Here is a 57,671-nt window from a genome sequence, read left to right on the forward strand (position 1 = left end):
TCACAGAATATTTTACAGATTTCTTTCCGCTTTTATTATCGAGCCCCTCTTTAAGTTTGCCAGACATCTCACTCACCATGGTGCTGTCTACCCGAATCAAATTGTACTTTAACTGCTCACTATAAGCATAATAATCTGAAAAAGTAGTGTAGATGAACTCATAGACTTCCTTAAAGTAATGATAGTCAATCTTTGAAAGCCTTTCCGAAATGGAGCTTCTGACTACGGTTTCCCTTTCATCTAAGTCAAACAGTACTTTAAATCCAGAATCGTTAAAAGTATCTTCTAAAGAGCGTTGGCTTAGTTTCTCATTGTCTAGAATTCCATAAAGTAATGATAGTCAATCTTTGAAAGCCTTTCCGAAATGGAGCTTCTGACTACGGTTTCCCTTTCATCTAAGTCAAACAGTACTTTAAATCCAGAATCGTTAAAAGTATCTTCTAAAGAGCGTTGGCTTAGTTTCTCATTGTCTAGAATTCCATAAAGTAGTAGATAGAATACCTTTTTGGCATGCAATACTTTAGTATAATAGTCAACATTCGTATTAGAAGATAGGTGGGTTAATAAAGCCTCTGGTATTAACCCTATCAGTTGGCTTACTGATACCTTGTGGTTCTTGAAATTTGTCATTAGATTTTAAGAAAGCGTAGCCAAAGATACAAATTCATAAGTCTAAGACAACGACAAATCATTAATAACAAAAAATGGCCGGAAGATATTTAATCTTCCGACCATGACTAAGCGGATGCTCCTTTTTTTGTGTGTTTTTATCAATAATCAATTTCTTCTAAGCCAAAAACCTAACCAAAGCCCTATGGCACCCCAGCTTACTACCGCATCGAGCAAATCCACAAGGGTTTTGGTTTGAAACCAAATAGAATTAACATAAGTAACTGACAAATAACCAATCATCCCAACCGACAAAGACGATAAAACAATAGTTTGAAAACTTGGATTACCCATCTTTTGCAGGACAAAAATCAAAAGAAAAACAGCTAAAATATCAACTAGCAAGCCACGCATCAAATTCATGCTCATTCCCGTGTCTAAAGCTTTATGATAATAGATTTGAGCCCAAGGTTTACCATTGCTTTCTTCATATTGTTTTTGCATTTCTTCTTGGGATGTACCTGGGGCTGAGCCTGGCAAATAATAAAAGCCTTCTTCGAGGTTGTCACCCAAATATTTCAAAATTTCGGTCTGTTTAGGAGTATACTGCTGTGTGTTAGAATGTAAATTCACAGCAGCCCAAGATATAAACTGCCAAATAAATAGAATGAGGGCTCCGACAATAACGCCGATAATAGTTTTTTTCATTTTGTTAGGGGTTAGATGTAAGAATATTAATCAAATTTAAAAAACATTAATCAGTTTATAATACAATTGTTAGATTTTTTAGCCTTTCCTTCTTTAAAAAAATAACCCAAGAAAGCTACACTTTTGTTAATAAACAACCTACTAGATGCGTTAACGTTTAGTTAAAAATAGATTATTGACTGGCAGAAACGATTATTGCCTTTACATTTGAACAAAAAAAAATACAACAACAATGAAAAAACTAAGCACCTTGATTTTGATGGCCGTTTTGCCATTATTTACCGAAGCTCAAACAGCCGCAGAGGTTGTAAATAAATTTTTAGAGGCGGCTGGTGGTGAAGACAAAATTTCAGCCATCAAAACTTTTCAATACAAAAGATCTTACAAGGCCAATGCGGCCACAGATTACGATGAGGAAGTAACGATAGCAAGTGGAGAAAATAAGTTTTCAAGGAAGAAGTCTATTCTTGATCGTGATTTTTATTATGTATTAAATGGAAATGCGGGATGGTTAAAAATACCGATGGGGAGCCGAGACAAAGCTCCTTCTTACACTACTAAAGACCTAAACGAAAAAGAAAAAAGCGATTTAATGCTTGAAGTGAAAGATGGACTTATGCCATTTTATAATTTTGAAGTCAAAGGTTACAAATTACTAGAAGGTGCAATAGACGTTAGCATAGATGGAAAATCAACCTCGAAATTGACCATTGAAAAAACTGGAATCAAAAGAGAATATTATTTTGATAAATCAAATGGCCTCTTAGTAAGAGAAACATGGATTGTGAATGGCATTACTCATACATTGGATCATAAAAAATATGCTGATACCAAACTTGGAGTCAAACTACCAGTTGAGTCAAACTATATCAATACCAAAGACAAGAAAAACACCGTCGTGATTACTGAATGGATTCTAGAAAACCCAACCCAAGGAGTGTCGTTTATAAAGTAAATCCGGTTTTCAGGGCTTTAAATATTTCGGCATCCGCTTGGCCATCGGTAAAAACCTCCAAAAGGGCGGCTCTAGGGTCGCCTTTTATCATGATATCCAAGCCTTCAGCCATCTCTATCATATTGGAGGCTTTCAAATACCGAATTCCCGACTCCTTCGCCAAACTTTCTGCAGTACGGCCCTGATGTGTCACAAAATGACTCTCTAGTTCTTCCTGTTTCGATGGGCCGTCAATAATTCTGAAAATATTTCCTCCTCCGTTGTTCAGCAATACAATTCTTAAATTTTGGGGTAATTCGCCATAAAAAAGTGCATTGCTGTCATAAAAAAACGATACATCACCTACCAAACAAACTACAGTTTTATATGTTTTCAATGCTTGCCCAATGGCTGTACTTACTATTCCGTCAATTCCACTTGTTCCTCGATTTGAACTTACTTCAAACCTTTCCTTTGACAATCCTCCTAAAAGATTGGCATAACGAACCGGCATACTATTGCCCAAATGCAACACAAACTCCGAAGACAAACTTTCAAGCAGCATTGAAGTGGCCTTGAGCTCACCAAAGTCTACATTATTTAGAAATTTATTTAAATATCTTACTGAAATTTCTTCTAGACTATTCCATTCTAAAAAGTAATCATTTTCCTCGTCCTCATCTCCCGTTTTTAGTTTTTTCATGTCCAGAGTCTCTAACAATTCTTTAAAAAAATACTTGGGAGAAACCTCTATTTTATGACTTAAAGATTGCGTAGGATCAATAAGATCAGGGTGTTCTTGAATATGCCAATGGTAAGTTGGTTTATTTTTTCTGATATATTGTTTGAAGGTTTTTGAAATAAAAGATTTTCCTGCCGTAATTAATAAATCTGGTTTTGAATCTCCTACTTTCCCTAAAAAAACATCTTGTGAAGAGATTTTTTCATCAATATTGACATTTGAAATAATGTCAGCCAAAACTACCACTCCTTCTTCGGCAATTAATCCACCCAATTCATCATCTAAATCCTCTTTATTTTGTCCAATAGCTATCAATTTTCGCTCCGTTTTTTGCCAAATATCCATTAAATCTGACCAAGCAGCTGGAGCAAGAACAGCACTTTTTTGAAGAAATTCCACTTTGCGTACGATCGGGAATACTCTCTCATTTCCTTCAGGATAGAAAGGTTCTCTAATTGGCACATTGATGTGGACAGGGCCTTTTGGTGAAGTCTGAGCAAGTGCCGCAGCCTCGTTGGTAACTCTTTCTACTTGCCACTGAGCATCTTTATGGGTATAATCCACTGGCAAATCAAAGGTTTTTTTGACATGGCGACCATAAATATCCTTTTGAAAAATCGTTTGACCGTCGTACTGATGAATCCACTCGGGCGGCCTATCTGCTGTAAGAATCAAGAGTGGTAGCTCTTGAAAATAGGCCTCCGCTACAGCTGGAGCAAAGTTGAAAGCTGCCGAACCAGATGTACAGACCAAAGCCACCGTTTCGCCCGATTGCAACGCCATGCCCAAAGCCACAAACGCCGCCGAGCGTTCATCTGCAATTACCCTCGTGTTGATTCTGGTGTTCCTAGCAAAAGCCAAAGTGAGAGCAGCACTGCGTGAGCCTGGACAAATGATAGCTTCTTTTATTCCGTGCAAAGCACACAATTCTACAATATTATATAGAGGTTCAAGCAATGGCATTTTTCGAGAATATTTTTCACAAAGTTAAACTTATACCCTGTTTTGTAGTTCAAAAACCATAAGAAATACCAAAAGAAGTTGAATTTGCTTCGTTTTTTTTCTAATTTCTTTTTTATATATTAGACTAAACAACTTTTGATGTTAGTTTTACGTATAATTGAAAAAACACATTTATCAAATGAAAATCAAATATTGGAGTTTTGTCTTATTGATTTCGGCCTCCTTTTCTTGTAAGAAATTGACTGAAGTTTTTCCAAAAACTGATGACACCACTAGCACCACAAACCCTAACGCAGATGTAAATAGCTGGATATATGACACCATGAAAAGTTATTACCTTTGGGAAAACCAACTGACAGCCAAAGCCAGCACAGACAATAAATTGGTGCCAGCCGATTATTTTGAGTCTATACTTGTAAAAGCAGGCGAATTAGATAGATTCTCTTGGATTCAAGAGGATGTAGCGGAGCTGACTGCATCATTACAAGGTGTAAATAAAGTTGTAGGCATTCGTTTTACTCCATTTTATTCTAATACAGCCAAAACCAAAGTAGCTCTTTCTGTAGCTTATGCTTTGAAAGGCTCACCTGCAGACAAAGCCGGCATTAAAAGAGGAGATTTCATTGTGAAAGTAAATGGAAGTGAATTAACCCCAGAAAATTATAGTGCTGCTTTTTCTACAGACAATCTGAAGTTTACTCTGGGCGACTACAACGGCACGGAAATAATAGCAAATGCCAAAACTGTTGATGTGATAAAGGCGGAGGTACAAACCAATCCTATCCAACACTATTCTATCATTGAGAAAGGAAATAAGAAAATAGGCTATTTGGTTTATTTACAATTCCTTACACAATACGATGCCGATATCAGAAATGTATTCAAAGAGTTTAAAGCCAAAGGAGTAAATGAGCTCGTACTTGACCTCAGGTACAACGGTGGCGGATACATCTCTTCTTCAGATATTATAAGCTCATTGATTGTAAAAAACCTAAAACCAGGAAGTTTAATGAGTAAACAAGAATGGAATACGGAACTTACTTCGGCTTACAAAAGCAAATATGGTAATGATGTATTTGACACCGACTGGCTCAATGAGCCCAATAATTTGGGTACTCTAAACCGAGTTTTTGTTCTTACATCAACAGGAACGGCTTCTGCTAGTGAATTGGTTATAAACAACCTAAAGCCTTACATGGATGTAATATTAATCGGCGACCATACCTACGGAAAAAACGTAGGATCAATAACATTATCAGACGACAAAAAAAGATGGAAGTGGGGAATGCAGCCGATTGTACTGAGAACAGTAAATTCATTGGGACAGTCAGAATATGGCACCAAAGACGGCTTTGCTCCTACTGTTAAAGTTTCAGACAATGCCATACCATTTATGCCATTTGGTGACGAAAACGAAACTTTATTATCTGTGGCAATTCAGCAAATAACCGGACTATCAGCCAGTAATTACAATGCTAATGCCAGAATAAAAGGAATAAAAAAAGTGGACATACTAAATTCCGCCTATCCTTTGGACAATCCGAAACGTGAAATTCGAGATATGTTTATAGACAAATTGCCCGGTCAAAAATAAAAAACTAAATTTAAATGCCTGAAAATCAAATTCAGGCATTTTTTTTTCTTAATTTTTTAAGAAAAATTACTTGCTTTGACAACTAATTTAAAAAAAATAAATAACTTGCAAACTCTAATAAAACAAGGTACAATGGAAACAGAAACAATGAACATCAAAATCAGACGATCTGAACAAAGCAGAGTTAATCAATTAGACCCAGACAATATAGCGTTTGGTACACTATTTACCGACCATATGCTAGTGGCAGACTGCGTCAATGGTGTTTGGCAAACTCCCGAAATTGTACCTTATGGCGATATTGCCTATAATCCTGCACTAGCTTCGTTGCACTACGGACAGTCAATTTTTGAAGGCATGAAAGCTTTTAAAAATGAAGACAACGAAGTGCTGATGTTCAGACCTCTAGAAAACTTCAAGAGATTCAATATTTCGGCAGAGAGAATGTGTATGGCACAAGTACCAGAAGAAATCTTCATAGGGGGCTTGGAAGAATTATTAAAAATCGATGCGGAGTGGGTACCCAAAGGAGAAGACAACTCACTGTATTTAAGACCATTTATGTTTGCCAGTGATGTATATTTGGGCGTAAGGCCTTCTCAAAACTACAGATTCATGATCATCATGAGTCCTGCCGGCAAATATTATTCTACTCCACCAAAAGTAAAAGTAGAGACTGAGTTTATAAGAGCAGCTCCGGGTGGTGTTGGTTATGCAAAATGTGCAGGCAATTATGCCTCGTCACTTTACCCAGCTAAATTGGCTGCTGAACAAGGATATACACAATTACTTTGGACAGATGCTATTGAGCATAAATATTTTGAGGAGTCTGGCACCATGAACGTGATGTTTGTAAAAGACGGCAAAATAATAACACCTGCAGTAAGCACAACAATATTGAAAGGTATAACCAGAGACACGCTAATACAATTAGCGAAGTCTATGGATATAGGAGTAGAAGAAAGAAGAGTACCGGTAGCTGAGATTATTGAAGGTATCTCAAATGGTTCTGTTACCGAAGTATTTGGGGCAGGAACAGCCGTAGTGGTATCTCCTTTCGCTGCAATTGGATTTGAAGGAACAGACTATGAGCTTCCAGCCATCACTGATGCCTCAATTTCTACTAGGTTGAAAAATGCGTTAAACAATATAAGGACAGGTAAAGTAACTGATACCTTCGGATGGGTTTGGAAGGTATAATTTTGAATCTCTTTTTTTTGCTACCGTTTAAAAATAAAAAAGTCTAATATTAAAAATATTAGACTTTTTTTATGCTTAAAACACTGTAAATTAAATTTTTATAAATAGATTTACTCTTATAAAACTTTCCTAATAAAACTACATTTTAAATTTTGGCAAGGTTATTGACAAACTCTAAAGTGAGTATAAAACAATAGCATAATGAAAAAACTCGTTGCTTTTTTAATAATTTCAATTGCCTTCTCTAGCTTGGCATCATTCAAAACCTCTAAACCAGAAAGTTTTGGATTTTACAAAGGAAGTTTCGATAACGTAATACGTGAATCGAAGAAACAGAAAAAACCAATCATTTTAGATTTTTGGGCTGCTTGGTGTGCTCCTTGTCAGAAACTTGACAAAGAGACTTTTACTGACAAAGAATTGGGTGCTTATTTAAGCCAAAATTACTTGGTCTACAAAGTGGATATAGACACTTTTGATGGGATGGAAATTGTAGATAGGTTCTCTATTGATGTTTTTCCGACCATGTTGGTTTATGACCCTAAAAATGGTCAAATTGGTAAGTTTAAGGGATTTTACCCAGCTGGGTATTTACAAAAGGAGCTTGAAAAAGTGCAGGCAAAATACAATATCTATCCTGTACACACACAAGACGGTCTAGCTATAAACAGATAACAAACTTTAAAGTACTTTCTTAAAAATGCCCCAAACGGGGCATTTTTTTTTAATGCAGCTTATCTTTTCATTCTATTTTCATCCAAAAAATAATATTGTGCGTAATTTTGTCAGATGAAATTACAGAACGACTTAATATTAAGAGCCGCCAAAGGTGAGCAAGTAGAAAGAATACCAGTGTGGATGATGCGTCAAGCTGGTAGAATATTACCTGAATACAGGAAAGTCAGAGAAAAAGCAGGAAGTTTTATAACTCTTGCCACAACTCCTGAAATGGCCGCTGAAGTTACCTTACAACCCGTAGATATACTCGGTGTAGATGCAGCCATCATATTCTCAGATATATTGGTAGTGCCTGAAGCTATGGGTTTACCCTACGAAATGATTGAGGCTAAAGGCCCTTTTTTCCCTGAAACAATTAAAACCATACAGGATTTAGATAAGCTTTCTAAGGCAAATCCTGTTGATCACTTAGTCTATGTTTTGGATGCAATTGATATTGTTAAAAAAGAATTAAATGGCAGGGTTCCTTTGATTGGTTTTGCTGGAGCTCCGTTTACTATATTCTGTTACATGGTAGAAGGACACGGATCAAAGACTTTTTCGAAAGCAAAAAAAATGATGTATTCAGAGCCTGAGTTAGCACATGCACTTTTGCAAAGAATCACTGATGCTACGATTGCCTATTTGAAAGCTCAAATTGTTCATGGTGCAGATTTGGTACAGATTTTTGATTCGTGGGCGGGAATTTTGTCTCCTGAACAATATCGTGGATTTTCTTTACCTTATATTTCGCAAATATGCGATGCCATTAATGAAGCACCAATAACAGTTTTTGCCAAGGGGGCATTTTTTGCCAGAGAAGAAATAGGCAAAACAGCATGCAATGTGGTAGGATTAGACTGGAACATGGATATTTCTGAATCTAGGAAACTGATACCCAACAAAACTCTTCAAGGCAACTTAGACCCGTGTGTATTATACGCTCCAATAGCAGAAGTTGAGAAACATACCAAAACCATGCTTTCGGCATTTGGAAAACAGAAATATATTGCGAACTTAGGTCATGGAGTTTACCCTGACACAGACCCAGAGAAAGTAAAATGTTTCATTGAAACGGTAAAGGCTTTCTGATGTAATTTTTCATAGAAACTTCCGTTTGATACTTTAAAACAAGATTCCTTTTTTGTTTCAAAACAATTTTCAAAATTTGGTTAATATTTCCAATTCACAAATGAGAATTCTATTGTTGTGCACAGCCTTACTAACTTATATTCAAACGTTTGCCCAAAAAGTAGAAACACTAGGTGGTGCCGTAAATACAGAGTATAGCGAAATTCACCCGCTAATCGCCCCTGATGGTCAAACTTTGTACTTTGTAAGGGTAAGCCACCCATCAAACAACTTTGGTAAAGATGGCAGTAACGATGTTTGGTTTTCTGATTTGATGAGCGATAAACGCTGGGCAGTGGCACGCAAAATGGCTAATACGATAAACAAAGACAGATATAACGACTTGTTTAGTATAACACCCGACGGCAACACTGCCCTCATTCGTGGAGTATATACAAACGGAAGAAAAAGCGACGAAGTGGGGATTTCTATTAGTAAAAAGAAAGGCACTACTTGGCAGCAGCCTAACAAGTTGGATATACCCAAACTAGATGCTATGTGTAAAGGGCAATTCCTTACTGCATTTTTGAGCAATAGCGGGAAAGTGCTGATATTGGCATTTAGTGAGAAAAAAAACTCAAAGGAAGACGATCTTTATATAAGCATATTGGATAAATTAGGAAAATGGTCCAAACCAGAGAGCTTGGGTAATGACATAAATACTCCGAGCTCAGAAACTACTCCATTTTTGGCCGCAGATAACAATACCCTTTATTTTTCCTCTGATAGAAAAAACGGAGAAGGTGGATTTGATATTTGGGTCAGTAAAAGGAAAGGAAAGTCTTGGACTGGATGGAATAAACCCATAAACCTAGGTAAAGAAATAAATTCCGACAAAGATGAGATGTATTTTTCGATAGAAGCCTCAGGAGAATTTGGATACATGTCGAGCAAAAACAAGGCTGTTGGAAAGTCTGACTTGTTTAAGATTAGATTGAGGGAAGAAGCAAAAAAAGCTTCTGATGATGCAGCTTTGACGGCTTCAAAAAATATTGATACCAAAAAAGATACTGAAAAAAAAGAAGAAATTCCTATTCTTGCACCTACTCCAACCATATTGTTGAGCGGCGTAGTGAAAGACCAAAAGACAGGAAAACCAGCAGAAGCAAAAATAATATATGAAGACTTAGATAGTGGAGAAGAGCTTGGTGTAGCAGACTCCAATCCTCTTACAGGCGAATATAAAATTTCACTTCCATACGGAAACAGGTATGCGATAAGAGCAGAGGCTAAAGACTTCATACCTGTTTCAAAAAACATTGATTTGACCATCCAAGGGGCGTTTAAGGAAATAAAAGACCTCGATCTGTCAATAGCACCCATACAAACGGGTGTCACAGTCCAATTGTATAATATTTTCTTTAAATTTGGGCAAGCTACTCTTGAGCCTGAATCTTATTTCGAATTAGATCGCATGATAGCCGTTATGAGCCAAAATCCTACAATGGTTATTGAAGTACAAGGTCATACTGATAATGTAGGTTCTGCCGAAGCTAACCTCCGATTATCCCAACAAAGAGCGGATGCCGTTCGAGATTATTTTGTTCTTAAAAAAGTATCTTTGGATAGAGTAAAAAGTGTTGGTTTTGGTGAAGCCAAACCGATAGCCTCTAATGGAACCACCGAAGGACAAGCTAAAAACAGAAGGGTGGAGTTTGAAATTAAAAGAAAGTAAGATTCTAAAAACCTTAAATGAATAAAGAATTAAGTAGGAAGTTTACTGTAATATCTTTCCTATCAATGATTTTGGTAGTGGTGTTACATTCCAACAACATGGTTATAAACCTAAGTTCTGGCAATATAATTGTGCCAAAAGGCTATAATTCATTCATCCAGGACTTCTTCACACAAGGTATAGCAAGAACTGCAGTCCCACTATTTTTTATAATTTCTGGCTATTTATACTTTTTAAATATAAAAGGAACACGCTCCGAATTTAAAGCCAAAATCAGTAAAAGAACAAAGACAATTCTTATTCCTTATTTGATATGGTCAAGCTGGGGTCTTTTATTCTACACAGCTCTACAATTTCTTCCTATGTCTCAAAATTTTTTTACCAATGGGTTAATAAAAGATATGCGTATGGAAGAAATTCTTAAAATTTTATTCTTAAATCCGCTACCTTTTCAACTCTGGTTTTTAAGAGATCTGATTATCTTAGTTGTTTTTTCGCCTTTGCTATTTTTTACCATAAAATACCTAAGAGAATTGGCCGTTTTTTTGGCATTTATTCCATGGATTTCCGGATATTTTTACGGATTCATCAACACGGATTCATTGTTGTTCTTTATGTTAGGCGGGTATTTAGCTATTTTCGATAAGCTAATTTCATTCGATGTGAAAAAATATGCTTATTTGCTATTTCCATTCTGGATTTTACTTGTGATAATTAACAGTATTTTTCTCTTTCAAGGAATTAGTATCTTTGATTTTTGGATGTCATTCCTAAACAAAATCACACTTTTGGTAGGCGTAGTAGCGATTTGGACGATCTATGACAAATTACGTGGCAAGATAAATATAACTAAACTTAACCCCATTTTTAGTTATTCCTTTTTTCTGTTTGCATTTCATGAACCTGTCCTTACCATGGCAAAAAAAGGTTTATTTTATATTTTAGGCAAAAACCAGCTTGTTTCCTTTTCTGTATATATTTTAGCTCCTCTTCTTACCATAGCATTAAGTTTATCGGTTGGATTTCTATTAAAAAAATATACTCCAAAAATTTACAACATCGCTACCGGGGGAAGATAAAAATTAACATCAATTGCAAAATTGAGCTGAATGGAACGAATTGTGAAGGTGATCGCAAATAGTTCAAATTGAGTAATTGTGCTGTTTACCCAGGAAAACAATAAAAAAACACGATTCTTTTCTTTCAAACTTATCAGCTCCTGCTCGTAGGGTACTGCGAAGTAACAGCATTAGAGATTAATAAAAGGTATCGATATGTATAGAAAAAAAATGACTCGATGTATGTCATAAAATAGGGCCACTATCTATCCCTATTTTTGTGAAAGAGCTTATCAAATTCGAACAAAATTTTAGGACATAAAAAAGGCCAGCTTTGTAAAAGCCAGCCAAGTATTTAATAGCTATTTCTTAGTGCTGAACTCCACCCTCTCCATGAACATGTCCATGGTCAAGTTCTTCTTGAGAAGCGTCTCTTAATCCAATAACCTTGCCCTCAAATTTTAACGTTTTACCCGTCAACGGATGATTAAAATCCACCTGTACGATATCACCTTCCACCGCATATATTCTACCTGTGATTTGGCTTCCATCATCATTTGTAAAAGGGACAAAATTGCCAATCTCTAACAAATCAGAAGGAATTTCACCATTCTCTATTTTAAACATATCCAAAGGAAAATCTGCCACATCATCTTCCGAGAAATCGCCAAAACCTTCCTGTGGCCCAAGTTCAAAATCAAACTCATCGCCTACTTTTAATCCGGCCATTTTGGTTTCAAAGTCAACTGGCAAGCCACTATGGCCAGCCAAATACACCATGGGTTGATCTTCACCCACCACTTCTACTATTTCGTAATCATCTTCTTGGCTTTGTATATACAATTCATATGTAATCGTAACTACTTTTTTTTCAGATATTTGCATTTTATTTTTGATTTTTTAAAAGTAGATAAAAATAAGGATTTTAAAGATGAAGCTCTCCACCGATAAAGAATATTAAGCTACCTTTGTGCTTTGAAATTTTACAGCAAAACTACGAATAAATTTATGTCAAAAAATTATTTAGGCCTTTTAATGCTCTTCTTATTCGTTTCAGAAAGTTTTGCCCAGAAAAAAAATAACGATTACAATTACTACATAAAAAAAGTAGATACCAAAATAAAAATTGACGGAAAGTCAGATGATACAGCCTGGGCAAATGCTCAAATAGCAACCGATTTTTTTCAAGTTTTGCCGATGGACACGAGCAAAGCAAAAGTTAAAACCGACGTGAAGTTTTGCTACGACGACAAGAATCTATATGTTTTATTTATCAACTACAATTATATAAAAGGCTCAAACATTGTAGAGTCTATGAAGCGAGACTGGAATTTTGGAAAAAACGACAATGACCTGCTTTTTATTGACACTTTCAATGACCTCACCACAGGTTTCTCGTTTGGCTCAAATGCCCGCGGGGGACAGTGGGATGGCCTAATGTCAGGTGGATCGGGCATGAATTTAAGTTGGGATAACAAATGGCAATCAGAGGTAGATTTTGACGAAAACCAATGGACTTGGGAAGCCGCCATTCCTTTTAAGACCTTGAGATATAAAGAAAATACGACAGTGTGGGGTATAAACTTCAGTCGATTAGACCTAAAAACTACAGAAAAGTCTTCTTGGACACCTATTCCTAGGCAGTTCCCTACTGCCTCTTTGGCATTTACAGGTAATTTGGTTTGGGACACGCCTCCCCCATCGCCTGGTGCAAACATCAGTGTGATTCCGTTTATAACGACTGGGGTCAACAAAAACCATGAAGCCAAAACGAATCCCAAAGGCGAATTTGGAGCAGGATTTGATGCTAAGTTTGGGCTGACTTCCTCACTGAATCTCGACCTAACGGTACTGCCCGATTTCTCTCAAGTAGAAGTGGATGTACAACAAACTAACCTTGACCGCTTCGAGTTGTTTTTCCCTGAAAGAAGACAATTTTTCATAGAAAATGGAGACATTTTTAACAATTTTGGTTCAGCCAGTTTACGTCCTTTTTTCTCAAGAAGAGTAGGCCTAGACGCTCCGATATATTATGGTTCTAAAGTATCAGGGAAGTTGAATGACAACTGGAGAATTGGCGGAATGAACATGCTCACAGGCAAAAATTCTGATGGTGTGGCAGGCTCCAATTACACAGTATTGTCTACGCAAAGAAAAATTTTCAAGAGGTCATATATAGGTGCTATTTACGTAGATAGAGAAACTACTCTACGAAAGAATCATGACTCAACAAATAAATTGGCGGATTTCAACAGAACTTTTGGCTTAGAATATTATCTGGCCTCAGCAGACAATAAGTGGTTAGGAAAAGCATTTATGTTTAAGACATTTTCGCCAGAAATAAAAGGTCAGAATAATGTAACTTCGCTTACAGTCTCAAGAACGACAAAGAAATTAATATTATCTGGCACAATGGAAACGGTTGACACAGATGTAAAAGCCAATGAAGTGGGATATGTTAGACGTAACAACTACATACACTTACGACCTGAGGCCTCTTATCTGTTCTTCCCGAAAGGCGGTAAAGTACTGTCTCATGGTCCTAGCATAATGTTATCGTTTTATCTGTCGAAGGCACAAATAGATATGAATGAAAATACCAATGTGATTTTCTATAAATTCAATATGAGAACACAGGCAACTTTTACAGTTTGGAGAGCTACCGATTATGTAAAACTAACAGGTAATTTTGACCCAACAGGATACAAAAAACAATATTTGAGTTCAGGCCAAGAACATGACTGGAAATCTTGGGGAACCATGTTTACCTCTAAACCACAATCCGTTTTTACCTATGGATTTGAGACCAGATACGGAGGTTATTATGCTGATGGAAAACGACTTAGACTCGACACCGAAGTAGCCTATAGATTTCAACCTTATGTTTCTATTGCACTTAAAAGCAATTTTAACAAGCTGACCTTTGAACAAGACAGACGCCTGCCAGAAGCATTAAAAAAGACCACCCACAATCTCTGGCTTTTAGGGCCAAGATTAGACGTAACTTTATCTAACAAGATGTTTTTTACCAATTTTATGCAGTATAACAACCAAACGAATAACTTCAACATAAACACAAGGTTTCAATGGCGTTATAGCCCAGCCTCTGACCTTTATTTGGTTTATACTGACAATTATTTTGCAGATACTTTTGCACCAAAAAACAGGGCTATCGTATTGAAATTTACTTATTGGTGGAATGTGTAGTTGGTTAATTCTCGCCCTGAGCGAAGTCGAAGGGGGTTAATTGGTTCAAAATAAGCTTAAATCTTTAAGTGAAAACCAAATTGTTGTTAAAAAAGGTACTCGCTATTTAAGAATCAAATTTTTTTTTAACGACAATTTCTTTAAAGTTCAATGGCTTAATTCCGGCTTCTTTTAGATTTTTCAGTAAATTGCTTTATAAAACCTCAATCATGGATAAAAGGCAATTCTTGAAAACTATTGGACTGTCGGCACTTTCTTCGCCGGTTTTTAGTAAATCTTTTCATTCTCTATTGAAAGAAAAAGAGCATCTTTCAGCTGAAGAATTAGCCCAAGATGAAGCCTTTTGGAAAAAAATCAGAGGTGACTATAAACTTAATCCTTCATTTATCAATCTCGAAAATGGTTATTACTGCATAAGTCCGACACCAATCAAGAATGCTTTTCTGAAAAACATTGAGGAAGTAAACATGCTCGGCTCCTACTACATGCGTAAGATGAGATTTCCGGATAATGAAAAAGTCAGAACCAAACTAGCCGAAGCAGCAGGATGTGCATACGAAGAAATAATAGTAACCCGAAACACCACTGAATCAATTGATACGGTTGTGTCAGGCTATGACTGGAAGCCTGGAGATGAGTCTATTATGGCTGAACAGGACTATCCTTATATGATTCAGCACTTTGAACTAATGGCTCAGAGATATGGCATGACCAACAGGATTTTGTCTGTGCCTATGCACCCAAATAACGATGATGAAATCGTGAAAATGTATGAGTCGGCCATTACACCGAAAACTCGCCTTTTGATGGTGAGCCATATCATTAATATTACTGGACAAATACTTCCAATCAGAAAAATATGTGACATGGCCCACAGCCGCGGCGTAGATGTGGTAGTAGATGGAGCCCATGCATTTGGTCAGTTTGAGTACAAAATCTCTGATCTCAACTGCGACTATTATGGCACCAGCCTCCACAAATGGCTCTCAGCACCTCTTGGAGCCGGTTTTCTATATATCAAGAAAGATAAAATTAAAAACCTGTGGGCGTTATTTGCCGATAATGGATACCCGCAGGACGATATTCGGAGGGTGGTGCACACAGGTACTCCAGCAGTACATACCGAAATCAGCATCATGAATGCTCTTGATTATCTGAACTTTATTGGCATAAAACGCAAAGAGGCTCGCCTGAAATTCATCAGAAATTATTGGATGGAACGCCTCAATGATGTGCCTAACGTAACGATAAATACTCCAAATGATAACACAAGAGCTTGTGGGATTGGAAATGTAGGGTTAAAAAACATGACGCCTACTGAAATGGCCGAAAAATTATTGGCCAATCATAAAATATGGACAGTTGGAATAGAAGGCCAAAGTGTATTCGGATGCAGAATTACACCAAATATTTATACCAGCACAGCCGAATTGGATGCTTTTGTGGCGGCTGTGAAAAGCTTGGCGAAGATATAGTTTTGAGGATTAAGACAACAATTGTATATCTAAAAACGTATTAAAGATTAACCTAAATTAAAACAAATGAATTCTCCCTTCGCCAATCGTTTTTTGTTAATCGTTTTCATTCCCACTTTTTTCTTCATCGGCATAAATGCTGCGGCACAATCAAAAAAAGATATCAAAAACAATAAGGTTAAGGCTATTACTGAGACAGTTACGAAAGAAGGAAAACCGATAAAGGATGCATTTCTGAAATACGACAAAAATGGCAATATCTTAGAAGAAATAAACTTTGACAACAACGGAAAAATAAAAGAAAGAACAGTATATAAATATAACAACATCAACGAGAAAAGTGAGAAAGTAAGTTATGACACCAACGGTAAACAAATAGCCAAAGAAACCTACAAGTATAACTCCGACGAGGAAAAATCCGAAGAAAATATTTATAACGGCAATAACATTTTAGTAAGCAGGTCCGTATATACTTTCAACGGCAAGGGTTTGAGAAAAGAGAAAAAGACTTTCGATGCCAAAGGCAACTTGATCCAGACCAAAACATACCAATATGAATACTGAAAGTCTGCTTGACAAAATAAATGAGGAAGCTTGGCTCTTTGAGAAGATTACGCTGGACCAAATGGACAGCGTAAAACTCATGGACAGAATGGACGTTAAGTACCTGATTCCCTTAAACTTACTTCCGAATGTACTTCAAGAAGCTCGGCCATTCTACAAGCTTCTAGAAATAAACAATGAACGTCTTTGCTCTTACGAAACACTGTATTACGACACCGAAGATTACCAACTTTATCACTCGCATCAGTCAGGACGACTCAACAGATACAAGGTGAGATTCAGAAACTATGTGGGTTCTAACCTTTCTTTTTTTGAAATAAAACATAAAAACAATAAAGGCCGAACACTGAAAACGAGAATAAAACAACCCAATACTTTTGAGGAAGTTTTAAATAAAGAAAAAGCAGATTTCTTAGAAAAAACCACGCCACTGTCGGCCAATGAGCTCAAAGGAAACCTTATGGTAAACTATAAAAGGATGACCTTGGTAAACAAAACTTCGAAAGAAAGACTGACCATGGACTTGGATTTGACTTTCATAAAAGACCAAAACGAGGTAGTTTACAACCAATTGGTAGTGGCTGAAGTGAAGCAAGAAAGGCTGGGATCGTCACCAATTATCGACATTTTCAAAAAATATCATTTACGCTCAGGGTCTATTAGCAAATATTGCCTTGGTGTAATGAGCACAGACCAAGAAGTGAAACATAACCGATTTAAAACCAAATTTTTACATCTAAAAAAAATAATAACCCAATATGATTCTTTTGCAAGAGCTAGTATCTGACACCGAAACATTCCAATGGTTTGACAAGGTCTCCTTCAAATTTTTATCGCGTTTTTTGGTTGATATAGTGGCAGTATTTATCCTAGTTAGGTTCATTTATTTCCGCCATTATCGCCGAACTGACCTATTTCTAACCTTTTTCGGCTTCAACATCATCATTTTCTTGATAACCTACCTGCTCAACAAAGTAGAGATGAGCATGGGGGCGGCATTCGGACTCTTTGCAGTATTTTCGATGTTGAGGTACCGTACCGAAAACATATCGGCTAAAGACATGACCTACCTGTTTTTCTCCATTGCCCTGGGCCTCATAACGGCCATTAGTAAAGGTTCTTGGGACGACCTCGGCATCATGTGTTTAATACTGCTGGGCCTAACGGCTTTACTTGAAGGAGGCTGGTTGATGAAAAAAGAGAATACCAAAATCATAACTTATGATAAAATTCAGCTTATTACTCCTGAGAGAAGAGAAGAACTTTTGCTAGATTTGAAACAAAGAACTGGCTTAAACATACACAGAGTTAATATACAGGAGATTGATTTTCTGAAAGATGCCACACAGATTACCATTTTTTACTACGAAAATTAAAAACGCTTAAGAATGAAAAAAATATTTTTTTTAGCTCTAATATGTTTAGGTGCAAAAATTACGCTCGCACAAGACGGCTTAGGATTACGTAGTGGAGTGAGTTTGGAGAAAAAAGTAACCAAAAAAATAACACTTAATGCCACCGGGCAACTGAGGTTTAATAACAACATTTCGTACTTGCAAACCTACATGTTTGAGCTGGGCGGAGAATACAAAATCTCCAAAGCCTTCGATGTCGCGGTTTATTATCGATTTGCAAATAGGAGAAAAGACGAAACCAAAGAATTTAAAAATCGTCATAGATTTTATGCCGACCTAGGCTATGGTAAAAAGTTTGGCCCTATTAAACTTGAAAACAGGCTGAGATATCAGCACCAGTTTAAAGACAACGATGGAGTAACAGAGTTTGACGCCAGCTACATCAGAGACAAAATAGAAGCCTCTTACTCAAACAAATCGAAGTTTACGCCTTATATATCCAACGATTTCTTTTTCCAAATTGGTGGAACTTTAGATCAACTACGTCCAAAAGCCGGAGTTAGCTACAAAATCAATAAGAAAAATGGAGTTGATTTGAGTATATTTAAAGACATTGACTTGGTCGGCACCGAGGCCTACGGACCAGTGATTGGCCTAGCATATAAACTGAAACTGTAAAGTAACTTCAAAGACCGCCAAAAGGTGGTCTTTTTTATTTAAACAAAAGCATACCCAAGGCCACTTACTTTTACCCCATTTTTTTCTGGTATTCTTTATTTTAATGAATTAAATTTGCAGTTCATTCCAATCAAAGATAAAATGATTCATTTCTTCGGAAGCCAATCTGATACCGTTTTTGCAGTTCAAACCCTCGATGTTATAGCACCTGAAAACCTCCCGAAATTATTTTGGTTGTTTAATGCTACGGCCGAAAATCAGTTTACGAAAGTAAATCAACCTGATGCTCAACTAAATGCAGTTTTCGTGGGTCCAAGAGCGGCGATGATAACCCCTTGGAGCACAAATGCGGTAGAAATTACCCAAAATATGGGAATAGAGGGAATAGTAAGAATCGAAGAATTTCATGCTGTTGCTGCTGATTTCAAGGATTTTGACCCGATGTTATCACAGAAATATACTGAACTGAATCAATCCATTTATACAATTAATATTCAGCCAGAGCCGATTCTTGAAATTGAAAACATTGACGAATATAACAAAAAAGAAGGATTGTCTTTGAGTCAAGAAGAGGTGGAATATCTTGAAAATTTGGCCAAAAAACTAGGGAGAAAACTCACTGATTCTGAAGTTTTTGGTTTTTCACAAGTAAATTCAGAACACTGCCGTCACAAAATTTTCAATGGAACTTTTGTGATAGATGGTGAAGAAAAACCGAGCTCTCTTTTTAAATTAATCAAGAAAACCTCTCAAGAAAATCCAAACGATATCGTATCGGCTTATAAAGACAATGTAGCTTTTGTAAAAGGACCTATTGTTACTCAATTTGCCCCAAAATCCGCTGATAAACCCGATTTTTACCAAGAAACAGAGTTCGAATCGGTTATTTCAGTCAAAGCCGAAACACATAATTTTCCAACGACAGTAGAGCCTTTCAATGGTGCGGCAACTGGAGCAGGTGGCGAAATTCGCGACCGTTTGGCTGGTGGACAAGGTTCTTTGCCTTTGGCAGGAACGGCCGTATATATGACATCCTATTCAAGGCTTGCCGAAGATAGACCTTGGGAAAACGGCATGGAGGCACGCCCTTGGTTGTACCAAACCCCAATGGATATTTTGATAAAAGCATCCAACGGTGCTTCAGATTTTGGGAATAAATTTGGCCAGCCGCTTATATCTGGCTCACTTTTGACTTTTGAACATACAGAAGATGCTCGTAAGTTGGGTTTTGATAAAGTAATCATGATGGCAGGCGGAATTGGCTACGGAAAAGCCAGCCAAGCCATAAAACAGTCTCCAACCGAAGGCGACAAAGTTGTGATTTTAGGAGGAGAAAATTACCGAATTGGTATGGGTGGAGCAGCTGTTTCATCGGCAGACACTGGTGCTTTTGGTTCAGGTATTGAGTTGAATGCCGTTCAAAGATCAAACCCAGAAATGCAAAAAAGAGCTGCCAATGCCATCAGAGGCTTGGTGGAAGCCGAGCATAATCCAATAGTTTCGATTCATGACCATGGTGCTGGCGGTCACCTCAACTGTCTTTCTGAATTGGTAGAGGAAACTGGTGGTTTGATAGATTTAGACAAATTGCCTGTGGGCGATCCAACACTTTCTGCAAAAGAAATCATTGGTAACGAATCACAGGAGCGAATGGGATTAGTAATTGGTGAAAAAGATTTGGCTACACTGAAAACTATAGCAGATAGAGAACGCTCACCTATGTATACGGTGGGTGATGTAACCAGCAACCACAGATTTACGTTTGAGTCGAAGTCAACGGGCATAAAACCTATGGATTTTGCCATAGAAGACATGTTTGGCAGTTCTCCAAAAACCATCATGGCCGATAAAACCATTGACAGAAATTATTCAGACTTAGCATATTCAACAGAGAATATAGAGAGCTACCTTAAGCAAGTACTTCAATTAGAGGCAGTTGCATGTAAAGATTGGTTGACCAACAAAGTGGATAGATGTGTGGGTGGCCGAGTAGCCAAACAACAATGTGCGGGACCTTTGCAATTGCCACTCAACAATGTGGGCGTAATGGCTCTTGACTTTAAAGGAAAAGAAGGAATAGCCACCACAATCGGTCATTCACCTGTTTCAGCTTTGGTAGACCCCGTGGCTGGCTCTAGAAATGCCATTGGCGAAGCACTTTCCAACATCGTTTGGGCTCCTTTAAAAGACGGCTTAAAATCAGTTTCGCTTTCAGCCAACTGGATGTGGGCTTGTAAAAATGAGGGCGAAGACGCCAAATTATATGAAGCAGTAAAGGGCTGTTCTGATTTTGCTATTGAGTTAGGAATTAATATTCCTACAGGCAAAGACTCGCTTTCGATGAAGCAAAAATACCCTAACGATGAGGTAATTGCTCCAGGCACGGTTATCATATCAGCAGGTGCAAGTTGCTCTGATATCAAACAAGTGGTCGAGCCAGTTTTACAAAGAAATGGCGGGAACATCTACTATGTAAACCTGTCAAAAGATAGTTTTAAACTAGGTGGAAGTTCATTTGCACAGATACTAAACAAAGTAGGAAAAAGTGTACCAACCATAACAGATTCAGCATATTTCGCCACTGCTTTTAACCTAATTCAAGATTTAATTAAAACCAACAAAATAAAAGCTGGTCATGATATCGGAAGTGGTGGTTTAGTTACCACTCTTTTGGAAATGAGCTTTGCAGATGTGAATTTGGGAGCTAAATATGATTTGAGCCCCCTAACCTCCGAAGGGGGAATTCAGAACGATTTCATTCAAATTCTTTTCTCAGAAAACATTGGATTGGTTTTGCAGGCTGGTTCAGAAATAGAAACAGAATTTAAAAACAAAGGAATTGAATTATTTAAAATAGGTGAAGTTGTCGAAGGAAATTCAGTTTCCATAAAACATAATTCTGACGAAATTAACCTTAATATCAGCGAGTTAAGAGATACTTGGTTTAAAACTTCATATTTACTCGACCGTCGCCAATCCAAAAATGGAAGAGCTGAGGCACGTTACGAAAACTACAAAAACCAGCCTTTAAAATATACTTTTCCACAGCATTTTTCAGGAGAAAAACCATCTACAATAAGTGGTATAAAAAAGCCCAAAGCAGCCATCATCCGTGAAAAAGGCAGCAACTCTGAAAGAGAAATGGCCAATGCTATGTTTCTTGCAGGTTTTGATGTGAAAGACGTTCACATGACAGATTTGATTTCAGGAAGAGAGACTTTGGAGGACATCCAGTTTATTGGTGCGGTTGGAGGATTCTCAAATTCAGACGTTTTGGGTTCAGCCAAAGGCTGGGCAGGAGCATTTTTGTACAACGAAAAAGCAAACATGGCCCTAAAAAAATTCTTTGCGAGAGAAGATACACTTTCGGTTGGAATTTGCAATGGTTGTCAACTGTTTATGGAATTGGAATTAATCAATCCAGAACACGAAATCCACGGCAAAATGCTTCACAATGAGTCGCATAAACATGAAAGTATTTTCACATCTGTAACAGTTCAGAAAAATCATTCAGTTATGCTTTCGACATTGGAAGGAGCTACTTTGGGTGTTTGGGTATCGCATGGAGAAGGAAAATTCAACCTCCCTTACGGAGAAGAAAAATACAACATCGTAGGAAAATATGGCTACGAAAGTTACCCAGCCAATCCTAACGGCTCGGATTTCAACACCGCCATGATGTGCGATGCAACAGGAAGACATTTGGTGATGATGCCGCACATTGAGCGTTCTACTTTCCCTTGGAACTGGGCACATTACCCAGCTGACCGCAAAAAAGACGAAGTGAGTCCTTGGTTGGAAGGATTTGTAAATGCTAAGAAGTGGGTGGATGCTAAAAACGCTAAATAGTTTATTTTTAAATACATAGACATATAGATATCATAGGTTTCTTTTGTGTCCTATGTGTTTAGGTGTTTCATAAAAAATACTTTGTACGCTCAAATTTGTCGCAAATCGCCCATAATTTGTCTTTTTTAGCTAATCATATTAGGTGTTAGATGGAATACATTTGTATCTTTAAATACATTTAAGCTTTGACAAATATGGAAGTTATAAAATTCTCAATTGTTATTAATGCCACCAGAGAAAAAGTATGGAACACCATGCTTCAAGATGCTACATATAGAATCTGGACCAAAGAGTTTGCAGAAGGTTCACACTATGAGGGTTCTTGGGAAAAAGGCAGTGAAATACATTTCCTTGGCCCAGATGAAGACGGCAACTTGGGCGGCATGTATTCAAGAATTAAGGAAAACGTCGAATACGAATTCATTTCGATTGAGCATCTCGGAATGATCAGCAAAGGAATCATAGACACCACCAGTGAGGAAGTAAAAAAATGGACGCCTTCGTTTGAAAACTACATTTTGCTACCAAAAGAAAATCAAACCGAGCTTTTGGTTGAAATGAACACTACAGCAGAGTATGTACCGATGTTTGAGGAAATGTGGCCTCGTGCTCTTCAATCTCTTAAAAATCTTTGTGAAAAATAACCAAAAACGATATGACAGAAGACATCTACCCTTGTTTATGGTTTGACGGAAAAGCCAAGGCAGCCGCAGAATTTTATTGCAGTATTTTCAAAAACTCCAAAATCCTCTCAGAAAACCCAATGGTGGTTATATTTGAACTGAACGGCAGAAAGCACATGGGTCTCAATGGTGGCCCAATGTTTAACTTCAACGAAGCAGTGTCGTTTGTAGTTACTTGTGCCGACCAAGCCGAAATAGATTATTACTGGGAAAAACTAACAGAAAACGGCCAAGAAAGTATGTGTGGATGGCTGAAAGATCAATTTGGCGTTTCATGGCAGGTTGTTCCGAGTATTTTGGGAGAACTCATGTCTGACCCAACTAAAGTTGGGAGAGTATCGAACGCATTTATGCAAATGAAGAAATTTGACATTGAAAAACTCAGAAATGCTTGATTAACGATGGAGAAATCTACTGCATATACTACTGTAGATGAATACATTGAGGCATTTCCTGCAGATGTCAAACTAAGGCTTTTGCAAATTCGCGAACTCATCAAAAGTACTGCTCCTGAATCTGAAGAATACATAAGTTACGGAATGCCATCTTACAAATTCCATGGAATACTTGTTTACTTTTCAGCCTTTAAAAATCACATTGGTTTGTTTTCAGTGCCCAATCTTCATCCTGATTTTTTAGAAAAATTCAAACCTTACAAAACAGGAAGAGGTTCAGTTCAATTTCCTCATAACAAAGCCCTTCCGCTTGATTTTATCAAAGAAATTTTAGAATTTCGTGTAAGCGAAAACCTAAAAAAAATGAAATGAAAAAATACACCAACGTTGAAGAGTACATTTTGGATTTTCCTGAAGATGCTCAAATCAAAATGCAAGGGCTTAGAGAAATTATAAAATCTCTTGCTCCAAATTGCAAAGAAATCATCAGTTATAATATGCCCGCTTACAGACAAAACGGGATAGTTGTATATTTTGCCGCCAACAAAAACCATATAGGTTTTTACCCAACGCCAAATGGAATTTTGGCATTTGAATCTGAACTTAGCGACTACAAATACTCAAAAGGAGCCATTCAGTTTCCAATTGACCGGCCAATCCCTAAGGCTCTCATACAAAAAATAGTACAATTCAGATTAGAGGAAGATTTTTTGAAAAAGAAAAATTAAGGAGTACTTTTACATCCACCTAAAATTTCAAAATTTCTAATCAAAAATGAAACAAACACTTGGCTTTCTTTTCATTCTTTCTATCATCCTTTCTTGTACAAATTCTCAAAACGACACCATAGATACGCTGGCTATACAGGATTCTCTACGACTTGACTCGATAAACAAAGCCCAAGCCTTGGTAAGTGTAGACGCAAAATCATGGCTAATAAAAAGCATTGAAAACGAATTCTCAGACCCGCGTTTTGAAAACGAAAACCAAGACAAAAAACCAAGCATTTATACGCCTGCTTACGAAGAATACAAAACTGATGCCATCAGTATAGATTTCGATGGCGGAATAACTGAGGAAAAATTCAAAGAAAAGTGGTCTGGAAAATATGATATAAAATATGCAGGAATTGGAAATGGGTTTCTGATTGCGAGCCAAGATTGGGGAAAAGTAAAGGTAACCACTTGTAACCTAAAAACCGCAGCCACAGCTGACACCTTGCTTTTTGATGTTGTTTTGGAAGATACCGAATTTAAAGCCAAATACAAAAGAGACATCAAAGTTGTTAAATCTGGCAATTCGTATTTGATTGACGACGTTTTAGAATACTAAAAATACGTTTTCTACAGTTTACCTTTTATGAAAAAACTTCAAATCTCCTTCCTATTTGTTGGCTTGGTCTTTATTCTTGGGTTTAAATGCACCCAAAAAGCGTACAATAGTGTAGCAGAACCCATCAAAACCGGAGCCGAACAAACCGATAAATACTTGTCGATTCTGAAAGGCAAAAGAGTTGGAATTCTGGCAAATCCAACCACTATTATTGGCAAAAGCCACTTGGTGGATAGCCTTCAAAAGTTAGGAATTGAAATCGTGAAAGTATTCGGCCCTGAGCATGGCTTTAGAGGAAATGCCTCGAATGGAGCAAAAGTCAGTGACGAAATTGATGCTGCGACAGGTATAAAAATCATTTCGCTTTACGGCAAAAAACGCAAGCCCTCTGCCGAAGACTTGGCCAATGTGGACATCATGGTGTTTGATATTCAAGACGTTGGGTGTAGATTTTATACTTATATCAATGTTTTGCGGGATGTGATGGAAGCCTGTGCTGAGCACAACAAAATCCTCTTGATTCTCGACAGACCCAATCCCAACGGCTACCTCGTTGACGGTCCCATTATGGATATGCGACTAAAATCGGGCATCGGGCAATTCCCGATTCCGATTGCACACGGCATGACCATAGCTGAATTTGCCCAAATGATAAACGGAGAAGGTTGGCTACCCAATCAAGCCAAATGCAAACTCGAAATAGTGAAAGTGGCTAATTATAAGCACGATATGGAGTATATTTTACCCATAAAACCATCTCCAAATCTCAATACCCAACAGAGTATTATGCTCTACCCCGCCACTTGTATGTTTGAAGGCACTATCCTGAGCCAAGGCCGCGGCACGCAGGTACCATTTACGGTTCTGGGAGCTCCTTTGTTAAAAGACAAATATACTTTCAACTTTACGCCCAAAAGCATACCAGGCATGAGCGAGTCGCCCTTGCACATGAACGAAACCTGCTATGGGCTAGATTTGATGAAATACGACATCAAAAATCTGAGAAAAACCAAGCGAATCAACCTCCAATGGATGATTGACCTCTACAACGCCTACCCAGACAAAGCCAAGTTTTTTGACAGAACCCAAAGCAAACAAATGGGTAACATAGATTTCTTGGCTGGTGTTTACGAATTCAGAAAACAAATAGAAGAAGGAAAAACCGCCGAGGAAATTCAAAAATCGTGGGAACCAGGCCTTTCAGAATATAAAAAAATGAGATTGAAGTATGTTTTGTATGATTGAGCGAGATGGTATTGTTTAAAATGAGTTGAACACGAAAACAGACAAGCAAAAACAAAGTAGAGAAGGTCATAATTTTGCAAAAGTTGTTCTATTTTTAAAGTATTATAGATATTTCATTATTATTTGAATTATCATTGAATATCTCATAAACAACAAAATTGTCCTCCGCGAGGTCAAGACCAAAAAAAACAAAATCGTACTTGATACAATTATTTAAAAGGTTAACAAGACTTCCATAGTCAGTATTCAAGCTTATTTTAAAAATTAATCCTTTTTTGAAATTAGCTCTGCTTCTCTTTAAGAATAAAGAATCAGACCTCAAACAAGACAACTTATCAAATTGCTTCTCTATCGAAACTAAATTCATTCTCTCTATATGAAAAGTATCTAATTCTACACCGTGATAAAGATGATAAGTTGAAAATTCAAGATTTTCGTTTTGATTTGTAGTCGGCATATTTAATTTGATTACTTTCAAATTCCTTTCTGAGAAGGAATTCGTGAAAATTGCAATCAAAATTATTGGGATCATAACCAAAGAAATCATGCCTGGGATATAATACTTCATACCATTGACTATTTAAATATCAACAAATATAATGCAATTAACTAATATCATAGTTATAGTATTTTTAATTAAATGTAACTATTTCTGAATATACAGTTTACCTCCTTTTAAAGATGGAGGGAATTCAACATCATATTTTTAAGGTACGGTTTCAATTGACACTGGCTTTAGCCAGTGGATGCTAAATACAGATTCAATTTCGACTTTAGTCAAAAAGATAATGAATTGATATTCCTCTAAATCCCTTTCGGCAAAGGCTTTTAGCTTCGTAGGTGTGAAATGCGAGTTTCACCCGCAAATAATAAATGCTAAACAAATTTTGAATAATCTAGCTCTGTTAAAGATAGTTCTTTAGTTCAAACCATGAAAGGTTTGTCTAAAGCCGAATAGTGGTAAAATTTCACAAGCTCCATCTAAAGATGGAGGGAACTCAACATGCCATTTTGAAACTACGGTTTCAATTGACACTGGCTTTAGCCAGTGGATGCTAAATACAGATTCAATTTCGACTTTAGTCAAAAAGATGAAAAATTGATATTCCTCCAAATTGGAATAAAATCCTGTACTACAACTAGGCAAAAAATCCACCCTCAAATAAGTATAGCCTTCATCTCCAACTCTTTCTGTCGCCAAAATGCTCCTGGGCTGATGAAAACACCTTTCTCTTTTGGTAATTCTACACGGGCATATTTGAAAGCCTCATAAATGTATTCTGCACAGGTATATTTTTCGTCATGAAAGAAATTATCAAAACCCCAAAAGCTTCTCCAGAGTATTCGCCAATATTCTTTTCTGTCATATTGTTTCGAGAGATTGTCCACACAAAACTCCTTGACTGCCTTTTGTTTCAACAAGTCGTTTGCCAATAAATCGTGCCTTGCCCACGCTACTCTACCTTTGTAAGGCCTATTTTTCCCGTCGTAATCTTTATAGATAAAAGACAAAGGCAACATTCTTACACCAACTTCCAAAACGCTTTCAATCAGAAATAATCTATCCAATTCTTCAATTCTTATCACCATACCTACATGGCTCCAAGCAGATTTACTTCTCAAGCGAATTAAGCTCGAAAGCCAATGGTCTCCCGAAAAAAATAACAAATCGCCAGTTTTAAACTCACCTCTCATGGTCTCATAAAAACGCAAATTCGTGTTTAAGGATTGATATTCATAAATTTTGTCCAGAATCCTTTTTGACTTTATTTGCTTCGCCATGAAACTTTTGATTTGTATTTAAAGTTTTATAAAAAGTAAATATAAATTAATTTCGAAATGATTACGGTAACAGAACAGGCTAAAAATAAAATTTTGGAATTAAAAAGTAAGGAAGGCAAAAACGAAAACCACGGCATACGCGTAGCAGTAGAAGGCGGCGGATGCTCTGGATTGATGTACGACCTCGCTTTTGATGCTGAACAACAGCCCAACGATCATATTTATGAAGATCAAGGCGTAAAAATATTTGTGGACAAAAAAAGTCTTTTGTACCTCATTGGCACGCAGCTAGATTATAGCGATGGCCTGAACGGTAAAGGATTTCAATTTAAAAACCCCAACGCCAGCCGTACTTGTGGCTGCGGAGAGAGTTTTTCAGTTTAACTGAACCAATATTTTGAAAAGGCGGAGATTTTCTTCGCCTTTTTTTTTGTGCAAAAATAGATATGTTCTTCAATTTTAATTGTAAATTAGAATCGTAAAACAGAATCACATTGTTTATCGATTTAAACTTCCTCCTTGCCCGACTGGCCTACTTACGTAGTGCTTGCTCGTTTGTTCCTGATTTTTCAGCTTAATTCTATCTACTTTTTTAGCTGTCGCATTTACATTTCAACATAAATAAAAAAATCATGAACGCATTTAAAGATGGGTCGAAAATCCTTGTTATTGGCATGGGAAAAGTTGGCTCCCTGGTAGGAATTTTACTCAACAAACGATTCAAAGTAACAGGTTTAGACAAAAATACACCACATTATGACCTAACCTTACCTTTTGAGGTTATTCAAGGTGATTGCTCCAATATGGACTTTTTAGAAAAAACCGTTCCGGAATTTGAAGCCGTGGTTTCCTGTATGCCTTATTTCCTAAATTTACCTATTGCTCAAATTTGTCATAAAAATGCCATTCACTATTTTGATCTAACAGAGGACGTGCCGACTACCCATGCCATCAGAAAAATGGCAGAATCTTCCAAATCTGTTATGGCACCGCAATGCGGTTTAGCTCCTGGATTTATAGGTATAGTAGGTGCTGATTTGTGCAAAAGATTTGACAAAATTCGAGACATCGAGCTTCGTGTGGGTGCATTGCCACAATTTCCCAACGGATTGTTGGGCTATTCGTTCACTTGGTCGCCTGCGGGTGTTATCAACGAATACATCAACGACTGCGAGGTGATTCACAATGGACAAAAGAAAATGGTGCCTGCTCTGGACGGTCTCGAGAAAATTTACATCGGAGGAGAAGAATTTGAGGCTTTTAGTACTTCTGGTGGGCTTGGAACCATGTGCGAGACTTTTGAAGGTAAAGTGGATACGCTCAATTACAAAACCATGAGATATCCTGGGCATTGTAAACTCATGAAATTCTTGCTTTATGAGTTAATCATGAAAGATGACAGACAGCAATTGGAGCAAATTTTGACCAACGCCAAACCTCCTGTGCAAGAAGATGTGGTCTATGTGTATGCCGTAGTAGAAGGCTGGAAAAACGATAAAATCAAGCGAGAAGAGTATTATCGACCATTTCAACCGATTGTTATAGATGGTGAGCATTGGCGAGCTATTTCCTGGACTACGGCTGCATCCATAGCCGCCGTGGTAGAAATGGTGGCCGAAAAAACTTTACCGACAAGTGGTTTCATAAAGCAAGAAGAAATCTCTTTTGAAGCTTTTTTGGAAACTAAGAATGGGAAGTATTTTTTAGAAAGGGATTTATAGATGATTTGGCTATTTCACAAAGGAGGCACAAAGTTCCACAAAGGGAATACAAGCTATAAAAAAATACTCCAAAAAAATAAAGTATAAATAACTGATTGTTAATTATTTAACTTACAAAATTCTATTCTTCAAACCTCTTAAAACTATAGTTTCCCAGAGAAAATCCTTTGTGAAACTTCGTGAATTCTTTGTGGAACTTTGTGTAATAGCATTCTATGTAACAGCTTTCGCTACAACTTCAAAAGAGTACTCAAAAAAACAAAAAAGGCCTTTCGGCCTTTTCGTTATACTAACTCTTTCTTGGTTTCTTCTGGAAAACTGAAGACAATGGGTTTCTTTACTTTTTCGTCCAGAAGGGCTATTTCCAAAACCTCCTCCACGTAGTTTACATAATGGAAAGTGAGTCCTTTTGTATACTCCTCTCCTATTTCCTCTACATCTTTTTGATTTTTATAACACATCACTATCTCCTTGATATTGGCTCTTTTGGCCGCCAATATTTTCTCCTTTATACCTCCAACAGGCAGAACTTTCCCTCTCAAAGTAGTTTCTCCAGTCATGGCTAGGTCTTTCTTAATTTTTCTTTGGGTAAAAATAGAAGCCATTGAAACCAACATCGTAATACCTGCCGATGGGCCATCTTTTGGTACTGCTCCTTGCGGTACGTGTATGTGAAGGTCATAATTTCCGAAAACTCTGTAATCAATCCCCAAGTCTTCGGCGTGAGATTTCAGATATGAAAGTGCTGTTACTGCAGATTCTTTCATGACATCTCCCAATTGACCCGAAAGCGTTAAAGCTCCCTTGCCCCTGCTCAAATTCGACTCTATGAACAAAATATCACCACCAACTGGCGTCCAAGCCAAGCCCGTAACAACACCAGCCAGCTCGTTTCCTTCGTACAAATCTTTATCAAAAATGGGTTGACCGAGAAGCCTCTCTACATCAGCTTCTTTGACATTTGGATTGTATTCCTCCTCCATGGCTACAAACTTGGCAATTTTTCTTACCAAACTACCCAATTTATGTTCTAAACTCCTCACTCCTGACTCTCGTGTATAACCTTCTATAAGTTTAACAATAGCTCCATTTGTGATTTTAAACATGCCGGGAGTAAGTCCGTGAAGCTCGATTTGTTTTGGTAACAAATGCCTCTTGGCAATCTCAACTTTCTCTTCTACTGTATATCCACTCAATTCAATAATTTCCATTCTATCTCTCAAAGCCGGCTGAATGGTATCCAAAGAGTTGGCTGTAGCTATAAATAATACTTTAGAAAGGTCATAGTCGACTTCAAGATAGTTATCTTTAAAGGCACTATTTTGCTCAGGATCAAGCACTTCCAGCAATGCACTAGACGGATCTCCACGATGGTCTCTGGAAATTTTATCTATTTCATCTAAAATAAATACTGGATTACTTTTCTTAGCTTTCTGGATATTGTTGATGATTTTGCCTGGCATAGCACCTATATAGGTTTTTCTATGACCACGAATCTCGGCCTCGTCATGCACACCACCTAATGCCATTCTTACATATTCTCTACCCAAGGCTTTGGCTATGGATTTCCCCAAAGATGTTTTACCAACTCCAGGAGGGCCATAAAGACAAAGCAATGGAGCCTTCATGTCGTTGCGGAGTTTAAGCACAGCCAAGTACTCCAAAATTCTCTCTTTTACTTTGGTCAATCCAAAGTGGTCTCCATCAAGAATTTTTTTTGCTCTTGCCAAAGAAAAATTATCTTTACTGAATTCGTTCCAAGGCAAATCAACCAATAACTCTGCATAACCCAAAGAAACGCCGTACTCAGGTGCCATTGAATTCATTCGCATGATTTTGTTGAGTTCCTTATTGAAATGCTCATTAACTTCCGGCGACCATTTTTTCTTTGCCCCTTTAGCTCTTAGTTTCTCAACTTCTTGGTCTGGCGAATCCATTCCAAGCTCTTCCTGGAGTACTTTTATTTGTTGACGGAGATAATATTCCTTTTGTTGTTGGTCAATATCAGAGGAAGCCTTACTTTGTATATCTTTCTTTATTTCAAGCACTTGCACCTCTTTCATCATGTGTTCGAGTAGCTTTGTGGCTTGCTCGTAACCATCGAAAGTTTCAAGAAGCAGCTGCTTATCTGAAATGCCGATATTGAGATTTGACGAAAGAAAATGTGTGAGAAAATTTGGAGTATCTATATTATTTATAGCTATTTGAGCATCTCTAGGAATCTCAGGATTAAGATTGAGGATATTCAATGCTGCCTCTTTTAAGCTCGATATTAGAGCTTTGGTTTCTTTCTTTTTAGGATTGGGAAACTTATCTTCAATATAGGATACCTTGGCCATCAAATGTGGGTCAGTTTTGGTAAACTCCTCCACTTTAAACCTTCTCCTTCCTTGCAAAATGATAGTCACATTACCATCTGGCAGAACAATCATTTTGATGATATGAGCAATGGTACCTACTTTGTAAAGATCATCTTCTGATGGCTCATCATTGGTCTGACGAACTTGAGAAATTATCCCAAGTGTTTTATCTCCTTTGTAAGCTTTTTTTACCAATTTAGTGCCTTTTGTACGAGTTACGGTTACCGGTATTACGATTCCAGGGAACAAAACTGTATTTCTAAGAGGTAAAATTGGAAGATATTCAGGTAGATTATTATCATCTTCCATAACCTCGTCAGGTGGAGAAATCTCAATCATCTCCACGCTTTCAATGTTTTTTCCTGAAAGACCTATATTATTAAAATTATCAAAATCTAGCATGTATGATATGTCAAACTCAATATTTGACTGTTTTATTTCTAAATGGTATAGTTCATTAAGTCAAACCCTATGCCATCAGGCAACTTCATGGCAAAATGGCAGACTTTTATAAAAGTAAATATACAAACGAAAATTTAAAGGAGGTAGGTTTTGACAATAATCCGATTTAAAGGTATTCTTTTTTCAAACAATCCTCATCGGAATGCCCTTCTCTGCCAAATATTGCTTAAGGTCAGGAATTGGAATTTCCCTAAAATGAAAAATACTTGCGGCCAAGCCTGCGTCGGCTTTTCCAGCAGTGAAAACATCATAGAAATGCTCCATATTTCCAGCACCACCAGAGGCTATAACGGGTATATGCAAGTTTTCAGACACAAAAGCTGTGATATCTAATGCAAAACCGTTTTTAGTACCGTCAGCGTCCATTGAAGTCAGTAATATCTCACCTGCACCAAGTTCTTCTACTTGTTTTACCCATTTCCGGGTGCGTAGTTCGGTTGGTTTTCTACCACCATGTGTGTGAACAATGTCTTCACCTTCTACATGGCGAGTATCTATGGCCACCACAATACACTGACTTCCAAATTCCTTAGCCAATTCATAAATCAGTTGCGGGTTTTTAACCGCCGAAGAATTTATAGACACTTTGTCAGCCCCGGCATTGAGCAATTTGGACACATCTGAAATACTTCCGATTCCTCCACCGACGGTAAAAGGGATATTGACAGCATGGGCCACTTTATTTACCAAATCGAGCAAAGTTTTTCGTTCTTCTACGGTGGCGGTAATGTCTAAAAACACCAATTCATCGGCACCTTGTTGGGCATAAATAGCAGCCAATTCCACTGGGTCACCAGCATCTCGCAAATCCACAAAGTTGGTCCCTTTTACAGTTCGGCCTTCTTTTATGTCCAAACAAGGTATAATTCTTTTTGTTAGCATATAAATTTCTCCAGCTCTTTCAAACTTATTTTTCCTTCGTAAATAGCCTTTCCTACAATCACTCCAAACACACCTTGATCATTAAGCTTTTCCAAATCCTTCATCTCACTCACTCCCCCACTGGCTATAATGTGTAAGTCAGAAAACTTGACTTGCATTTTTTCGTATAGCTCAAAAGATGGCCCTTGTAAAAGTCCGTCCTTAGCCACATCAGTGCTTATGGTGTACTTTATGCCTTTCTTCAGATATTCTTCAATAAAATCAAAAACCGAAACTTTGGTAGCTTCTTGCCAACCAGATATGGCAATCATTTCGTCTTTTGCATCCGCTCCAAGTATAATTTTTTCAGGTCCGAATTTCTCCAACCAACCCAAAAACATCTCTTGGTTTTTAACTGCAATACTTCCGCCTGTGATCATTTTCGCACCAAAATCAAAGGCCTTTTGAATGTCGATATCCGACTGAATTCCTCCGCCGAAGTCAATAATCAACTTGGTGGAATTCGCAATTTTCTCCAAAACCTTGTGGTTGATAATCCTTTTCTCTTTTGCACCGTCAAGGTCTACTAAGTGAAGCCTTTTTATCCCGGCATCTTCAAACTCCTTGGCTACTTCAGCCGGATCTTCGTTATAGATTTTCTTTTGTCCATAATCGCCCTGCGTGAGCCTAACACACTTACCATCAATAATATCTATCGCCGGAATTACCTGAATCATAAAGCTAAAAAGTTTTTAAATATTTGTTGCCCCACCTCACCGCTGATTTCGGAATGAAACTGACAGGCAAAGAAATTGTCCTTTTGTAAAATGGCCGAATACTCTAACACGTAGTCGGTTTTGGCTACGGTATATTTTGAAAGTGGAGCGTAATATCCATGATTATAATACACGTAAGCATTTTCCTTAACAGACTCACATATAGATGTTTGCAGACCATATATATTATTCCAGCCCGTTTGTGGAATTTTGAAACCATCCGTTTTCGGAAATTTCAGAATCGGGATATCAAATACGCCCAAACACTTGGTATCGCTTTCTTCAGAAGAATCACAAAGCAACTGCATACCTACACAGGTACCTAAAAAAGGCTGTTTTAGTGTAGGAATAAGCTCATCCAAGCCCGTTTCCTTCAAGCTTCTCATGGCTGAGCCAGCTTCTCCTACTCCAGGAAAAATGATTTTATTGGCATTCTGAATACGCTCAAGGTCGTCTGTCAATTCATATGTGGCACCAATTCGCTCCAAGGCTATGATGACCGACATGATATTGCCTGCGTTGTATTTTATAATTGAAATCTCTGGTCTATTCATTCGGCAAAATTACGGCTCATTTTTGAGCAAAATTACTTTTGGTTTAAAAAATAAAACCCGACTAATTTGTCGGGCCTATTTGTTCGCTAAATTTGTCAGGAAAAAATCTTTTGTGTAATGGATTGATTATTAATATATAATTTGTGCAAAATAAAATATACTTGAGCCAATTCCAAAATTTTATCTCAATTAATGTACAAAAAAATAACATTTCAGGTTTAAAAAATTGAAATAATACAATAAAGGGTTCATTAATCTTATACGCAATTAGGTAATTGTTTTATTAATAAATAAATTTGCTCAATTTTAAACAACCTGTAAACTCCCCTGTTACCAATTAGTAACAGAATCACGAATGGCCATTTCAATTGATGAAATACAGGCTCCCATCATAGAGGAGATGAATAGTTTCGAGAAGAAATTCAGAAATTCTATGAAAACGAATGTGATGCTTCTTGACCAAATCATGAAGTATATCATTCACCGAAAAGGGAAGCAAATCAGACCCATGTTTGTGTTTCTTACCGCTGGAACGGTTGGCCAGATTGTTGATTCTACCTACAGAGGAGCGGCTCTGATAGAACTGGTACACACAGCATCGCTCGTACACGACGACGTAGTGGACGACTCCAACTACCGCAGGGGTTTTTTCTCTATCAATGCTCTTTGGAAAAATAAAATTGCCGTTTTGGTGGGCGATTTCCTGCTTAGTAAAGGCTTAGACCTCAGCCTAAAACACAAAGATTACAACCTCATGGAGATTGTGAACAATGCTGTGAAGGAAATGAGTGAAGGCGAGTTGTTACAAATAGAAAAAGCCAGAAAATTAGACATAACCGAAGATATATATTTCGACGTAATCCGCAAAAAAACCGCTTCGTTGATAGCTTCTTGTTGTGCTGTTGGTGCAGCCTCCACTGGTGCCGATGAAACCATGGTAGAAAAAGCCCGACTTTTGGGTGAAAAAATAGGCATGGCGTTTCAGATAAAAGATGACTTGTTTGACTTCGGTACGGACGAAATAGGCAAGCCAACGGGTATTGACATCAAAGAAAAAAAGATGACCTTACCGCTGATATTTGCTCTTAACAACACCGGATGGTTTACCAAAAGAAAGATCATCAATCTCATCAAAAACGAATCTGATAAGCCAAACAAGGTATTGGAGGTCATAGATTTTGTAAGAAGTTCGGGTGGAATAGATTACACCAAAAAAATCATGCAGAATTTCGTTAACCAAGCCTACGAAATCCTCGACTCCTTCCCAGAATCCGCCCACAAAAACTCCCTGAAAAATTTGGTGCAGTTTACTATTGAAAGGACGAAGTAAACAAATAATTAAAAGAGAAAACAACACAAAAAGTACTACTATTTTTGCACATATTTCGGAGTTAGCTATCGTTGTAAAAAGACCACCTAGATGAGAAACATTGGACAAAGATTTGAACAATTTATATTTGATTTATTTAAATCTTTTGAGTTAGACGGAAAACTCATTTCACAACCTACTGACAGAGGTGTTGACATTGAAATTAACAAAAATTCAAGTAAATACGGAATTGAAGTTAAAACATATAGAAGTCGGAGAATTCCGATTTCAACTTTTAAAACTTCACTAATTCAGCTACAATACAATTTACAAAATAACAATTACAAAGGTGGCTTTTTAGTTTTAACGGCTAATATCGAACCAACAATCAGAGAAGAGCTTAAAAATGAGTTTAAAATTGAAATCTTTGACAGAGGTATTCTAATTTCATTAACAAGTGGAAATGAAGAACTTCGCAAAGAATTAGAAGCAATTTTGTTGGAATTATCACAATCAGGTTTATGATGGAGTTTATACAATTGCTAAAAAGTACGACATAAACTTTATTGATTTCAAAAAGCCAATTTCACCAAAAACTAATAAAGGAGAGCATTTATGTAAAGAATTAACTTCTTTATCAAAAGGAAGAGTAACAGCGAAACAATATGAAACTCAATGTGAAGAAATATTGAAATATATTTTTGAAAATGATTTTTCAAATTGGCAAAATCAAACCAAAACAGTTGATACACTTCATATTTTCGATTTAATTGCAAAAATTTCTTCGACAAATGACTTTTGGAAATTATTGGCTCGTGATTTCCATTCAAGGTTCGTGGTTTTTGAATTCAAAAACTACACAAAGAAAATAAAGCAGGGTCAAGTTTATAGCACAGAAAAATACTTGTATAAGACAGCATTAAGAAATATTGCTATTATTTTAACAAGAGAAGGTGCAGAAAAAAATGCAATTACAGCCATGGAAGGCTCATTAAGAGAATCAGGAAAATTAATTATTAGCCTAAACCAAAAAGACCTTTGTGAAATGTTAAAAATGAAAGACAATGGAGACGACCCTAATTCATATTTAACAGAAAAAATCGATAACATATTAATGAAACTATCAAGATAAAAACAACTCACCAGGATTGGTAAAATATGGAGAAGAGGCACCAAAATTGAACTTTTGGAATTCTATTTGACATTTGTACAAAACTAAATATTTAAGCCTCAAATCGCTTACTTTGCTAATTACCAAACGGTTATTAGCAAATTCTAAAAAATACAATGAAAATGGAAGAATATTATCAATGGATAAAATATGAAATTGGAACTAAATGTTCTGTTGAATGCTGCACGAATCCTGCCAAATTTGAGGTAGTACTTTATGATTTCTACAAGAGTTATAATGAAACTTTTTACGAGCAAGATTACACTTGTCCTTTTCTATGTGAAGAACATTTGGAAATGAATGAATCTCAAGCCGTAGGAGAGCGAATTCCAAGAGGACATGTTGACTATCCCTTTACCAACAAACATGGTGCTCAAGGATATTCTAAATACAATCCGATTAAAGATGTTTACCCTAAATTGTTTTCATCTGAATACATTGAGGACAATAAAGAAATTCAAGTTGACCTAAATGAAATTAACGATGAATTAATAGCCTATTTAGCAAAACACCCGGAATATTTATCTAAACTTCATCATAGAAAGTTTGAAGAACTAATTGCTGAAATTATCCGTAGTAAAGGATTTGACGTTACATTGACACCAAAAACAAGAGATGGAGGTAAAGATATTATTGCATTATACAAAAGCCCATTTGGACATCAAATGTTTATTGTGGAATGTAAAAAATATGGAGACGACAATAAAGTTGGAGTTGAATTAGTTAGAGGTTTGTATGGTGTCAAGGTTGCAGAAAGATATAATCAAGCAATACTTGTAACAACATCAACATTTACTAAAGGTGCCAAAGAATTTGTAAAACCACTTAACTTTGAATTGGAACTAAAAGACTATAATGACATTTCCAATTGGTGTAAAGAATACAAAAAATAAACCTACTTATAACAGTCAAAACCTTTGTCCGTTCAGAATTTCCCTATAGGAGCCTTTAGACTACTGCATAAGAATTCCGATCCAATCATCCCCACCAATCCGCAAAGTCACTGCGGAGACTCTGCTGGGAAAAAAATAATTATAAAATTCTACAATTTGTATAATTTTACTTATCTTTGCATTGCTCAATGTAAAAAATGAAAGTCAAAATCATTAGAGTTATCGATAGCCAACTGGTTGATGCTCAAATAAAACAACCTTCTGGTCTGACTTTGCCATCCATAACAGATGGTTGGCGTTTTAATTTCAAAAAACATTCAAAAAATGCGGGTTTTGAGACATACATTTTAGTTTGTGAAGAATCTCAAAGTGTAATTGAGGCATGTCTTACTTTTCATTTAAGAAACAGAGTTGAACCTTATATGGCCTATATTGAACTAGCTCCACACAATAAAGGAATAACCAAACGATATGATAAAGTAGCAGCTTGCCTTATTGCTTATGCTTGCAGACTTAGCTTTTTATATGGTATTGAACACTTTAAAGGTTGGCTTGCATTTGATGTAATGGAGCAGAATAAGGAGGATGAATTAAAATTAATGGCTTTGTATTGTCAAAAGTACGGAGCCTTAAAGTGGGGAGAAACTACGATGGTTATTAGCCCAGAGGTAGGTGAGCAATTGATTGGTAAATTTCTAAATTAAAAATTATGGAAAATAAAGAAATTGAAATAACTGAAATTTGGAATGATGAGAAAAGTAATTCTCTGAAAGATTTTATAGTCAGTCAGTCTCAAAAGCAATCTAAAGAACGAAAGCTAAAAAATGATTTATTGGCGATACAATATCAAATTGAGGATTACATAGAAACTGAAACTACATCAGAAAGATTAAGAGTTTTGGATTTTGTAAAACTGTACTTAAAAACATTCAATGTAACTCAAAAGAGATTGGCCCATTTATTTGAAATGAAAGACAGCAACCTCCATAAATATTTGATTGGCGAAAGAAAACTGAATGCCAATATTGTATTAAAACTTAGTTCATTCTCGCATCTAAGTCCGGAATACTGGTTAAGAATTGAGGTCAAAAACGAATTGCTTGAGATTACTAAAGAAAAAGAAAGATATGCGGATTATTCAAAATACGACTATCGGAATTTGTTTTTAGTGGCTGAAGATTAATCTTCTTTCGTCTGCTAAGAGTCTCCATTTATGGGACTCTTAACTACACTAAAATGAGAAACTCATTCGTCCATACCATCCGCAGAGTCCCTTCGGAGACTCTGCTAGGCGATCAAAAAAAAGCCCGCTTCCGCAGGCTTTTTTATATAAGTTCGTTCTGATTATTCACGAAATCATTTCAATAAACCAATCAAATCACAAAGGATTTTTTCAGATTCTGTTAGATACAAATCCTCTTCTTTATCATTTTTACCGCTCGACTTATTGATTTTCTTAACGGCTTTTCTGTTGTTTTCTGTCTCTTCTTTCTCTTTTTTACGCAATTCGTAATTCAACGAATACTCCTTTTTGTCTTTTTGAGATTTGTATTCTTCCAAATCAATTACAAGTTCTTTCAGTGCTTCGTCGCTCTTCAAACGTGACTGAAACTTAACGTCTAACTTATTGATTATCTTCTCGTTTATATTATTAGTTTTTACAAAACCTGCGTCCTCTACCTCATCATAAGGAAGTGCGGTTGGCTGCGAGCTTTCTCCCATTTCGTCAGCGTTAAACGGAGACGGCAGTGCCAAATCTGGCTCCACACCTTTCAGCTGCGTGCTGTTACCAGTAATACGGTAGAATTTCTCAGTGGTAAGTTTCAATTGGCCAAAACGCTCTTTCGCTTCAAAACCAACACCAGTCGAAACACCATTGTTGTCTTTGTTTCTTGATGCTTGACGAGGTGAGTTCAAGAACTGGTCTAAGTCAACCAACTGTTGTACTGTACCCTTGCCATACGACCTCTCCCCTACTATCAAACCTCTTTTGTAGTCTTGAATAGCCCCGGCAAAAATCTCCGATGCTGAAGCACTAAATCTGTTTTGAAGAATCATCAACGGGCCTGCGTATACAGTTTCTTTGTCGGTATCAGACTCAACGTCAACTTTTCCACGGCCTGTTCTACGTTGAACCACCGGGCCATCAGGAATAAACAAACCTGATAGATTGATGGCTTCAGTTAGCGAGCCGCCACCGTTGTTTCGTAAGTCTATTAATACTCCGTCTACGCCTTTTTCTTCAAAATCCAAAAGGAATTTCTTAACGTCTTTAGTAGTACTTTGGAAATCCCCTCCTTGGCGAGCGTATTCAAAGTCGCGGTAGAACATCGGAATATCAATTACTCCTATTTTATAATCTTTTTTGTCGTGCTTAATGTCAATAATTTCGCCTTGTGCAACGGCTTCTTCTAGCTTTATTTTTTCCCTTACTATTCTCAAAAGTTTCGGTTCTGTGCCAGTGGGTGCGTCAGACGGAAGCAACTTTAGCCTAACAACGGTTCCTTTTTTTCCTCTGATTAGTTTAACGGCGTCGTCTGTTAACCAACCAATAATATCTTGAAACTCTCCCTCATCTCCTTGAGCAACCCCAACTATATAATCATTTTTGCTACCTTGTCCACTCTTAAACAAAGGCCCACCAGGCACTACATCCACAATCATCACATAGTCTCCTTCATTTCTAAGTGTTGCACCGATACCTTCTAAAGACTGACTCATTTCTATATTGAACTGAGCTGCACTACTCGGAATCATGTAAGAAGTGTGAGGGTCGATAATTTCAGTAAAAGCATTCATAAAAGTTTGAAAAATATCTTCCGCTCTCCATTTAACCACTCTAGATTCGTACATATCATAACGCTTGCTCAAGGTGGCCACAATGGCACTATCAGTACTTCCGCTTAGTTTCAAACCTAAAGCCTGACTTAATATGATTTTATCCCAAACCTTATCCAGCTCCTTTTCATCATTTGCCCAAGGAGATGTAGTACGATTTACTTCATAAGTATCATTCGTATTAAAATCCATCGGTTTTTTCAAAAAATCTTTGATGTAGGCGTGTCTATTTTTATACTTTAGTCTGTAAGCATTAAAAACCTCAAAGGGGGCATTCAATTCACCCGAAAGCATGGCCTCATCAATAGTAAATCTATACTTTTCAAATCCATCTATTTCTGCCTTTGTAAAATATGCCTTTGATCCATCTACATTATCGATAAAACTCGACCATATTTTTGACGATAGTGAGTCATCCAAGACGAACTTTCTGTAGTGATAGTTATTTAGAAATTGTGTCACAAAGGCCTGAACCTTAGAATGTGAAGCAGTAGGTTTCAGTGGGTCATAACTATATTTAGGCGTTTCTGTTTGAGAAAAGGCCAAGAAACTTGAAAGTCCCAAAAAAGTAATTAATACGCTTTTTTTCATTTTCATAATTTTGTGAATGCTCCTATAAAACTAAGAAGCTATTTAACGATTTCAATCAATTCTACATCAAAAACCAACGCTTGGCTTGGCCCGATTGACCCTTGACCATGTACACCATATGCCAAATCGGCAGGAATATAAAGTGTCCATTTTGACCCCACTGGCATCATTTGTAACGCTTCCACCCAGCCTTTTATTACTTGGGTAACTCCAAATGTTGCAGGTTCGCCTCTGTTTACTGAACTATCAAAAACTGTACCGTCTATGAGCGTGCCATGATAATGAACTTTTACTTTGTCTGTCTCTATAGCTTTTGGGCCTGTTCCCGCAGTTAAAATTTTATACTGAAGACCAGAAGCTGTAGTTTGAACTCCTGCTTTGGTTTTATTTTGTGCTAGAAACGCCTCGCTCTTTACTTTATTTTCATTTCCAGCCCTCATAGCTTGGGTCTGAAAATAATTTTGAATAAAAGCACCTGATGCTTCTGAGGTCATTACGGACTTATTACTAGCTATAGCATCTTTTATAGCTTTGGCTAAAATATCTGGATTAACGTTTAGCTTTTGATTTCTCAAATTATCACCCACATTAATTCCAATTGCATAGCTTAGTGAATCTAAAGATGTCTTGAGTATTTGTGCATGGCTTTGTAAAACAGTTAAAATATTGAAAAATAATACGATAAGTGCTACTTTTGAACTGATTTTCATAAATGAATTGATTGTTAATTAAAATATTATTGTGAAATACGTTAGAAAGACAAAAAAACATAATAATTTTAACATTTTTAACATTAACATTAACAAATTTTTGGTTAAAAGATTTGTGGTATAGTTTTTGAAATTCCCTAATAAAATAATAATAACCTAATAAAATGTCATTTTTAAAAAACATTTCAAATGCGATTTCATCATTCTTTGCTTCAATATTTCGTGGCATAGCTAATTTGACTAAAACATTCTTTAATAAATTCAAAAAACCCTATCATTCTTCTTCACTTAGCATTAGGGGCTTATTACATTCAGTAGCCATAACTGTTGGTATTTTTGTCGTCCTTTTCCTATTTCAGCCATTTGGCATAAAAGACTTAGAGGAATCAGTCAAATTGACTATACTCATAGGCTGTGGAATTATTTCCTTTATATCTATGATAATTTGTCAATTTATATTTCCATTAATTGCAAAATCATTTTATGATGAACACCAATGGATTGGTTCAAAACAGCTAGTACAGTCTCTTTTAATGTCTTTCATTATAAGTTTAGGATTGACATACTTTTTATCTTCAAAAAATACAGGCTCTATAAGCTTCCCTATTGATGGATTAGTATTATTTGGTTTTAGTGTAATTCCGCTGGTATTATTTATTTTCTTTCAAGAAACGTTACATGATACTAAGTTCAAAAAGAAAGCAGAAAACCTTAATTCTGACTTAAGGAGTAAAAGTGTTGTAAACTCTGACAACCCATTGAAGATTTTGGTATTTAAAGGCTCAAGCGAGAAACTTAGTCTAATCCCGAACCAGTTGATTTATGCAAAAATTGATGGAAATGTTTCAGAGTTTTTCTATCAAAACCCTTTTGGAATAGACAAATCAGTTATGACTATTGATAGTAAACAAGTACATAACGCGCTCAATGAGCATCCTCAATTTGTTAAGTTTTCTGAAAATATAATATTGAACACCAACGCAATATTAAAAATTAGCGGTTCTGCCAGAGGTTATGACATAGCTATTGCTAAGGTAAATGAAATGGTAAAAGTTTCTGGCAAATTTAGAAAAAATCTTGAAAAACTGTAATAGAACACTATTTATAACCTTTGAAGAGCGAAGAATTACTTTCGCTCTTTTTTTTCAAAAACCTTGCTTTGAAACTCACTTGGAGAAATATTCTTGAAATATTTAAAGGTCCTGCTAAAGTATGAAAGTGAATTAAAGCCACAAAGAAAAGCTACATTAGAAACGCTCTGCCCTTCTGTAAGATGAATACAAGCTTGGTTTATCCGATATTCGTTTAAAAAGTCAGTAAATGAAACTCCCAAGTTTTTTTTAAAATAATTACAGAATGCTGGCAAAGTTAAACTGCTCAAATCAGCCACATCTTGCGTAGCTATATCGTTCGAGTAATTTTTTTCTACATATTGAAATATCTTTAATATCCTATTTTGGTCTTTCGCAAAATCACTTTTCTGATATTGCGTACTATTTAAAATTTGATAATCTGCCTCCAATGCTAATTTCTTCAAAATACTTAGTAAACACAAGTACTTCTCAAAAGGAGGTAAAGACTTAATTTCCCTAAAATCACTTTCTAATTTCTTCTTTACCTCATCAGAAAAAGAAACTCCATATTGTGCTTTTCTTAAAAGCTGTGTAACCGCTTCAAACTCGGCAATTTCTTGAACAAGCTCTCGCTTAAACTGAATGACCAATTCTTCGTGCTTACCTAGGGCTCCATACCCGAAACCTGAGTGAGGGAGGTTTGACCCAATCAATACCAAATCGCCGTTTTCGTAGTAACTTACATGATTTCCTACGTGTCGCCTACCTATTCCATCAAAAACAAAAACCAATTCAATTTCAGGATGGTAATGGTAATTCCACAAAAAAACATCAGGCATCACATGATGATACAATACTTTAAATGACGACTCTGGGTCTGGCAATATCTTTTCTAAAGGAATCAAATCTAAAAATATTAATACAGTGCAAATATTAGATAAAATATTGGTAAATAATTGAATTATTTTACCATTATTTTGCATTAAATAAATTTACTTTCAAAGAATTAACCTATGATAAATTTTAGAGCGAATCATTTTGGTTCGCTTTATTTTTTCCAAACACCTCTAAGCCATGAACAATTGGAAACTCAAAGCTTCTCTTTTTCTTAACTATTTTGTTTTTGCCATTTTACTAAATAGTGTAGGAATAGTAATTTCTAAATCCATAAATGTATATAAAATTACAGAAAGTAATGCGTCGGTTTTAGAAGCTTTTAAAGATCTGCCCATAGCGTTGGTGTCTTTATTGATAGCTTCTTTTTTGCCAAAACTTGGCTATAAAAAAGCCATGCTTATTGGCCTAATGATAGTCTTCTTTGGTTGTATAGGTATGTATTTGGGTAACTCCTTTCTTAGTGCCAAATTATTATTTTTGAGTATTGGTGTTAGTTTTGCCCTCATCAAACTTTCAGTCTACAGCCTTATTGGAGAAATAACCAACTCTCAGAAGGAACATACTGCCTTTATGAGCTCTATAGAAGGTTTTTTTATGATAGGAATCGCTACTGCCTATTTCCTATTTCCTTATTTCTATAGCGAAACCGACCAAAACCATTGGTTAAATGTCTATTTGGTATTGTGTGGCATGATATTGATATCTTTCGTCTTCTTAATATTTTCAGAAATTCCCAAAGACAAATTAATAGAAGTGACCTCTATCAAAGAAGACTTACAAGCTTCTTTTAAATTAATAATACTCCCACTGGTATTGGTTTTTGTTGCGTCGGCGTTCTTCTTCGTAATGATAGAACAAGGCATAATGACTTGGCTACCAAGATTTAATCAGAAAATATTTGCTTTCTCAGAAAAATTAAGTGTACAGATGGCTTCAATTCTGGCAGTGTCTTTGGCTTTAGGGAGGTTCTTGGCAGGCATGGTGGCAAAAAAAATATCTTGGGTAATAATTGTCATAGTCTGCTCTGTGGTATCTATTTTGATTTTGTTTTTCGTTCTTCCTCAATTAGAAGTTACCGTAAACGAAGTAAAAACAATAAATTCATTACCTGATGTACCTTACCTAGGCTATATTTTGCCTTTGATTGGTCTATTTATAGCTCCCATATACCCATTATTAAATTCGGCCGTTTTGAGCAGCTTGCCTAAAAACCTCCATTCTCCCATGTCTGGTTTGATCATAATATTTTCGGCCTTAGGCGGTACTATAGGTTCAAGAATTGTGGGAACACTCTTTGAAATTACAGGTGGAGTTAATGCCTTTTACTTTTTATTCATTCCGATTGTGCTTTTGATTGTTTTTGTACTCAGAATTCAATCTATCATAAAAAAGCAGGTACATTAATATTAGTTAAACAATGGCAACTATTGTAGAACAAAAAAAACTTTTTGAAGCGGTTCAACTTTCAAGACTATTTGAGGACTCTAAATCTTTCCCAGACATGGTGGCCACTAGAAATATTGAAGATATTTCCGGTGATTTTGAGAAAAAAAAAACCGAGCCAAGTTTTGACCTTAAAAAATTCATTTCCAAAAACTTTAGGAGCGTAATCCCCAAAAGCGAGACCTTCGTAACTCAACACATCGGCGACCCTGAACAACACATAATAAATTTATGGGATCATTTAACAAAAAAAACTGAGCCTGAAAACTTGAATTCTACATATATCTCGCTCCCAAACGACTTTGTGGTACCAGGAGGTAGATTTCAAGAAACTTATTATTGGGATAGTTATTTTACAATGCTTGGCCTTATCATTTCTAAGAAAAACGATTTGGTCTTAGGAATGATTAAGAACTTTGCTTTTTTGATAGACCAATTCGGATTTATTCCAAATGGAAACAGAACCTATTTCCTAAGCAGATCTCAGCCTCCTTTTTTTAGCTTGATGGTAGATTTGTTGGACGACACTGAATTTTCAAATAAGCCAATTGATTTTTTAAGTCAACTAGAAAAAGAATATCTGTTTTGGATGACTAAAAGATCAATTACTATGCCGGATGGTGAGATTTTGAACCGTTATGATGACGATAGCCCCACTCCACGACCCGAGTCTTTTATTGAAGACATTGAGCTTGCAGAAAAGTCTACGAGAAACCCAAAGGAACTTTATAGAAACATAAGAGCAGCCTGCGAATCTGGCTGGGACTTTAGCAGCAGATGGTTTGAAAAAGATGGTGACCTATCCACTATAAATACTACAAACATAGTACCCGTTGACCTAAATTGTCTTTTATTTTTCTTAGAAAAACAGCTAGCTAGTATTCATCCAACAGACGGATTACATTATTCAGAAAAAGCCCATAATCGAAAAATAGCAATCGAAAAATACTTTTGGAACCACAACATGGGGTTTTTCTGCGACTTTGATTTGGCAAAAAAAACTGTTCGTAGTAACCTAAGTTTAGCAGGCGTTTTTCCTCTTTATTTTAATATAGCAAATAAAATGCAAGCAGAATCTTCTGCAAAAATATTAGAGCAAAAATTCCTGAAAATTGGTGGCTTGGTGACTACCACAATTGAAAGTGGGCAACAATGGGACGCTCCGAATGGCTGGGCTCCTCTGCAATGGATGGCTTATGTTGGACTAAAAAACTACGGCTTTAAGAGTCTTGCAGATAAAATAAAAACGAACTGGATTAGATTGAACGAGACTACATTTTATAAAAACGGGAAGTTTACAGAAAAATACAATGTAGAAAGTAATCTTGCAGAAACTGGAGGTGGCGAATACCCAAATCAGGATGGTTTCGGCTGGACCAACGGAGTGTTTTTATCTTTAAAAAAAGACCACTAAAATATCTTCATCCATTTCCCTTGGGCTTTCATTACAAGCTCTATGACATCTCTAACAGCTCCATTTCCACCAGAAACCGGAGAAATATAATCGCTTATGCTTTTAACTTCTTCAGTAGCATCGGCTGGGCAGCATGCTAAAACTTTCGTAGATTTCATGAGCAAATAATCGGGGATATCATCGCCAATGAAAAGGACTTCTTCTTCTTCAAGTTCTCTTTCTGAAATGTATTTTTGAAAAACCGGAAGCTTCTGGTCTGTTCCGACAGATAAAAAAATATCATGAATACCCAATCCACTTAGTCTCGTAGCTATGCTCTTTTGTTTACCTCCAGAAATCACTGCCATTCTGTAGCCAGATTTCACAGCAATTTGCACTGCGTAGCCATCTCTAACGTTAAAAATCCTCTGAACATCATCCTCACCGACAAGCAAGGTAGCATCGGTAAAGACGCCATCCACATCGAATATAAAAGTTGTAATTTTGCTTAGCTTTGATTTTAGCTTGATATCCATAAGAGTACTTTAAGTTAAATACAAAATAAACAAAAAACGACGGTTTCCCGTCGTTTTTTACTCTAAAATAAGAATCATATTTAGGCTTTCCCCTTATTCAATTCATCTTGCCATTTTTTAAGTTCATCCCATTTGCCGTCTCTGGCCAAGGCCGATTGCTCAGGCCAAGTAGTTGGATCATGCATTTGAAATCTCGAACCTGCGGCATCTAAAATTTCTTTGATTTTTCCAACCGAGGTGGAGGCCAACTCTGCAAATGTATAAATACCTGCGTTGTTGCACAATTCCTCTATTTTAGGGCCAATGCCCTCCACAATTTTGAGGTCATCCTTCTTGTTTGCCACTGGAGCTGCTGCAGCAGCTGGAGCTACAAAAGCTGCGGCCACTGGAGCTGCTGCTACCGCGGCAACAGTTCCAAGATCGACATTGGTTGAAGTAGAAACTTTTGATTTTCTACAAGCCTCCAATTCTCCTTCCAAGAAATTGATTCTATCTTGAAGTTCGCTTGCGTGAGATTTTAATCTGTCACCCAGTAATTTAGAGAGTAACCACCAGAGCAATAAGCCTAAGAGCAATGCGAACAAAAATATATCCCAAGGGAAACAATTGAATAAACATTTAAGATTTTCCATATAAATTAAGATTTTTGATATTGAATTATTTAATAAGTCTGATTGAAACTCGTCTGTTTTTTGCTTTATTTTCAGGTGTATCGTTTTCAACAATTGGCTCGCTTTCACCTTTACCTATTACGGTTAGGCCAGCATCTGCAAAACCATCTTTTACCAAAATAGTCTTAACAATACCCGCCCTTTTCTCCGAAAGAGCAATATTTGAGGCATCATCACCATCGCTATCGGTATGACCCGTAACACTTAGTTTTTCGTTTGGATTTTTCTCCAAATAAGCTTTTGCGGTGGTCAACCAAGTGTTAATTTCTTCGGTTCGGTTAATCGAAGACTTACCTGATTGAAAATAAACATCAAGAGGTTCAAAGAGAACTTTTTCCTCAGGAGTGAGATTAGCTTGAGTCGTGTCTTCAGCTTGTACAGTTACGGTATCTGTTACAACTGGTGTAACTGCAACCTCGGCAACAATGGCCTTTGGCTGACAATCAGGGCAGTAGTCCTTCCTGTTGCAATTCCAAAACCAACTGAAAAGTAATGACCCTAACAAAATCAGCAGCGGAATCAATAATCTATTCATGATTAAGATAAGGGGTTAGTTATAAAACGATTTAATAATACAATTTAAAACAAATTTCAATAAAGACAATAATTTTGACGCTTAATTTAGAAAAAGTAACAGAAAAATATCAAACGTCACTTATTAATAATCAATACTTTACTCACTAATTCAATCATTTGACAGTCTTGTATTGGAATGACAAAAAAAAGGAAGCCTTATCAGGCTTCCTCATATTTATATTTTTCAGAAAGAAAATTACCTGTTCATAGTCATCAAAAACTCTTGGTTGGTTTTTGTGCCTTTCATTTTAGAAAGCAAGAATTCCATGGTTTCCATAGGATTCATGTCGGCCATGTATTTTCTCAACAACCAAACTCTCTGCAACTCGTCCTTGTCCATCAAGAGATCCTCTCTACGAGTTCCTGATGCCAATATATCAATAGAAGGGTAAACTCGCTTGTTGGCCAATCTACGATCCAACTGAAGCTCCATGTTACCAGTACCTTTGAATTCTTCAAAGATAACTTCGTCCATTTTTGAGCCTGTGTCAATCAATGCTGTAGCTACAATGGTTAGTGAACCTCCATTCTCTATTTTACGAGCAGCTCCAAAGAATCTTTTGGGCTTGTGCAATGCATTTGCATCCACACCCCCTGAAAGTATCTTACCCGATGAAGGCATTACGGTGTTGTAAGCACGGGCTAAACGGGTGATGGAGTCTAAAAGTATAACTACGTCGTGACCTGATTCCACCAATCTTTTTGCTTTTTCTAGAACCAAATTCGACACTTTTACGTGCTTCTCGGCGGTTTCATCAAAAGTTGAAGATATAACTTCAGCCCTCACACTTCTTTGCATATCTGTAACCTCTTCAGGACGTTCATCTATAAGAAGGATAATCAAATAAACTTCTGGGTGGTTAATTGTGATAGCATTAGCTATTTCTTTCAATAAAACCGTTTTACCAGTTTTGGGCTGGGCAACAATCATACCCCTTTGCCCTTTTCCGATAGGTGAAAACAAGTCCAAAACACGGGTAGACATGATATCCGACCTTGTACTAAGGTTAAGTTTTTCCTGAGGAAATAATGGCGTAAGATATTCAAAAGGTATTCTGTCGCGAATTTCCTCAGTAGTTTTTCCGTTTACCGATAGTACTTTAAGTAAAGCAAAGTATTTCTCGCCGTCTTTTGGCGGACGAATAGAACCATGAATGGTATCGCCCGTTTTCAGTCCAAAAAGTTTGATTTGAGATGGTGAAACATATATATCATCAGGACTGGCAAGGTAATTATAATCTGCTGAACGCAAGAAGCCATAGCTTCCTTCACTCATGATTTCCAAAACACCAATATTTTCTATTAGGCCATCAAATTCTTTAACAAGATTATTGAACTGCTTTTTTATTGAGCGTCCGTAATCTTCTTTTCTTTTGGCGTCTTGTTTCTGCTCGTTTGTCAAAACTTCCTCGCCTGGCAAACCCAAATCTTCATCTGTAATATCCGGAATTTCTTCTATTAAATCCGAAATATCTATTTCATCTGATAAATCTATATCGTTTATTTCGCTTGAATCTGGCTGAACATCAAGCTTCTCAGATTCTAAATTTCTATTTCCCTTAAGAACTTCAACTTTTTTATGATCTGGCTTTCTAAACTCTGGCCTTTTGAATTCCGCTATAATTGGTCTTATTTCTTCTTCTTTTGGCTCCTCTGCTGGGGTGTTCACCAACTCCGGCGTTTCGGTGGACATGGTATCGTCTGTCACCACTCTTGTAATTCTCTTCCTTAGCCTTGGCCCCTTATCTTCGGGTTCCATAGAAAGCGGATTTTGAGAAGGCTTCTCTGGAAACAAAGAGTCCATCTGCGGCTTTACTTTTGTCGATTTTGTAGCTTTCACTTCTACTTTTGACTCTAAAGTAGTAGGTACTTGCTTATCAACAATTTTTTGAATAATGTCTTTTTTTGCTGCTCCCTTGTCTAATTCAATGCCTAATTCGGCTGAAATGGTTTTTAGTTCTGACAGAAGTTTTAACTTCAAATCTTCTTGGTTATACATAGAAATTTTGTTTTGGAAAAACAATGAAGGTTGTTAAAGTACTTATGAATACATTAAAACTCTTGGTTTGAAAAAAACTTGAATATTTCGGATTTTGAAATTACGAATCGGAAGAAGTCCGTAGCAGTAATTTTGATTTCGTATGCAATTTTAAGCATTAAAATCTTTAAGAGCAAAAAAAACGACAAAAATATTAACGATTACGACACTTCACCTACAAAAACAAACAATGCAGGGCCTTTTAATAAGATTTCAGAGAATTTCTGCCCTATTTCAAAACTCACTTTAAGCTTACCTCCAAGGGTTTGTATTTTAATTTTTTGAGATAACCCTTTCTTTACCGAAGCAGCAATAGCTGCTGCAGTAACACCAGTTCCGCACGAAAAGGTCTCGTCTTCTACGCCCCTTTCGTAAGTTCTAACTTTTATATTTTCGTCGTCGATGATTTGAACAAAATTCACATTTACTCCACCTTTAGAAAGCCAATAGTCACTGAATCTGATGGCAGCCCCTTGGGTCTTTACATCCAAACTATCCAAATCTTCTTCAAAAATAATAAGATGTGGCGAGCCTGTGTCGAGAAAATATCCGTTGGTTTCATCAAATATTTCTTCTACATCTATCATACCCAACGAAACCTCGTCATTTTCTACCATGGCATGATGAGGTCCATCGACAGCTATAAAACTGGTTATTTTTTCAAATATCCCTAAGTCAGATGCAAACTTTACTGCACATCTTCCTCCATTGCCACACATGCTTCCCTCCTTTCCATCGGCATTGAAATACCGCATTCTGAAATCAAATCCGTCCACTTTTTCAATCAAAATCAATCCGTCCGCTCCGATTCCGAATCTTCTATGACACAGAAATTCCACATTTTTTATAGAATCGTCAAATCCTCCCTCACGATTATCGATCATCACGAAGTCATTGCCAGTTCCTTGATATTTAAAAAATTTGGTCATAAAACGAAGTTTTGCTTTGGTGCTATAAAAGTAATATTATTTTGACGGAAAAAGTTCGATGGGTGACGAAGTTTGATGGGTTTAAGTTTGTGTGGACACAAACTTCGGCGGCAAAAAAAAAGTCATCTCAAAGAGATGACGTTTTTTGCACAAATTATGAAAAAGCTATTACTTAAAATTATTAAGCAATGTTACTTACTTTTTTAGTTCTTTGATTCTCGCAGCTTTACCATGTTTTCCTCTTAGGAAGTACAATTTAGCACGACGAACCTTACCTCTTCTAAGAACTTCGATTTTGTCAATACTTGGTGACAAAACTGGGAAGATTCTCTCTACTCCAACACCGTTAGAAATTTTACGTACTGTAAAAGTCTCACCTGGAGTACCGAAGTTTTTTCTTTGAATCACAACACCTTGGTACAACTGAATACGCTCTTTGTTTCCTTCAAATATTTTCACAAATACGTTAACAGTGTCACCCGCCTTGAAATCAGGTAATCCAGCTCTTGAACTGCTGTATTCTGATTCTACAAACTTAATTAAATCCATTTAATAAAAAAATTATTGATAAAAAATTTATTGAAAGTAAAGAGGCTTCTTTTAGGCTAAAAGAGGCGTTTACTGAAACGAGGTGCAAATATAATGGATTTTGCTAAATTAAAAAATTCATGGTCAGAATATTACATCATTTTTTAACTAAAATGTATATCTCAGACCACATTGTCCTTGCCAACGCGAAGCAATCGGGTCAGACTGCCATGGTTTGGTACTTGGGTTGTTAAACTGAAAAGTTGGTTTTCCGTTGGTTTCGTTTACGTATGTGAGTAACTGATAACCCGAATTGGTGGTATTGGGCACAAAATACTGTTTGCCCCAATTTGGATTAATCACGTTCAGCAGATTTATCAAATCGAAAGTAACTTCAATTTTCTGAGTTTTCTTCAAACCTATCTTATGCGAAATCCGCACGTCAAAATTATTGTTCCATGGAGTTCGACCTCCGTTGCGTTCGCTTACTTTTCCTTTTCTGCTGTTCAAATATTCATCTTGAGTAATGTAGGCATTAAATTGTTCGACTTGTTGAGCGGCGGTGGCTATTATATTAGAATTTGCTTCTTTCAAATCTACAAATTGTAGTTCTAAAGCATTGGTTGGAATGTAAACCAAATCGTTTGTCGCTGAGCCATCTCTGTTATAATCTCCGGCATAAACATACGAAAAAGGCAAACCACTCACCACGGTGTATATTACTGAAATGGCAGAACTTTGCTTGTGTTTCCAATTGACCTGATAGTCAGTAAAAAGCGATAACTTATGCCTTATATCAAAGTTAGAATAGCTCAAACTTGGGTGGTTGACATCGGTAGTTTGGTTCCATTCCCAATTTGCCTGATGCGAAACCCTCACGCCATTCATGATGTCTCTAGATTGTCCATAATTATATGATGCTGAAGCATTTAATTTTTCAAAAAACTTTTTCTGAATGCTCGCCGTGAAATTATATCGATAACCTTTGTCGGTATTGGTCAGTAAAAACACACTGGTATATTTCGGATTTATTCTTTGAGCATCACCCGATCCTAAGTAAATATCACGGCTATCATTGCCTGCAAACTGCTTCACATTTGGCTTAAGATTCAGGTTTTGATGAAGGACATCATAAATGTTTTTTGTAAAAAGAGCTTCCAAGGTTAGTAAAAACCCATTCGGCAATTTAAAATCTATCCCAATATTTGAACGCCAAACTCTGGGTAACTTAAAATCGTTATCTATCAGATTAATCTCGCTTTTTACAGGCTGCAGTTCAGCCAACTTTTGAACATCTAAAGTCTGCTCAATCTTTGTAGTAGGACGAACGTCCAGATTACCAAATTGGCGACCATTGTAAAGGTAATTGTACGCAAACCAAGCAAATGGTACTCTTCCGGTAAAGATGCCGCTTCCTCCACGAACCTGAACTGTACGTGCCTCACCCAGCTGCCAATTAAAGCCAAGTCTAGGACTTAAGACTATGTTGGAGGATATTTTATCAGAGTTAAACTGGCTAAATTCTGTTGTTAATGCAATATCACGAGTTAACTGGGTTTTGTCCGGAAAAATGCCCATTTCTAACCTTAGACCCGCAGAAACATTTAATCTATCAGTCACGTTGAATTCATCCTGAACGTAGAAATTCAGCAGCCATGCTCTAAAATCCGCAGATGGATTTTGCTGATTAGAAGCTCTAGAATTATCTCCGAAATTATAAGTGCCACGAATTCGTGATGGGCGTTCCGCTAGAAAATTGTCTATGCTAGAATATGCCCAGCGGCCATTCCAAGGCGTGACGAATGAGTAAAGAAAATGATAAAGTTCGTTGTGGGTACCGATAGTAAACGAATGTCTATTTTTATAAAAATTGAGGTTATCGGTAATTTCAATAGCATTTTGTTTCATGCCAAAAATGGCCGCTTCACGGTAAGTTCCAAGAAAAATAGTTCCAGCTGTTTTATAGGTAATTTCGGTATGCGGAAAAAGCGGCTCCGGCGTTTCTCGGGTGTCGTGAACTTGGCTGATTCCAACGGTAAGTTTATTGAACAACTGGTTTGAAATTCTGCTACTTAGCTCTGTAGCCAAACTATGACTTTTGCTGTTGTGCGTATAAGATTGGCTACCAAAATTCATCAAAGTTGGCCCGCGGGTAAGATTTTCGGCCATGGCATCTACAAAATTGTAGCGAAGTATAAGTTTGTTTTTATCGTTGATGTTGGCATCAAACCTCAAAAAGGTTTTGAGATTTTTGGTATCTATTGAAAATTTATCAAAACTACCTGGGTCATAATTATATTCTTCTTTCAAAAAGTTAACGATTTTTTCCATGTCTGCTACCTCAAAAACAGACTGAGAACTACCTGCACCGAAAGTCACAGGCTCTTGGCGGGTAGAATATTCCACATTCCCAAAATAAAATATTCGATTCTTTTTGATAGCTCCACCTAAGCTCGCACCAAACTGATGATCAGAGAAGTCGAAAGGCTGCTTATTGCCATTTTCATTGGTTTTGGCAGTTATATATTTATTTTTTGCAAAAGAGTAAACCGTACCACTGGTTTGGTTTGTCCCACTTTTTGTAATGGCATTGATACTACCGCCTGTAAAACTTCCGATGGTGACATCATAAGGAGCGAGATTGACTTGAATTTCTTCCAAAACATCTAAACTGATGGGTTGTGTACGTGACAATGCACCAGGTGTACCCGAAGCTACAGAACCTCCCGCACCTACGGCGGGTTCCATAAAACCAAAGGCATCGTTGTGAGCTATGCCATCTATACTTAGATTATTGTATCTAAAATTACTCCCAGCAAAGGAATTAAAATTACCCTGAGACATGGTTCGGGTTGCATCTTGAATACTTCTGTTTAGACTAGGTAATTTATCAAGATTTTTTAGATTGCTAGAAGTTCCTTTGCGTTTATCACTTATGAAATCATTGCTTTTGGATTTTACAACAACTTCATCTAGGCTATAAACTTCGTCTTTTAATATGAATGAAAAAGCTTTATTGGAGCCCAATTCTAGATAAATACCAGAGAGTGTGTCAGAGATTGAACCTACCGAACTCACTATAATCTTGTAAGGGCCGCCGCTTTTGATGTTAGGCAAATTAAACCTTCCGTCTTCGCGAGCCATTGAGCTATACTGACTGCCAGTTGGTAAAAAAACAGCAAGAATATTGGCACCAAAAAGTGCCTCCTCGTTCTCAGACTTTACCTGACCATAGATATTGGAAGAGGTAATTTGAGAAAAAGCAGTAGCTGAACACACTGCGAAGAGCAGCAGTGAAAATAGAGATTTCAACATTTTCTTGCTATTAAATTATTGGCTTGCTTTTACCTTACTGAGCGATAAGCGATTAAAATAACATATTGTTTATCAACAACATCCACCGCCATCATAAAACCAAGTAGAGTCTGAAATATAAATATCATCTCTACCCAAAGCTTCAAGTGCCCCAGCTGTTTTGTCACACACGGCCAATGGCTGGTTGGTCAATAAAATATGCCCCTTGTGGTCGTCAAAACAGTCTTCGTTGCCATAATAGATGGCAGTTTTACCAGTAAATACACACGGTCCATCAGCAGGCATTGGGTCTTTTATGGCACAAACTTCTACTGATTCTATAAAAATCAAATCATCGGTTGGATAATGATTGGGCGAAAGTACTCTGTAGGCTCTTTTGGCTCGTACCTCTACGGTTCCAAAACCTACATCTGTTATCATTTTTATATAATCTTTCAAAGGAATAGAACCCGTCAGGCACAAGGCACGCAAACGTTCGTCATTACGAAGTTCGTCAGACATTTCTTGCTCGCAAGTTGGATCAGACATCACCAAACGACCACGGGGTTTTAGCACTCTGTACATTTCCTCCAAGGCCAGCTTGAGGTCTTCGGCTTTGAAAATATTGAAAAGACAATTTTGGGCAGCAATGTCGATAGATTCGTCTTCAACCGGCAAACTGAGAGCATTTCCTTTTCGGATATCTATAAAATCAGGCTTAAACCATTCGTTACTTGCTTCGGCTTCTTTCATGTTTTCTTTGCAAGCTGTTAGCATTTCATCCACAATATCTACCCCAATAACTCCGCCTTTTTTTCTACTAAAATACGAAAACTGAAGCAACTCCATACCTCCTCCGATTCCAACATAAAGTATAGTAGGGTCGTTGACCAAGTCACGTGGATTTACGGTGCTTCCACAGCCATAATTCATTTCGAGCATGATTTTGGGCATCGTAAGACCCGGCAATGCCCAAACTGGGGTTGTGGTACAACATAGACCCACATCAGGTTTTTCGGCAGCTTGTTTATATACGTCGATCGTGGTTTCTAAGTAACTTTCCATATAATCGTTTGAGAGTAATTTTTTATAAAATATTTTAAAACAAATAATAACTATTTAGACAAAATCAATCAGGCCACCTCGCCGCCACAAGAGCTACCAGCTCCAGCAGTACACCCATAGCAATGTTGATTAACAATAATGGAACGATTGCTCAATTCTTCAAAATCAAAGTCGCTGATGTGTTTTGATTTGGCATCTACTTTGAGTTCCAGCATTTGATTGAAGTCACAATCGTAGAGATAGCCATCCCAACCGATGGAAAGTGTGTTGCGGCACATGACGTTTTCGGCTGCCACTGGATTATAAGCCTCCACAAGTTTGTCCATGTAAGAAGCGTAGTTGCCGCTAACTAACAGATAATCAAGATATCTACTGATTGGAATATTAGTAATGGCAAACAATGAATTGAAAACAATTCCGAATTTTGTACTTAAAACCCTTTTGAATTCTTTTTCCAGACCAGCTTGACCAGCGGGTAAAAAGGCTCCAGCAGGATTGTAAACCAAGTTGAGTTTTAAATCTGAATCCTCTTTTCCATAACCCACTTCATTGAGCATGAGCAAGGCTTTTATTGAATCTTCAAAAACACCATCGCCACGCTGAGAGTCTGTTCTTGAGGCACTCGTAGCTGGAAGTGAAGAAACTACTTCTAGCCTATGTTTTCTGAAAAAATCGGGCAAATCGTGGTATTTTGGATTAGCGAGAATAATAGTAAGGTTGCACCGTACTATAATATTGATGTCTGCATCTACTTTTCTGATTTCTTCTATAAACCACCTGAAATTATTGTTCATTTCGGGAGCTCCACCCGTCAAATCCAATGTCGAAAACTTATGTTTCGCCAAAACGTCAATGCATTGCTGCATAGTCTCTTGGGTCATAATTTCCTTTCTGTCTGGACCGGCATCTACATGACAATGCTTACAAACCTGGTTACACATTTTGCCAACATTTATTTGGAATATATCCAGCTTTGTTGGTTTTAAAGGAAACAGAGATTGCTCCTTCAGTTTATCCCTAAACAAAGATATTTTCTGACCGAGACGGTGCTCGTCGTTAAGTACTTTTAGCTGAAAAGCAGATTCT

The 57,671-nt window shown here is 36.9% G+C and carries 52 protein-coding genes (1 of these 52 running past the window's edge); 31 read left to right on the forward strand and 21 right to left on the reverse strand.

The annotated features are described in order from the left end of the window. Positions 1-315 precede the first annotated feature (315 nt). Together EGI26_RS19490 and EGI26_RS19495 are read right to left on the reverse strand one after the other, a co-directional pair. Complete coding sequence (locus tag EGI26_RS19490; protein WP_255080750.1) at positions 316-630, reverse strand: hypothetical protein; 315 nt, start codon at positions 628-630, stop codon at positions 316-318. 147 nt (positions 631-777) lie between these two features. Continuing rightward, positions 778-1,317 (reverse strand): hypothetical protein, encoded by a 540-nt coding sequence (locus EGI26_RS19495; protein ID WP_255080751.1) that lies wholly within the window; start codon positions 1,315-1,317, stop codon positions 778-780. 232 nt (positions 1,318-1,549) lie between these two features. Between EGI26_RS19495 and EGI26_RS19500 the strand changes: the two genes are divergently transcribed. Continuing rightward, on the forward strand, positions 1,550-2,272 hold the full coding sequence (locus EGI26_RS19500) for a hypothetical protein (protein WP_255080752.1): 723 nt from the start codon (positions 1,550-1,552) through the stop codon (positions 2,270-2,272). Here EGI26_RS19500 and menD read toward each other — a convergent pair. Next, entirely contained in the window at positions 2,262-3,956 is a 1,695-nt protein-coding gene (gene menD, locus EGI26_RS19505) for a 2-succinyl-5-enolpyruvyl-6-hydroxy-3-cyclohexene-1-carboxylic-acid synthase (RefSeq protein WP_255080753.1), read from the reverse strand. The two genes, EGI26_RS19500 and menD, sit on opposite strands and share 11 nt — an antisense overlap. A 178-nt stretch (positions 3,957-4,134) precedes the next feature. Here menD and EGI26_RS19510 point away from each other — a divergent pair, with 178 nt between their 5' ends. The 6 genes from EGI26_RS19510 (at position 4,135) to EGI26_RS19535 (ending at position 11,352) form a co-directional block, all read left to right on the forward strand. Further along, complete coding sequence (locus EGI26_RS19510; RefSeq protein ID WP_255080754.1) at positions 4,135-5,550, forward strand: S41 family peptidase; 1,416 nt, start codon at positions 4,135-4,137, stop codon at positions 5,548-5,550. 132 nt (positions 5,551-5,682) lie between these two features. Then, positions 5,683-6,750, forward strand: coding sequence for a branched-chain amino acid aminotransferase (locus tag EGI26_RS19515; RefSeq protein ID WP_255080755.1), 1,068 nt, complete (start codon positions 5,683-5,685; stop codon positions 6,748-6,750). Between the two features lie 201 nt (positions 6,751-6,951). Beyond that, positions 6,952-7,425, forward strand: coding sequence for a thioredoxin family protein (locus tag EGI26_RS19520; RefSeq protein WP_255080756.1), 474 nt, complete (start codon positions 6,952-6,954; stop codon positions 7,423-7,425). Between the two features lie 114 nt (positions 7,426-7,539). Beyond that, positions 7,540-8,559 (forward strand): uroporphyrinogen decarboxylase, encoded by a 1,020-nt coding sequence (gene hemE / locus EGI26_RS19525; RefSeq protein ID WP_255080757.1) that lies wholly within the window; start codon positions 7,540-7,542, stop codon positions 8,557-8,559. 100 nt (positions 8,560-8,659) lie between these two features. Continuing rightward, a complete protein-coding gene (locus EGI26_RS19530) occupies positions 8,660-10,273 on the forward strand; it encodes an OmpA family protein (protein WP_255080758.1) in 1,614 nt (537 codons plus the stop codon). Positions 10,274-10,290: 17 nt separating this feature from the next. After that, entirely contained in the window at positions 10,291-11,352 is a 1,062-nt protein-coding gene (locus EGI26_RS19535; protein WP_255080759.1) for an acyltransferase, read from the forward strand. A gap of 348 nt (positions 11,353-11,700) precedes the next feature. On the opposite strand, the gene EGI26_RS19540 is transcribed toward EGI26_RS19535, so the two are convergent. Further along, positions 11,701-12,216 (reverse strand): peptidylprolyl isomerase, encoded by a 516-nt coding sequence (locus EGI26_RS19540; protein ID WP_255080760.1) that lies wholly within the window; start codon positions 12,214-12,216, stop codon positions 11,701-11,703. 150 nt (positions 12,217-12,366) lie between these two features. On the opposite strand from EGI26_RS19540, the gene EGI26_RS19545 reads away from it, so the two are divergent. The 13 genes from EGI26_RS19545 (at position 12,367) to EGI26_RS19605 (ending at position 26,114) form a co-directional block, all read left to right on the forward strand. Continuing rightward, positions 12,367-14,538 carry a DUF5916 domain-containing protein gene (locus tag EGI26_RS19545; protein WP_255080761.1) on the forward strand — a complete coding sequence of 724 codons (2,172 nt, stop codon included), beginning with the start codon at positions 12,367-12,369 and terminating at the stop codon, positions 14,536-14,538. Positions 14,539-14,747: 209 nt separating this feature from the next. Beyond that, positions 14,748-16,013: an aminotransferase class V-fold PLP-dependent enzyme gene (locus tag EGI26_RS19550; protein WP_255080762.1), complete on the forward strand. Its 1,266-nt coding sequence runs from the start codon at positions 14,748-14,750 to the stop codon at positions 16,011-16,013. A gap of 66 nt (positions 16,014-16,079) precedes the next feature. Continuing rightward, positions 16,080-16,577 carry a hypothetical protein gene (locus EGI26_RS19555; protein ID WP_255080763.1) on the forward strand — a complete coding sequence of 166 codons (498 nt, stop codon included), beginning with the start codon at positions 16,080-16,082 and terminating at the stop codon, positions 16,575-16,577. Further along, the gene (locus EGI26_RS19560) at positions 16,567-17,364 is read left to right on the forward strand and encodes a polyphosphate polymerase domain-containing protein (protein ID WP_255080764.1); all 798 of its coding nucleotides are present in this window, start codon (positions 16,567-16,569) and stop codon (positions 17,362-17,364) included. Before EGI26_RS19555 ends, EGI26_RS19560 begins: the two co-directional genes overlap by 11 nt. Next, entirely contained in the window at positions 17,336-17,953 is a 618-nt protein-coding gene (locus EGI26_RS19565; RefSeq protein WP_255080765.1) for a DUF4956 domain-containing protein, read from the forward strand. Before EGI26_RS19560 ends, EGI26_RS19565 begins: the two co-directional genes overlap by 29 nt. A 12-nt stretch (positions 17,954-17,965) precedes the next feature. Then, the gene (locus tag EGI26_RS19570) at positions 17,966-18,610 is read left to right on the forward strand and encodes a DUF2490 domain-containing protein (protein WP_255080766.1); all 645 of its coding nucleotides are present in this window, start codon (positions 17,966-17,968) and stop codon (positions 18,608-18,610) included. A 141-nt stretch (positions 18,611-18,751) separates the two neighbouring features. Further along, on the forward strand, positions 18,752-22,459 hold the full coding sequence (gene purL, locus EGI26_RS19575; protein ID WP_255080767.1) for a phosphoribosylformylglycinamidine synthase: 3,708 nt from the start codon (positions 18,752-18,754) through the stop codon (positions 22,457-22,459). A 194-nt stretch (positions 22,460-22,653) separates the two neighbouring features. Continuing rightward, complete coding sequence (locus EGI26_RS19580; protein ID WP_255080768.1) at positions 22,654-23,103, forward strand: SRPBCC domain-containing protein; 450 nt, start codon at positions 22,654-22,656, stop codon at positions 23,101-23,103. An 11-nt stretch (positions 23,104-23,114) separates the two neighbouring features. Next, positions 23,115-23,537 carry a VOC family protein gene (locus EGI26_RS19585; protein ID WP_255080769.1) on the forward strand — a complete coding sequence of 141 codons (423 nt, stop codon included), beginning with the start codon at positions 23,115-23,117 and terminating at the stop codon, positions 23,535-23,537. A 6-nt stretch (positions 23,538-23,543) separates the two neighbouring features. Then, positions 23,544-23,909: an iron chaperone gene (locus EGI26_RS19590; RefSeq protein ID WP_255080770.1), complete on the forward strand. Its 366-nt coding sequence runs from the start codon at positions 23,544-23,546 to the stop codon at positions 23,907-23,909. Then, complete coding sequence (locus EGI26_RS19595; protein ID WP_255080771.1) at positions 23,906-24,265, forward strand: iron chaperone; 360 nt, start codon at positions 23,906-23,908, stop codon at positions 24,263-24,265. Before EGI26_RS19590 ends, EGI26_RS19595 begins: the two co-directional genes overlap by 4 nt. 46 nt (positions 24,266-24,311) lie before the next feature. Beyond that, on the forward strand, positions 24,312-24,869 hold the full coding sequence (locus EGI26_RS19600) for a hypothetical protein (protein ID WP_255080772.1): 558 nt from the start codon (positions 24,312-24,314) through the stop codon (positions 24,867-24,869). 27 nt (positions 24,870-24,896) lie between these two features. Beyond that, positions 24,897-26,114 (forward strand): exo-beta-N-acetylmuramidase NamZ domain-containing protein, encoded by a 1,218-nt coding sequence (locus EGI26_RS19605; RefSeq protein ID WP_255080773.1) that lies wholly within the window; start codon positions 24,897-24,899, stop codon positions 26,112-26,114. Positions 26,115-27,272: 1,158 nt separating this feature from the next. On the opposite strand, the gene EGI26_RS19610 is transcribed toward EGI26_RS19605, so the two are convergent. Next, the gene (locus tag EGI26_RS19610) at positions 27,273-27,896 is read right to left on the reverse strand and encodes a YiiX/YebB-like N1pC/P60 family cysteine hydrolase (protein WP_255080774.1); all 624 of its coding nucleotides are present in this window, start codon (positions 27,894-27,896) and stop codon (positions 27,273-27,275) included. Between the two features lie 57 nt (positions 27,897-27,953). Here EGI26_RS19610 and EGI26_RS19615 point away from each other — a divergent pair, with 57 nt between their 5' ends. Beyond that, a complete protein-coding gene (locus EGI26_RS19615) occupies positions 27,954-28,280 on the forward strand; it encodes an iron-sulfur cluster assembly accessory protein (protein WP_255036851.1) in 327 nt (108 codons plus the stop codon). Positions 28,281-28,528: 248 nt separating this feature from the next. After that, complete coding sequence (locus EGI26_RS19620; protein ID WP_255080775.1) at positions 28,529-29,617, forward strand: saccharopine dehydrogenase C-terminal domain-containing protein; 1,089 nt, start codon at positions 28,529-28,531, stop codon at positions 29,615-29,617. A gap of 284 nt (positions 29,618-29,901) precedes the next feature. Here EGI26_RS19620 and lon read toward each other — a convergent pair whose 3' ends face one another. From lon to hisH, 4 genes are all read right to left on the reverse strand, one after another. Continuing rightward, entirely contained in the window at positions 29,902-32,379 is a 2,478-nt protein-coding gene (gene lon, locus EGI26_RS19625) for an endopeptidase La (RefSeq protein ID WP_255080776.1), read from the reverse strand. Between the two features lie 183 nt (positions 32,380-32,562). Further along, positions 32,563-33,321: an imidazole glycerol phosphate synthase subunit HisF gene (gene hisF, locus EGI26_RS19630; RefSeq protein ID WP_255080777.1), complete on the reverse strand. Its 759-nt coding sequence runs from the start codon at positions 33,319-33,321 to the stop codon at positions 32,563-32,565. Continuing rightward, positions 33,315-34,037 carry a 1-(5-phosphoribosyl)-5-[(5-phosphoribosylamino)methylideneamino]imidazole-4-carboxamide isomerase gene (hisA, locus tag EGI26_RS19635; RefSeq protein WP_255080778.1) on the reverse strand — a complete coding sequence of 241 codons (723 nt, stop codon included), beginning with the start codon at positions 34,035-34,037 and terminating at the stop codon, positions 33,315-33,317. Before hisA ends, hisF begins: the two co-directional genes overlap by 7 nt. Further along, on the reverse strand, positions 34,034-34,630 hold the full coding sequence (gene hisH, locus EGI26_RS19640; RefSeq protein ID WP_255080779.1) for an imidazole glycerol phosphate synthase subunit HisH: 597 nt from the start codon (positions 34,628-34,630) through the stop codon (positions 34,034-34,036). Before hisH ends, hisA begins: the two co-directional genes overlap by 4 nt. Positions 34,631-34,985: 355 nt before the next feature. On the opposite strand from hisH, the gene EGI26_RS19645 reads away from it, so the two are divergent. The 6 genes from EGI26_RS19645 to EGI26_RS19670 all read left to right on the forward strand — a co-directional run bounded on the left by EGI26_RS19645 (position 34,986) and on the right by EGI26_RS19670 (position 39,186). Continuing rightward, positions 34,986-35,960 (forward strand): polyprenyl synthetase family protein, encoded by a 975-nt coding sequence (locus EGI26_RS19645; protein ID WP_255080780.1) that lies wholly within the window; start codon positions 34,986-34,988, stop codon positions 35,958-35,960. Positions 35,961-36,050: 90 nt separating this feature from the next. After that, a complete protein-coding gene (locus EGI26_RS19650; RefSeq protein ID WP_255080781.1) occupies positions 36,051-36,464 on the forward strand; it encodes a restriction endonuclease in 414 nt (137 codons plus the stop codon). A 163-nt stretch (positions 36,465-36,627) separates the two neighbouring features. Further along, complete coding sequence (locus EGI26_RS19655) at positions 36,628-37,071, forward strand: hypothetical protein (RefSeq protein WP_255080782.1); 444 nt, start codon at positions 36,628-36,630, stop codon at positions 37,069-37,071. A 161-nt stretch (positions 37,072-37,232) separates the two neighbouring features. After that, positions 37,233-38,003 (forward strand): restriction endonuclease, encoded by a 771-nt coding sequence (locus EGI26_RS19660; RefSeq protein ID WP_255080783.1) that lies wholly within the window; start codon positions 37,233-37,235, stop codon positions 38,001-38,003. Between the two features lie 197 nt (positions 38,004-38,200). Further along, positions 38,201-38,707 carry a hypothetical protein gene (locus EGI26_RS19665; protein ID WP_255080784.1) on the forward strand — a complete coding sequence of 169 codons (507 nt, stop codon included), beginning with the start codon at positions 38,201-38,203 and terminating at the stop codon, positions 38,705-38,707. 5 nt (positions 38,708-38,712) lie between these two features. Then, positions 38,713-39,186, forward strand: coding sequence for a hypothetical protein (locus EGI26_RS19670; RefSeq protein WP_255080785.1), 474 nt, complete (start codon positions 38,713-38,715; stop codon positions 39,184-39,186). Positions 39,187-39,359: 173 nt separating this feature from the next. Here the strand turns inward: EGI26_RS19670 and EGI26_RS19675 are convergent, their stop codons facing one another. Together EGI26_RS19675 and EGI26_RS19680 are read right to left on the reverse strand one after the other, a co-directional pair. Then, positions 39,360-41,432, reverse strand: coding sequence for a carboxy terminal-processing peptidase (locus tag EGI26_RS19675; protein ID WP_255080786.1), 2,073 nt, complete (start codon positions 41,430-41,432; stop codon positions 39,360-39,362). A 38-nt stretch (positions 41,433-41,470) separates the two neighbouring features. After that, positions 41,471-42,142 carry an FKBP-type peptidyl-prolyl cis-trans isomerase gene (locus tag EGI26_RS19680; RefSeq protein WP_255080787.1) on the reverse strand — a complete coding sequence of 224 codons (672 nt, stop codon included), beginning with the start codon at positions 42,140-42,142 and terminating at the stop codon, positions 41,471-41,473. A gap of 164 nt (positions 42,143-42,306) precedes the next feature. Between EGI26_RS19680 and EGI26_RS19685 the strand changes: the two genes are divergently transcribed. Then, complete coding sequence (locus tag EGI26_RS19685; protein ID WP_255080788.1) at positions 42,307-43,233, forward strand: hypothetical protein; 927 nt, start codon at positions 42,307-42,309, stop codon at positions 43,231-43,233. Between the two features lie 35 nt (positions 43,234-43,268). Here the strand turns inward: EGI26_RS19685 and EGI26_RS19690 are convergent, their stop codons facing one another. Continuing rightward, positions 43,269-44,120 carry an AraC family transcriptional regulator gene (locus EGI26_RS19690; RefSeq protein WP_255080789.1) on the reverse strand — a complete coding sequence of 284 codons (852 nt, stop codon included), beginning with the start codon at positions 44,118-44,120 and terminating at the stop codon, positions 43,269-43,271. A gap of 169 nt (positions 44,121-44,289) precedes the next feature. On the opposite strand from EGI26_RS19690, the gene EGI26_RS19695 reads away from it, so the two are divergent. Continuing rightward, positions 44,290-45,516: a sugar MFS transporter gene (locus EGI26_RS19695; protein WP_255080790.1), complete on the forward strand. Its 1,227-nt coding sequence runs from the start codon at positions 44,290-44,292 to the stop codon at positions 45,514-45,516. Between the two features lie 13 nt (positions 45,517-45,529). Next, positions 45,530-46,969, forward strand: coding sequence for a trehalase family glycosidase (locus EGI26_RS19700; RefSeq protein ID WP_255080791.1), 1,440 nt, complete (start codon positions 45,530-45,532; stop codon positions 46,967-46,969). Here the strand turns inward: EGI26_RS19700 and EGI26_RS19705 are convergent. The 9 genes from EGI26_RS19705 to arsS all read right to left on the reverse strand — a co-directional run. Further along, positions 46,966-47,484 (reverse strand): HAD family hydrolase, encoded by a 519-nt coding sequence (locus EGI26_RS19705; protein ID WP_255080792.1) that lies wholly within the window; start codon positions 47,482-47,484, stop codon positions 46,966-46,968. The genes EGI26_RS19700 and EGI26_RS19705 overlap by 4 nt on opposite strands. Before the next feature lie 80 nt (positions 47,485-47,564). Continuing rightward, positions 47,565-48,116: a hypothetical protein gene (locus tag EGI26_RS19710; protein WP_255080793.1), complete on the reverse strand. Its 552-nt coding sequence runs from the start codon at positions 48,114-48,116 to the stop codon at positions 47,565-47,567. A 25-nt stretch (positions 48,117-48,141) separates the two neighbouring features. Beyond that, positions 48,142-48,690: an OmpA family protein gene (locus EGI26_RS19715; protein WP_255080794.1), complete on the reverse strand. Its 549-nt coding sequence runs from the start codon at positions 48,688-48,690 to the stop codon at positions 48,142-48,144. Positions 48,691-48,927: 237 nt separating this feature from the next. Beyond that, positions 48,928-50,730 carry a transcription termination factor Rho gene (gene rho, locus EGI26_RS19720; RefSeq protein WP_255080795.1) on the reverse strand — a complete coding sequence of 601 codons (1,803 nt, stop codon included), beginning with the start codon at positions 50,728-50,730 and terminating at the stop codon, positions 48,928-48,930. Between the two features lie 200 nt (positions 50,731-50,930). After that, complete coding sequence (gene dapF, locus EGI26_RS19725; RefSeq protein WP_255080796.1) at positions 50,931-51,698, reverse strand: diaminopimelate epimerase; 768 nt, start codon at positions 51,696-51,698, stop codon at positions 50,931-50,933. Positions 51,699-51,893: 195 nt separating this feature from the next. Beyond that, a complete protein-coding gene (gene rplS, locus EGI26_RS19730) occupies positions 51,894-52,247 on the reverse strand; it encodes a 50S ribosomal protein L19 (RefSeq protein WP_255050645.1) in 354 nt (117 codons plus the stop codon). Positions 52,248-52,394: 147 nt separating this feature from the next. Then, positions 52,395-55,541 (reverse strand): carboxypeptidase regulatory-like domain-containing protein, encoded by a 3,147-nt coding sequence (locus tag EGI26_RS19735; RefSeq protein ID WP_255080797.1) that lies wholly within the window; start codon positions 55,539-55,541, stop codon positions 52,395-52,397. A 72-nt stretch (positions 55,542-55,613) separates the two neighbouring features. Then, positions 55,614-56,585: an arsenosugar biosynthesis arsenite methyltransferase ArsM gene (gene arsM, locus EGI26_RS19740; protein WP_255080798.1), complete on the reverse strand. Its 972-nt coding sequence runs from the start codon at positions 56,583-56,585 to the stop codon at positions 55,614-55,616. Positions 56,586-56,653: 68 nt separating this feature from the next. Continuing rightward, on the reverse strand, positions 56,654-57,671 hold the 3' portion of the coding sequence (gene arsS, locus EGI26_RS19745; protein ID WP_255080799.1) for an arsenosugar biosynthesis radical SAM (seleno)protein ArsS. 44 nt of this gene lie beyond the right edge of the window; 1,018 of the gene's 1,062 nt are visible here — the last part of the coding sequence; the start codon falls outside the window, past its right edge; it ends in the stop codon at positions 56,654-56,656.

Source organism: Lacihabitans sp. CCS-44 (assembly GCF_024343735.1).
GTDB lineage: Bacteria > Bacteroidota > Bacteroidia > Cytophagales > Spirosomataceae > Leadbetterella.

Excerpts from the sequence above, each read along its gene's own strand:
- EGI26_RS19490 (WP_255080750.1), bottom strand. The coding sequence starts at position 630 with ATGACAAATTTCAAGAACCACAAGGTATCAGTAAGCCAACTGATAGGG.
- EGI26_RS19495 (WP_255080751.1), bottom strand. The coding sequence starts at position 1,317 with ATGAAAAAAACTATTATCGGCGTTATTGTCGGAGCCCTCATTCTATTT.
- EGI26_RS19500 (WP_255080752.1), top strand. The coding sequence starts at position 1,550 with ATGAAAAAACTAAGCACCTTGATTTTGATGGCCGTTTTGCCATTATTT.
- menD (WP_255080753.1), bottom strand. The coding sequence starts at position 3,956 with ATGCCATTGCTTGAACCTCTATATAATATTGTAGAATTGTGTGCTTTG.
- EGI26_RS19510 (WP_255080754.1), top strand. The coding sequence starts at position 4,135 with ATGAAAATCAAATATTGGAGTTTTGTCTTATTGATTTCGGCCTCCTTT.
- EGI26_RS19515 (WP_255080755.1), top strand. The coding sequence starts at position 5,683 with ATGGAAACAGAAACAATGAACATCAAAATCAGACGATCTGAACAAAGC.
- EGI26_RS19520 (WP_255080756.1), top strand. The coding sequence starts at position 6,952 with ATGAAAAAACTCGTTGCTTTTTTAATAATTTCAATTGCCTTCTCTAGC.
- hemE (WP_255080757.1), top strand. The coding sequence starts at position 7,540 with ATGAAATTACAGAACGACTTAATATTAAGAGCCGCCAAAGGTGAGCAA.
- EGI26_RS19530 (WP_255080758.1), top strand. The coding sequence starts at position 8,660 with ATGAGAATTCTATTGTTGTGCACAGCCTTACTAACTTATATTCAAACG.
- EGI26_RS19535 (WP_255080759.1), top strand. The coding sequence starts at position 10,291 with ATGAATAAAGAATTAAGTAGGAAGTTTACTGTAATATCTTTCCTATCA.
- EGI26_RS19540 (WP_255080760.1), bottom strand. The coding sequence starts at position 12,216 with ATGCAAATATCTGAAAAAAAAGTAGTTACGATTACATATGAATTGTAT.
- EGI26_RS19545 (WP_255080761.1), top strand. The coding sequence starts at position 12,367 with ATGCTCTTCTTATTCGTTTCAGAAAGTTTTGCCCAGAAAAAAAATAAC.
- EGI26_RS19550 (WP_255080762.1), top strand. The coding sequence starts at position 14,748 with ATGGATAAAAGGCAATTCTTGAAAACTATTGGACTGTCGGCACTTTCT.
- EGI26_RS19555 (WP_255080763.1), top strand. The coding sequence starts at position 16,080 with ATGAATTCTCCCTTCGCCAATCGTTTTTTGTTAATCGTTTTCATTCCC.
- EGI26_RS19560 (WP_255080764.1), top strand. The coding sequence starts at position 16,567 with ATGAATACTGAAAGTCTGCTTGACAAAATAAATGAGGAAGCTTGGCTC.
- EGI26_RS19565 (WP_255080765.1), top strand. The coding sequence starts at position 17,336 with ATGATTCTTTTGCAAGAGCTAGTATCTGACACCGAAACATTCCAATGG.
- EGI26_RS19570 (WP_255080766.1), top strand. The coding sequence starts at position 17,966 with ATGAAAAAAATATTTTTTTTAGCTCTAATATGTTTAGGTGCAAAAATT.
- purL (WP_255080767.1), top strand. The coding sequence starts at position 18,752 with ATGATTCATTTCTTCGGAAGCCAATCTGATACCGTTTTTGCAGTTCAA.
- EGI26_RS19580 (WP_255080768.1), top strand. The coding sequence starts at position 22,654 with ATGGAAGTTATAAAATTCTCAATTGTTATTAATGCCACCAGAGAAAAA.
- EGI26_RS19585 (WP_255080769.1), top strand. The coding sequence starts at position 23,115 with ATGACAGAAGACATCTACCCTTGTTTATGGTTTGACGGAAAAGCCAAG.
- EGI26_RS19590 (WP_255080770.1), top strand. The coding sequence starts at position 23,544 with ATGGAGAAATCTACTGCATATACTACTGTAGATGAATACATTGAGGCA.
- EGI26_RS19595 (WP_255080771.1), top strand. The coding sequence starts at position 23,906 with ATGAAAAAATACACCAACGTTGAAGAGTACATTTTGGATTTTCCTGAA.
- EGI26_RS19600 (WP_255080772.1), top strand. The coding sequence starts at position 24,312 with ATGAAACAAACACTTGGCTTTCTTTTCATTCTTTCTATCATCCTTTCT.
- EGI26_RS19605 (WP_255080773.1), top strand. The coding sequence starts at position 24,897 with ATGAAAAAACTTCAAATCTCCTTCCTATTTGTTGGCTTGGTCTTTATT.
- EGI26_RS19610 (WP_255080774.1), bottom strand. The coding sequence starts at position 27,896 with ATGGCGAAGCAAATAAAGTCAAAAAGGATTCTGGACAAAATTTATGAA.
- EGI26_RS19615 (WP_255036851.1), top strand. The coding sequence starts at position 27,954 with ATGATTACGGTAACAGAACAGGCTAAAAATAAAATTTTGGAATTAAAA.
- EGI26_RS19620 (WP_255080775.1), top strand. The coding sequence starts at position 28,529 with ATGAACGCATTTAAAGATGGGTCGAAAATCCTTGTTATTGGCATGGGA.
- lon (WP_255080776.1), bottom strand. The coding sequence starts at position 32,379 with ATGCTAGATTTTGATAATTTTAATAATATAGGTCTTTCAGGAAAAAAC.
- hisF (WP_255080777.1), bottom strand. The coding sequence starts at position 33,321 with ATGCTAACAAAAAGAATTATACCTTGTTTGGACATAAAAGAAGGCCGA.
- hisA (WP_255080778.1), bottom strand. The coding sequence starts at position 34,037 with ATGATTCAGGTAATTCCGGCGATAGATATTATTGATGGTAAGTGTGTT.
- hisH (WP_255080779.1), bottom strand. The coding sequence starts at position 34,630 with ATGAATAGACCAGAGATTTCAATTATAAAATACAACGCAGGCAATATC.
- EGI26_RS19645 (WP_255080780.1), top strand. The coding sequence starts at position 34,986 with ATGGCCATTTCAATTGATGAAATACAGGCTCCCATCATAGAGGAGATG.
- EGI26_RS19650 (WP_255080781.1), top strand. The coding sequence starts at position 36,051 with ATGAGAAACATTGGACAAAGATTTGAACAATTTATATTTGATTTATTT.
- EGI26_RS19660 (WP_255080783.1), top strand. The coding sequence starts at position 37,233 with ATGGAAGAATATTATCAATGGATAAAATATGAAATTGGAACTAAATGT.
- EGI26_RS19665 (WP_255080784.1), top strand. The coding sequence starts at position 38,201 with ATGAAAGTCAAAATCATTAGAGTTATCGATAGCCAACTGGTTGATGCT.
- EGI26_RS19670 (WP_255080785.1), top strand. The coding sequence starts at position 38,713 with ATGGAAAATAAAGAAATTGAAATAACTGAAATTTGGAATGATGAGAAA.
- EGI26_RS19675 (WP_255080786.1), bottom strand. The coding sequence starts at position 41,432 with ATGAAAAAAAGCGTATTAATTACTTTTTTGGGACTTTCAAGTTTCTTG.
- EGI26_RS19680 (WP_255080787.1), bottom strand. The coding sequence starts at position 42,142 with ATGAAAATCAGTTCAAAAGTAGCACTTATCGTATTATTTTTCAATATT.
- EGI26_RS19685 (WP_255080788.1), top strand. The coding sequence starts at position 42,307 with ATGTCATTTTTAAAAAACATTTCAAATGCGATTTCATCATTCTTTGCT.
- EGI26_RS19695 (WP_255080790.1), top strand. The coding sequence starts at position 44,290 with ATGAACAATTGGAAACTCAAAGCTTCTCTTTTTCTTAACTATTTTGTT.
- EGI26_RS19700 (WP_255080791.1), top strand. The coding sequence starts at position 45,530 with ATGGCAACTATTGTAGAACAAAAAAAACTTTTTGAAGCGGTTCAACTT.
- EGI26_RS19705 (WP_255080792.1), bottom strand. The coding sequence starts at position 47,484 with ATGGATATCAAGCTAAAATCAAAGCTAAGCAAAATTACAACTTTTATA.
- EGI26_RS19710 (WP_255080793.1), bottom strand. The coding sequence starts at position 48,116 with ATGGAAAATCTTAAATGTTTATTCAATTGTTTCCCTTGGGATATATTT.
- EGI26_RS19715 (WP_255080794.1), bottom strand. The coding sequence starts at position 48,690 with ATGAATAGATTATTGATTCCGCTGCTGATTTTGTTAGGGTCATTACTT.
- rho (WP_255080795.1), bottom strand. The coding sequence starts at position 50,730 with ATGTATAACCAAGAAGATTTGAAGTTAAAACTTCTGTCAGAACTAAAA.
- dapF (WP_255080796.1), bottom strand. The coding sequence starts at position 51,698 with ATGACCAAATTTTTTAAATATCAAGGAACTGGCAATGACTTCGTGATG.
- rplS (WP_255050645.1), bottom strand. The coding sequence starts at position 52,247 with ATGGATTTAATTAAGTTTGTAGAATCAGAATACAGCAGTTCAAGAGCT.
- EGI26_RS19735 (WP_255080797.1), bottom strand. The coding sequence starts at position 55,541 with ATGTTGAAATCTCTATTTTCACTGCTGCTCTTCGCAGTGTGTTCAGCT.
- arsM (WP_255080798.1), bottom strand. The coding sequence starts at position 56,585 with ATGGAAAGTTACTTAGAAACCACGATCGACGTATATAAACAAGCTGCC.